General features: G+C 51.4%; 50 protein-coding genes, 1 other RNA gene and 1 pseudogene (2 of these 52 running past the window's edge). 23 read left to right on the top strand and 29 right to left on the bottom strand.

Going from position 1 to position 57671, the window contains the following annotated elements:
• From pheT to selO, 8 genes are all read left to right on the top strand, one after another.
• On the top strand, positions 1-2235 hold the 3' portion of the coding sequence (gene pheT, locus ACLJNW_RS05015; RefSeq protein WP_000672402.1) for a phenylalanine--tRNA ligase subunit beta. It extends 153 nt beyond the left edge of the window; only the last 2235 of its 2388 coding nucleotides appear in the window; the start codon falls outside the window, past its left edge; its stop codon occupies positions 2233-2235.
• A gap of 4 nt (positions 2236-2239) precedes the next feature.
• Positions 2240-2539, top strand: a complete 300-nt coding sequence (gene ihfA, locus ACLJNW_RS05010; protein ID WP_001229266.1) for an integration host factor subunit alpha — start codon at positions 2240-2242, stop codon at positions 2537-2539.
• A 202-nt stretch (positions 2540-2741) separates the two neighbouring features.
• A complete protein-coding gene (btuC, locus tag ACLJNW_RS05005) occupies positions 2742-3722 on the top strand; it encodes a vitamin B12 ABC transporter permease BtuC (protein ID WP_000954984.1) in 981 nt (326 codons plus the stop codon).
• A 91-nt stretch (positions 3723-3813) separates the two neighbouring features.
• Positions 3814-4365 carry a glutathione peroxidase gene (locus ACLJNW_RS05000; RefSeq protein ID WP_001181565.1) on the top strand — a complete coding sequence of 184 codons (552 nt, stop codon included), beginning with the start codon at positions 3814-3816 and terminating at the stop codon, positions 4363-4365.
• Positions 4365-5114, top strand: a complete 750-nt coding sequence (btuD, locus tag ACLJNW_RS04995) for a vitamin B12 ABC transporter ATP-binding protein BtuD (RefSeq protein WP_000080607.1) — start codon at positions 4365-4367, stop codon at positions 5112-5114. Before ACLJNW_RS05000 ends, btuD begins: the two co-directional genes overlap by 1 nt.
• Before the next feature lie 76 nt (positions 5115-5190).
• The gene (locus ACLJNW_RS04990) at positions 5191-5655 is read left to right on the top strand and encodes a C40 family peptidase (RefSeq protein ID WP_001213256.1); all 465 of its coding nucleotides are present in this window, start codon (positions 5191-5193) and stop codon (positions 5653-5655) included.
• Positions 5656-5968: 313 nt separating this feature from the next.
• A complete protein-coding gene (gene ydiV, locus ACLJNW_RS04985) occupies positions 5969-6682 on the top strand; it encodes an anti-FlhDC factor YdiV (RefSeq protein ID WP_024154571.1) in 714 nt (237 codons plus the stop codon).
• A gap of 61 nt (positions 6683-6743) precedes the next feature.
• Positions 6744-8186 carry a protein adenylyltransferase SelO gene (gene selO / locus ACLJNW_RS04980; protein WP_023204681.1) on the top strand — a complete coding sequence of 481 codons (1443 nt, stop codon included), beginning with the start codon at positions 6744-6746 and terminating at the stop codon, positions 8184-8186.
• A 34-nt stretch (positions 8187-8220) separates the two neighbouring features.
• Here the strand turns inward: selO and hemP are convergent, their stop codons facing one another.
• The 3 genes from hemP to ppsR all read right to left on the bottom strand — a co-directional run bounded on the left by hemP (position 8221) and on the right by ppsR (position 10604).
• Positions 8221-8412 carry a hemin uptake protein HemP gene (hemP, locus tag ACLJNW_RS04975; RefSeq protein ID WP_000089115.1) on the bottom strand — a complete coding sequence of 64 codons (192 nt, stop codon included), beginning with the start codon at positions 8410-8412 and terminating at the stop codon, positions 8221-8223.
• Between the two features lie 156 nt (positions 8413-8568).
• Positions 8569-9615 (bottom strand): 3-deoxy-7-phosphoheptulonate synthase AroH, encoded by a 1047-nt coding sequence (gene aroH / locus ACLJNW_RS04970; RefSeq protein ID WP_001082190.1) that lies wholly within the window; start codon positions 9613-9615, stop codon positions 8569-8571.
• A gap of 155 nt (positions 9616-9770) precedes the next feature.
• Complete coding sequence (gene ppsR, locus ACLJNW_RS04965) at positions 9771-10604, bottom strand: posphoenolpyruvate synthetase regulatory kinase/phosphorylase PpsR (RefSeq protein ID WP_000370992.1); 834 nt, start codon at positions 10602-10604, stop codon at positions 9771-9773.
• Between the two features lie 336 nt (positions 10605-10940).
• On the opposite strand from ppsR, the gene ppsA reads away from it, so the two are divergent.
• A complete protein-coding gene (gene ppsA, locus ACLJNW_RS04960; protein ID WP_000069333.1) occupies positions 10941-13319 on the top strand; it encodes a phosphoenolpyruvate synthase in 2379 nt (792 codons plus the stop codon).
• Between the two features lie 41 nt (positions 13320-13360).
• Here ppsA and fadK read toward each other — a convergent pair whose 3' ends face one another.
• The 5 genes from fadK to ACLJNW_RS04935 all read right to left on the bottom strand — a co-directional run bounded on the left by fadK (position 13361) and on the right by ACLJNW_RS04935 (position 18593).
• A complete protein-coding gene (gene fadK / locus ACLJNW_RS04955) occupies positions 13361-15001 on the bottom strand; it encodes a medium-chain fatty-acid--CoA ligase (RefSeq protein WP_000117492.1) in 1641 nt (546 codons plus the stop codon).
• A gap of 237 nt (positions 15002-15238) precedes the next feature.
• A complete protein-coding gene (locus ACLJNW_RS04950) occupies positions 15239-15532 on the bottom strand; it encodes a ferredoxin family protein (protein WP_000093362.1) in 294 nt (97 codons plus the stop codon).
• Positions 15529-16815, bottom strand: a complete 1287-nt coding sequence (locus ACLJNW_RS04945; protein ID WP_023204085.1) for an FAD-dependent oxidoreductase — start codon at positions 16813-16815, stop codon at positions 15529-15531. Before ACLJNW_RS04945 ends, ACLJNW_RS04950 begins: the two co-directional genes overlap by 4 nt.
• 56 nt (positions 16816-16871) lie before the next feature.
• Positions 16872-17807 (bottom strand): electron transfer flavoprotein subunit alpha, encoded by a 936-nt coding sequence (locus ACLJNW_RS04940; protein WP_001015880.1) that lies wholly within the window; start codon positions 17805-17807, stop codon positions 16872-16874.
• A gap of 21 nt (positions 17808-17828) precedes the next feature.
• Positions 17829-18593 carry an electron transfer flavoprotein gene (locus tag ACLJNW_RS04935; RefSeq protein ID WP_000692101.1) on the bottom strand — a complete coding sequence of 255 codons (765 nt, stop codon included), beginning with the start codon at positions 18591-18593 and terminating at the stop codon, positions 17829-17831.
• A gap of 462 nt (positions 18594-19055) precedes the next feature.
• On the opposite strand from ACLJNW_RS04935, the gene ACLJNW_RS04930 reads away from it, so the two are divergent.
• On the top strand, positions 19056-19946 hold the full coding sequence (locus ACLJNW_RS04930) for an AraC family transcriptional regulator (RefSeq protein ID WP_000284832.1): 891 nt from the start codon (positions 19056-19058) through the stop codon (positions 19944-19946).
• Positions 19947-20021: 75 nt separating this feature from the next.
• Here the strand turns inward: ACLJNW_RS04930 and ACLJNW_RS04925 are convergent, their stop codons facing one another.
• The 9 genes and pseudogenes from ACLJNW_RS04925 to ydiK form a co-directional block, all read right to left on the bottom strand.
• A complete protein-coding gene (locus ACLJNW_RS04925) occupies positions 20022-21173 on the bottom strand; it encodes an acyl-CoA dehydrogenase (RefSeq protein ID WP_000347819.1) in 1152 nt (383 codons plus the stop codon).
• Between the two features lie 13 nt (positions 21174-21186).
• Positions 21187-22782, bottom strand: a complete 1596-nt coding sequence (locus ACLJNW_RS04920; protein ID WP_000700599.1) for an acyl CoA:acetate/3-ketoacid CoA transferase — start codon at positions 22780-22782, stop codon at positions 21187-21189.
• Positions 22783-22935: 153 nt separating this feature from the next.
• A complete protein-coding gene (gene aroD / locus ACLJNW_RS04915; RefSeq protein WP_000860224.1) occupies positions 22936-23694 on the bottom strand; it encodes a type I 3-dehydroquinate dehydratase in 759 nt (252 codons plus the stop codon).
• Positions 23695-23738: 44 nt separating this feature from the next.
• On the bottom strand, positions 23739-24605 hold the full coding sequence (gene ydiB / locus ACLJNW_RS04910) for a quinate/shikimate dehydrogenase (RefSeq protein ID WP_000383488.1): 867 nt from the start codon (positions 24603-24605) through the stop codon (positions 23739-23741).
• A gap of 66 nt (positions 24606-24671) precedes the next feature.
• Positions 24672-25906, bottom strand: a pseudogene (locus ACLJNW_RS04905) (MFS transporter).
• Positions 25907-26269: 363 nt separating this feature from the next.
• Positions 26270-27481 (bottom strand): MFS transporter, encoded by a 1212-nt coding sequence (locus tag ACLJNW_RS04900; protein ID WP_000797666.1) that lies wholly within the window; start codon positions 27479-27481, stop codon positions 26270-26272.
• Between the two features lie 140 nt (positions 27482-27621).
• Entirely contained in the window at positions 27622-27981 is a 360-nt protein-coding gene (locus ACLJNW_RS04895; RefSeq protein WP_000980451.1) for a YdiL family protein, read from the bottom strand.
• Between the two features lie 167 nt (positions 27982-28148).
• An RNA gene (rprA, locus tag ACLJNW_RS04890) (antisense sRNA RprA) lies at positions 28149-28256 on the bottom strand.
• A gap of 182 nt (positions 28257-28438) precedes the next feature.
• A complete protein-coding gene (ydiK, locus tag ACLJNW_RS04885; protein WP_000248615.1) occupies positions 28439-29557 on the bottom strand; it encodes an AI-2E family transporter YdiK in 1119 nt (372 codons plus the stop codon).
• 264 nt (positions 29558-29821) lie between these two features.
• Here ydiK and ACLJNW_RS04880 point away from each other — a divergent pair, with 264 nt between their 5' ends.
• The 3 genes from ACLJNW_RS04880 (at position 29822) to ACLJNW_RS04870 (ending at position 33572) form a co-directional block, all read left to right on the top strand.
• Positions 29822-32878 carry an FAD-binding and (Fe-S)-binding domain-containing protein gene (locus tag ACLJNW_RS04880; protein WP_024154572.1) on the top strand — a complete coding sequence of 1019 codons (3057 nt, stop codon included), beginning with the start codon at positions 29822-29824 and terminating at the stop codon, positions 32876-32878.
• Positions 32875-33285 carry a 1,4-dihydroxy-2-naphthoyl-CoA hydrolase gene (menI, locus tag ACLJNW_RS04875; protein WP_000637930.1) on the top strand — a complete coding sequence of 137 codons (411 nt, stop codon included), beginning with the start codon at positions 32875-32877 and terminating at the stop codon, positions 33283-33285. Before ACLJNW_RS04880 ends, menI begins: the two co-directional genes overlap by 4 nt.
• A 98-nt stretch (positions 33286-33383) precedes the next feature.
• A complete protein-coding gene (locus tag ACLJNW_RS04870; protein WP_001537749.1) occupies positions 33384-33572 on the top strand; it encodes a YdiH family protein in 189 nt (62 codons plus the stop codon).
• 287 nt (positions 33573-33859) lie between these two features.
• On the opposite strand, the gene ACLJNW_RS04865 is transcribed toward ACLJNW_RS04870, so the two are convergent.
• Positions 33860-35206 carry an L-cystine transporter gene (locus tag ACLJNW_RS04865; protein ID WP_000261861.1) on the bottom strand — a complete coding sequence of 449 codons (1347 nt, stop codon included), beginning with the start codon at positions 35204-35206 and terminating at the stop codon, positions 33860-33862.
• 426 nt (positions 35207-35632) lie between these two features.
• On the opposite strand from ACLJNW_RS04865, the gene sufA reads away from it, so the two are divergent.
• The 7 genes from sufA (at position 35633) to ACLJNW_RS04830 (ending at position 42308) form a co-directional block, all read left to right on the top strand.
• A complete protein-coding gene (sufA, locus tag ACLJNW_RS04860) occupies positions 35633-36001 on the top strand; it encodes a Fe-S cluster assembly scaffold SufA (protein ID WP_000418973.1) in 369 nt (122 codons plus the stop codon).
• Positions 36002-36009: 8 nt separating this feature from the next.
• A complete protein-coding gene (gene sufB, locus ACLJNW_RS04855; RefSeq protein WP_000089383.1) occupies positions 36010-37497 on the top strand; it encodes a Fe-S cluster assembly protein SufB in 1488 nt (495 codons plus the stop codon).
• Between the two features lie 16 nt (positions 37498-37513).
• Positions 37514-38260, top strand: a complete 747-nt coding sequence (gene sufC, locus ACLJNW_RS04850; RefSeq protein ID WP_017465450.1) for a Fe-S cluster assembly ATPase SufC — start codon at positions 37514-37516, stop codon at positions 38258-38260.
• Complete coding sequence (gene sufD / locus ACLJNW_RS04845) at positions 38235-39506, top strand: Fe-S cluster assembly protein SufD (protein WP_000907941.1); 1272 nt, start codon at positions 38235-38237, stop codon at positions 39504-39506. The genes sufC and sufD overlap by 26 nt, the downstream gene beginning before the upstream one ends.
• Positions 39503-40723, top strand: coding sequence for a cysteine desulfurase SufS (sufS, locus tag ACLJNW_RS04840; RefSeq protein WP_023204877.1), 1221 nt, complete (start codon positions 39503-39505; stop codon positions 40721-40723). Before sufD ends, sufS begins: the two co-directional genes overlap by 4 nt.
• A gap of 12 nt (positions 40724-40735) precedes the next feature.
• Positions 40736-41152, top strand: a complete 417-nt coding sequence (gene sufE / locus ACLJNW_RS04835) for a cysteine desulfuration protein SufE (protein ID WP_000729469.1) — start codon at positions 40736-40738, stop codon at positions 41150-41152.
• 154 nt (positions 41153-41306) lie between these two features.
• Positions 41307-42308 carry a L,D-transpeptidase family protein gene (locus tag ACLJNW_RS04830; RefSeq protein ID WP_024154573.1) on the top strand — a complete coding sequence of 334 codons (1002 nt, stop codon included), beginning with the start codon at positions 41307-41309 and terminating at the stop codon, positions 42306-42308.
• Positions 42309-42374: 66 nt separating this feature from the next.
• Here ACLJNW_RS04830 and ACLJNW_RS04825 read toward each other — a convergent pair whose 3' ends face one another.
• The 11 genes from ACLJNW_RS04825 to ttrB all read right to left on the bottom strand — a co-directional run bounded on the left by ACLJNW_RS04825 (position 42375) and on the right by ttrB (position 54807).
• The gene (locus ACLJNW_RS04825; protein WP_000198781.1) at positions 42375-42614 is read right to left on the bottom strand and encodes a major outer membrane lipoprotein; all 240 of its coding nucleotides are present in this window, start codon (positions 42612-42614) and stop codon (positions 42375-42377) included.
• A gap of 80 nt (positions 42615-42694) precedes the next feature.
• Entirely contained in the window at positions 42695-42937 is a 243-nt protein-coding gene (locus tag ACLJNW_RS04820; protein ID WP_001521603.1) for a major outer membrane lipoprotein, read from the bottom strand.
• 81 nt (positions 42938-43018) lie between these two features.
• A complete protein-coding gene (gene lpp, locus ACLJNW_RS04815) occupies positions 43019-43255 on the bottom strand; it encodes a murein lipoprotein Lpp (RefSeq protein WP_001082307.1) in 237 nt (78 codons plus the stop codon).
• A gap of 310 nt (positions 43256-43565) precedes the next feature.
• Positions 43566-44978 (bottom strand): pyruvate kinase PykF, encoded by a 1413-nt coding sequence (gene pykF, locus ACLJNW_RS04810; protein ID WP_000751447.1) that lies wholly within the window; start codon positions 44976-44978, stop codon positions 43566-43568.
• 401 nt (positions 44979-45379) lie between these two features.
• Complete coding sequence (locus ACLJNW_RS04805; protein WP_000756089.1) at positions 45380-46723, bottom strand: APC family permease; 1344 nt, start codon at positions 46721-46723, stop codon at positions 45380-45382.
• Between the two features lie 21 nt (positions 46724-46744).
• Positions 46745-47638, bottom strand: coding sequence for a proline iminopeptidase-family hydrolase (locus ACLJNW_RS04800; RefSeq protein WP_024154574.1), 894 nt, complete (start codon positions 47636-47638; stop codon positions 46745-46747).
• A 58-nt stretch (positions 47639-47696) separates the two neighbouring features.
• Entirely contained in the window at positions 47697-48434 is a 738-nt protein-coding gene (locus tag ACLJNW_RS04795; RefSeq protein ID WP_000697187.1) for a glutamine amidotransferase, read from the bottom strand.
• An 11-nt stretch (positions 48435-48445) separates the two neighbouring features.
• Positions 48446-49672 (bottom strand): PfkB family carbohydrate kinase, encoded by a 1227-nt coding sequence (locus ACLJNW_RS04790; protein ID WP_000471815.1) that lies wholly within the window; start codon positions 49670-49672, stop codon positions 48446-48448.
• A gap of 322 nt (positions 49673-49994) precedes the next feature.
• Entirely contained in the window at positions 49995-53057 is a 3063-nt protein-coding gene (gene ttrA / locus ACLJNW_RS04785) for a tetrathionate reductase subunit TtrA (RefSeq protein ID WP_023209342.1), read from the bottom strand.
• On the bottom strand, positions 53050-54072 hold the full coding sequence (gene ttrC, locus ACLJNW_RS04780) for a tetrathionate reductase subunit TtrC (RefSeq protein WP_024154575.1): 1023 nt from the start codon (positions 54070-54072) through the stop codon (positions 53050-53052). Before ttrC ends, ttrA begins: the two co-directional genes overlap by 8 nt.
• Complete coding sequence (ttrB, locus tag ACLJNW_RS04775) at positions 54073-54807, bottom strand: tetrathionate reductase subunit TtrB (protein WP_001518945.1); 735 nt, start codon at positions 54805-54807, stop codon at positions 54073-54075. It abuts the gene before it with no gap.
• A gap of 181 nt (positions 54808-54988) precedes the next feature.
• Between ttrB and ttrS the strand changes: the two genes are divergently transcribed.
• From ttrS to fumD, 3 genes are all read left to right on the top strand, one after another.
• On the top strand, positions 54989-56767 hold the full coding sequence (ttrS, locus tag ACLJNW_RS04770) for a tetrathionate respiration histidine kinase TtrS (RefSeq protein ID WP_077910358.1): 1779 nt from the start codon (positions 54989-54991) through the stop codon (positions 56765-56767).
• A complete protein-coding gene (gene ttrR, locus ACLJNW_RS04765) occupies positions 56742-57362 on the top strand; it encodes a tetrathionate respiration response regulator TtrR (RefSeq protein WP_000190927.1) in 621 nt (206 codons plus the stop codon). Before ttrS ends, ttrR begins: the two co-directional genes overlap by 26 nt.
• Positions 57363-57459: 97 nt before the next feature.
• Positions 57460-57671, top strand: partial view of a fumarate hydratase FumD gene (gene fumD / locus ACLJNW_RS04760; protein ID WP_000165779.1) — the 5' portion only. It continues 1 nt past the right edge of the window; only the first 212 of its 213 coding nucleotides appear in the window; the start codon lies at positions 57460-57462; its stop codon straddles the right edge of the window (only 2 of its three bases are visible, at positions 57670-57671).

The following is a 57671-nucleotide window of genomic DNA, read 5'->3' as shown; positions in this document are numbered from 1 at the left end:
GAGTGCGCCCAGCATCCGAACGCTGACAAATTGCGTGTAACGAAAGTCAACGTCGGCGGAGAACGCCTGTTGGATATCGTCTGCGGCGCGCCAAACTGTCGTCAGGGGCTGAAAGTAGCGGTGGCCACCATTGGCGCCATCCTGCCGGGCGATTTCAAAATTAAAGCGGCGAAACTGCGCGGCGAACCGTCTGAAGGGATGCTGTGCTCCTTCTCCGAACTGGGGATTTCCGACGATCACAGCGGCATTATCGAACTGCCGGCGGATGCGCCGCTGGGTACCGATATCCGTGAATACCTGAAGCTTGACGACAATACCATCGAAATTAGCGTCACGCCGAACCGTGCGGATTGCTTAGGTATCATCGGCGTTGCGCGTGATGTGGCGGTACTGAACAAAGCGCCGCTCCAGGAGCCTGAAATGGCGCCGGTTACGGCAACTATCAGCGATACGCTGCCGATTACAGTAGAGGCCGCTGATGCGTGTCCACGCTATCTGGGCCGGGTGGTAAAAGGCATCAATGTTAACGCGCCGACGCCGCTGTGGATGAAAGAGAAACTGCGTCGCTGTGGTATTCGCTCCATCGATGCGGTGGTTGACGTCACGAACTATGTGCTGCTCGAACTGGGTCAGCCAATGCATGCTTTCGATAAAGATCGCATTGATGGCGGTATTGTCGTGCGGATGGCAAAAGAGGGTGAAACCGTCGTCCTGCTGGACGGTAGCGAAGCGACGTTAAATGCGGACACGCTGGTGATCGCCGATCACCATAAGGCGCTGGGGATAGCCGGTATTTTTGGCGGCGAACATTCCGGAGTGAATGGCGAAACGCAAAATGTGCTGCTGGAGTGTGCGTACTTTAATCCGCTGTCTATCACCGGTCGCGCTCGTCGCCACGGTCTGCATACCGATGCGTCTCACCGCTACGAGCGCGGGGTGGACCCGGCGCTGCAATATAAAGCGATAGAGCGCGCTACTCGTCTGCTTCTTGATATCTGTGGCGGTGATGCGGGTCCGATAATTGATGTGAGCAACGAAGCAACGTTGCCGAAACGCGCCACCATTACGCTGCGTCGCAGTAAACTGGATCGCCTGATCGGGCATCATATTGCGGATGAGCAGGTCAGTGATATTCTGCGTCGTCTGGGCTGTGAAGTGACCGAAGGGCAGGACGAGTGGAAAGCTGTGGCGCCGACCTGGCGTTTCGATATGGAGATTGAAGAAGATCTGGTGGAAGAGGTGGCCCGCGTTTACGGCTATAACAATATTCCGGACGAGCCAATCCAGGCCGGTTTAATCATGGGGACGCACCGTGAAGCCGATCTGTCGTTGAAGCGGGTTAAAACCATGCTGAACGACAAAGGCTATCAGGAAGTGATTACCTATAGCTTTGTCGATCCTAAAGTACAACAGCTCATCCATCCAGGCGCAGAAGCGCTGCTGCTGCCAAACCCTATCTCCGTTGAGATGTCGGCGATGCGTCTGTCTCTGTGGAGCGGATTGCTGGCGACGGTGGTCTATAACCAAAACCGCCAGCAGAATCGCGTGCGTATTTTTGAAACCGGTTTACGTTTCGTTCCGGATACACAAGCCAATCTGGGTATTCGACAGGATCTGATGCTGGCTGGCGTGATTTGCGGTAACCGCTATGATGAGCACTGGAACCTGGCAAAAGAGACCGTTGATTTCTATGATTTGAAAGGCGATCTGGAAGCAGTATTGGATTTAACCGGCAAACTGGGTGATATCCAGTTTAAGGCGGAGATGAATCCGGCTCTGCATCCGGGACAGTCTGCGGCGATTTATCTGAAAGATGAACGTATTGGTTTTATTGGGGTTGTTCACCCTGAACTGGAACGTAAACTGGATCTGAATGGTCGTACGCTGGTGTTTGAACTGGAATGGAATAAGCTCGCAGACCGTATCGTGCCGCAGGCGCGGGAGATTTCACGCTTCCCGGCTAACCGTCGCGATATTGCGGTTGTTGTTGCAGAAAACGTTCCCGCAGCGGATATTTTATCCGAATGTAAGAAAGTTGGCGTAAATCAGGTAGTTGGCGTAAACTTATTTGACGTGTACCGCGGTAAGGGTGTTGCGGAGGGTTATAAGAGCCTCGCTATCAGCCTGATCCTTCAGGATACCAACCGTACACTCGAAGAAGAGGAGATTGCCGCTACCGTCGCCAAATGTGTAGAGGCATTAAAAGAGCGATTCCAGGCATCATTGAGGGATTGAACCTATGGCGCTTACAAAAGCTGAAATGTCAGAATATCTGTTTGATAAGCTTGGGCTTAGCAAGCGGGATGCCAAAGAACTGGTTGAACTGTTTTTCGAAGAGATCCGTCGTGCTCTGGAAAACGGTGAGCAGGTGAAACTCTCTGGTTTTGGTAACTTCGATCTGCGTGATAAAAATCAACGTCCGGGGCGTAACCCGAAAACGGGTGAAGATATTCCTATTACAGCACGGCGCGTGGTGACCTTCAGACCCGGGCAGAAGTTAAAGAGCCGGGTCGAAAACGCTTCGCCCAAAGAAGAGTAATCAGATCCAGGCATAACATCCATCAGGGTGTATTGCGGCAGATACGCTGCCATCCCGAAAGTAGATCAGCGGGATGACAGCGTATCTGTCAGCCTGAAAGATGACCCGTATAACTAAAAAGGCCGCATTGCGGCCTTTTTTCTTTCAAGTAAAGGATACCCACCGTAAAATCACGCTACCTCTTTTCAGCTGAATGGATAACATGCTGACTTTTGCCCGCCAACAACAGCGACGAAACGTTCGCTGGCTTCTGAGCCTGTCACTGCTGGTGCTACTGGCTACACTTCTGAGCTTATGCGCAGGCGAACAGTGGATTGCCCCCGGTGACTGGTTAAGCGCCCGGGGGGAACTGTTTGTCTGGCAAATTCGCCTTCCCCGCACGCTTGCGGTATTGCTGGTTGGCGCTGCGCTGGCGCTATCTGGCGCCGTGATGCAGGCGCTGTTTGAAAATCCACTTGCTGAACCGGGCCTGCTCGGCGTTTCGAATGGGGCCGGTGTTGGGCTTATTGCCGCCGTCTTACTGGGGCAGGGGCAACTGCCAGGATGGGCGCTGGGGCTGTGCGCTATAGCCGGCGCGCTCATTATTACGTTAATCCTGCTGCGTTTTGCGCGTCGCCATCTCTCTACCAGCCGCTTGTTGTTGGCGGGCGTCGCGCTGGGCATTATCTGTAGCGCGCTGATGACGTGGGCTATCTATTTTTCCACCTCTTTCGATCTGCGGCAATTAATGTACTGGATGATGGGAGGATTTGGCGGCGTTGACTGGCAGCAGAGCTGGCTAATGATTGCGCTCATCCCGGTACTGATCTGGATATGTTGCCAGTCGCAACCGCTGAATATGCTGGCGCTAGGGGAAACCTCGGCGCGGCAGCTTGGCCTGCCGCTGTGGTTCTGGCGCAATTTGTTGGTCGTCGCCACTGGCTGGATGGTGGGCGTCAGCGTGGCGATGGCGGGGGCGATTGGTTTTATCGGTCTGGTTATTCCGCACATCCTGCGCTTATGTGGTTTAACCGATCACCGGGTTTTACTTCCCGGCTGCGCGCTGGCCGGGGCTATCGCCCTGCTATTGGCTGATGTGGTCGCCCGACTGGCGCTGGCGTCGGCTGAACTGCCTATCGGGGTGGTCACCGCCACATTGGGGGCGCCAGTGTTTATCTGGCTGCTACTCAAATCCGCGCGTTAGCGCATCGGTAAACAACTGCTTTCATCATTCGCAGTCTATGATTAAAGGCTAACGATGAAACCCGCTATTCTACCGACATCAGGGAGACACCATGCAAAACTCGCTTCTTAATACTCACGTTACGACGATTGATGGAGAGGTCACTACACTTGAAAAATACGCCGGAAAAGTGCTGCTCATTGTAAACGTCGCCTCCAGATGTGGCCTGACGCCGCAATATGAACAGTTGGAAAATATCCAGAAGGCGTGGGCAGATCAGGGGTTTGTCGTGTTGGGTTTTCCCTGCAACCAGTTTATGGGGCAGGAGCCAGGCAGCGAAGAGGAGATTAAAACCTATTGTGCCAGCACCTGGGGCGTCACGTTCCCGATGTTCAGTAAAATTGATGTGAATGGCGACGCGCGCCATCCGCTGTATCAAAAACTGATAGCCGCTGCGCCAACGGCAGTCGCGCCGGAGAAGAGCGGCTTTTACGAACGGATGGTAAGCAAAGGGCGTACGCCACTCTATCCGGATGATATTCTGTGGAATTTTGAAAAATTTTTAGTAGGCCGGGATGGTCAGGTGGTACAGCGTTTTTCGCCGGATATGACGCCTGAAGATCCTATTGTGATGGAAAGCATAAAAATCGCGTTGGCAAAATAATGTCTCAATTGATGCAATTAAAGGATGTCGCCGAGAGCACCCGCCTGGGGCCGCTTTCCGGCGAAGTAAGCGCAGGAGAGATCCTTCATCTTGTCGGGCCGAACGGTGCCGGGAAAAGCACGCTACTGGCGCGTATGGCGGGGTTAACCTCCGGCGAGGGGAGCATCAGGTTTGGCGGAGCGCCGCTGGAGGCATGGGCGACGGCAACGCTTGCCCAACACCGCGCTTATCTTGCGCAACAGCAAAATCCGCCGTTCGCCATGCCGGTCTGGCATTACCTGACATTGCATCAACCTGATAAAACGCGAACCGGGCAGCTTAACGAGGTGGCCGATATGCTTGGATTAGGCGACAAACTGGGGCGAAGCGTGAATCAGCTTTCCGGTGGCGAGTGGCAGCGTGTTCGCCTTGCTGCCGTTGTACTACAAATTCATCCCGACGCTAATCCGGTCGGTCAATTATTGCTGCTTGATGAGCCGATGAACAGTCTCGATGTTGCGCAACAAAACGCTCTGGATCGGGTATTACATCATTTATGTCAGGCAGGAATTGCGATTGTGATGAGTAGCCACGATCTGAACCACACGCTGCGCCATGCGCATAAAGCCTGGTTACTAAAGCGCGGTAAACTCATTGCCTGCGGCCGCCGGGAAGAGGTGCTCACCCCCTCTTATCTGGCGCAAGCCTACGGTCTGCGCTTTCGACGACTCGACGTCGAGGGGCATCCAATGCTCATTTCGGCCACTTAAGTAAAATCGTTTCTTGAAAAGCAGGTAATTTCGACGCTAAATTAATACCAAAATAAAAACAGAGGATTGTTGCGGCATGCGTTTTTGGCTTCTTGTTATCACAGCATTGTTCCTGGCAGGATGCAGTACTCATCGGGCACCGGCGCCAAATGCCAGATTATCAGACTCCATTACCGTCATTGCGGGTCTGAACGATCAGTTGCAGTCCTGGCGCGGTACGCCATACCGTTACGGCGGCATGAGTCGCAGAGGCGTGGACTGTTCCGGCTTTGTGGTAGTCACTATGCGCGACAAGTTTGATTTGCAGTTGCCTCGTGATACGCGTGAACAATCAAAAATCGGCACCAGAATCGATAAAGATGAATTGCTGCCCGGAGATTTGGTTTTCTTTAAAACCGGTTCGGGCGAAAGTGGTTTACATGTTGGTATTTACGATACAAATAATGAGTTTATTCATGCCTCTACCAGTCGTGGCGTGATGCGTTCATCGCTGGATAATGTGTACTGGCGAAAAAACTTCTGGCAGGCACGGCGAATTTAACCTCGCAGACGATATAAATTTTATAGTCTATTTTTAACATATCGCCGGTTGAACTTATGACATCTGTTGTCATCATATATAATGATATAACCGTAGCATTTACAAACGTACTTTTATTAAAAACGGGCGTGTTCACGCCCTGTTAAAAGTACAACATTGGATATTGGTTTATAATCAGAGTAAGTTAAAAAAAGGAACCGGTTCACCGGTAAACAAGAAAAATGATGACGCTTCAATTAGTATCTGAAGTTACGTCTGTTTCCGTCCGTAGTGACTGGATGGCGAATAGCGCCCTAACCATGGGACTGGCGTAATGATTGCTTCACTTGATGAGCTTTACCATTCCGAACTCTTTTTCCTTCCCGTCATGGATGAAAACGCTCGGCTTGTTGGTTTAGAGATTATTGCAACGTTTGCCGCTGAAGACGGCACCGTGCGGATGCCGACTGAGTTGGTAGCGCCTCGCCTTTCGGTGGAGGAACAATACTGTCTGTTTGTTGAAAAACTGGCGTTGTTAGAAACCTGTCAGCACTTTTTTATTCAGCATAAACTTATTGCATGGCTTAATTTACCGCCTGCAATTAGTGACTTATTATTATTAGATAGCGAACTTTTTTCCCGGGCAGCGCGCTTTCCGTTTCTTGAATTAGCTATAAATGAGAATTATCCTGGGTTAAACCAGGGCAAAAACAATGAAACGTTAGCTAATCTGGCAATGCATTTCCCATTAATGCTGGCAAATTTTGGGGCAGGCGAGGCGTCGACTAAAGCTATTTTCGATGGGCTTTTCAAACGAGTCATGTTGGATAAAAATTTTATTCAGCAGCGAGCTGAAATGATCTCATTCGAACCATTCATGTACGCTATCGTTGCCCAGATCTCCTCCAGCTGCGAGTCGCTGATGATTGCCGGTATTGATACTGAGGCGATGTTTGCGCGCGCAGCGCCATTGGGGTTTAGCGCATTCCAGGGCGGACTATGGCCTCCGGTGCCGGTAAGCCAGCTCATTAAACTCGTTCAGCGATAACCTTTCTGTTTGCCGGTGTTTAACCGGTGATTAACCGTCTACACTGAAGACAGGAGGCCCTATGACCCTGTCTTTTACTGCCCGTTGGCGCGATGAACTGCCAGCAACGTATACCGCGCTTTTACCCACACCGTTAAAAAATGCGCGACTGATTTGGTATAACGACAAACTGGCGCAGCAGTTAGCCATTCCCGCGTCGTTATTTGACGCTACCAATGGCGCTGGCGTTTGGGGCGGCGAAACCTTATTACCCGGTATGTCGCCTGTCGCGCAGGTATATAGCGGGCATCAGTTCGGCGTCTGGGCGGGACAACTCGGCGACGGACGCGGTATTTTGCTGGGCGAACAGCTCCTGGCGGATGGCTCGACCCTCGACTGGCATCTGAAAGGCGCCGGATTAACACCCTATTCGCGAATGGGGGATGGACGCGCCGTCCTGCGTTCAACCATACGAGAAAGCCTTGCCAGCGAAGCCATGCATTATCTGGGTATTCCCACTACGCGCGCGTTATCTATCGTAACCAGCGATACGCCGGTTCAGCGAGAGACGCAGGAAACGGGCGCGATGTTAATGCGTCTGGCGCAAAGTCATATGCGTTTTGGTCATTTCGAACATTTCTACTACCGCCGTGAGCCGGAAAAAGTTCAGCAACTGGCTGATTTCGCTATTCGTCATTACTGGCCGCAATGGCAGGATGTCCCGGAAAAATATGCTTTGTGGTTTGAAGAGGTGGCGGCGCGTACCGGAAGACTCATCGCCGAGTGGCAAACCGTCGGTTTTTCGCACGGCGTTATGAATACGGATAACATGTCGATTCTGGGGCTGACCATCGACTATGGTCCCTTTGGTTTTCTCGATGACTACGATCCCGGCTTCATTGGTAACCATTCCGATCATCAGGGACGTTACCGCTTCGATAATCAACCGTCGGTGGCGCTGTGGAATTTACAACGTCTGGCGCAGACGTTAACCCCTTTTATTGAGATCGACGCGTTAAACAGAGCGCTGGATCGCTACCAGGACGCGTTGTTAACGCACTATGGGCAGCGAATGCGCCAGAAGCTGGGCTTCTTTACCGAGCAAAAAGACGATAACGCTTTACTGAATGAATTGTTTAGTCTGATGGCGCGCGAAGGGAGTGACTATACCCGTACATTTCGGATGTTAAGCCATACGGAGCAACAGAGCGCTTCCTCGCCGTTGCGGGATACGTTTATCGATCGCGCGGCGTTTGATGCCTGGTTCGACCGCTACCGGGCGCGATTGCGCACAGAGGCGGTGGATGACGCGCTGCGCCAACAGCAGATGCAACGCGTGAATCCTGCGGTTGTGTTGCGCAACTGGCTGGCGCAACGCGCGATAGATGCGGCTGAACAAGGAGACATGGCGGAACTGCATAGGTTACATGAAGTTTTACGTCAACCCTTTACCGATCGAGATGATGACTATGCCAGCCGACCGCCGGAGTGGGGAAAGCGGCTGGAGGTCAGTTGTTCAAGTTAGCCTGACGCCAGCAGCATCGTCTGCTGGCGGAGCGTTATTTGGTTAACAGTAGCTTACCAGCCTGAGTTTTACGCAACAGATACTCCTGACCGTTGTGATCGATAATGACTTTGCCGTCCGGACCTAATAGCGCCTGACTGTTGACGCGCCGTTCAGCGGCAGGGAGAAGCGTTTCATTGTCTATTTCCTTAGGGTGAGGCAGCTCGGTGTTATCCATACGCGACATGTTATTTATTAATAATCAAACTCACAATGATTATTATTATCAATAATTAATGCGATAACAGCAAGTGCTAATTCTGTGGAGTGATATACGCGCGCGGAGAGAAAAGGGTGGGTAACGCATCGAAGAAACGCCCATCCCGGCAGGATGGGCGAGCTATTAAAAGCGGCTGTCTACCGCCGCGGCAAGTTTTTCCAACAGAACTTCCGTATCTTCCCAGTTCAGGCAGGGATCGGTAATGGATTGACCATAGATTAACGGTTGACCGCTGATAATTTTTTGCGTGCCTTCCCGTAAAAAACTCTCGGCCATAATCCCGGCAATTGCCGTGGAGCCATTACGAATCTGCTGGCAAATATCATCACATACCTCCAACTGGCGGCGATGCTGTTTTTGACAGTTGCCGTGGCTGAAGTCGACGACCAGATGCTCCGGCAGATCAAATTCATGCAACGTGTCGCAGGCGGCGGCAATATCTTCAGCGTGGTAGTTCGGTTTTTTACCGCCGCGCATGATGATGTGCCCATACGGGTTGCCACTCGTCTGGTAGATGGTCATCTGTCCGTCTTTATCCGGCGAGAGAAACATATGGCTGGCGCGGGAGGCGCGAATAGCGTCAACGGCAATGCGAGTATTGCCATCCGTACCATTTTTAAAGCCGACCGGACAAGAGAGTGCGGAAGCCATTTCCCGATGGATTTGGCTTTCGGTGGTACGCGCGCCAATCGCTCCCCAACTGATCAGATCGGCAATAAACTGGCCGGTGACCATATCAAGAAATTCTGTGGCGGTCGGTACTCCCAGTTCGTTCACCTGCAATAGCAAGCGACGCGCCAGTTCAAGCCCATGATTGACGCGGTAACTGCCATTCAAGTCGGGATCGGAAATCAGGCCTTTCCATCCCACGACGGTGCGCGGTTTTTCAAAATAGGTGCGCATGACGATTTCCAGACGCGCCTGATGCTTTTGGCGTTGTGCCTGGAGCTGCGTCGCGTATTCCATGGCAGCATTCAGATCGTGAATCGAACAGGGGCCAATGACGACCAGTAGCCGTGGATCTTCACCATTTAAAATCTTTTCTATCCGGCGTCGGGAGTCGGTAACGTGACTGGCGACGGAGGACGATACAGGATACCGCTGCGCGAGTTCGGTTGGTGTTACCAGGCTGTCGATACGCGCAGTACGGAGTTCGTCGGTTCTGTTCATTACAAGTCTCAGAAATTTGTTGCTTCAACGGCAGGACTACCGGGAAGTGATGGGCATCACGATAAACCAATCCCTGCTGATTTCAAGTGCGAGGCGTGTCACACCTCGCAGGCAGAACGGCATGATAACAAAAACCAATCCATTAAACTAGTTTACTAGTACATCCTGCGGTTAAGCCCCATAATGTCGAGAATTTTGGTGGCTATCTCTTCAACGGAATAATTGGTGCTGTTCAGGCAGGGGATCTGATTCTTACGATACAGCGCTTCGACCTCCGCCACTTCCATGCGGCACTGACGCAACGAGGCATAGCGACTGTTTTCACGGCGTTCTTCGCGAATTGCCGCCAGGCGTTCAGGGTCAATTGTCAGGCCGAACAGTTTATGTTGTAGCGGTTTTAACGATGTGGGCAGCGTCAAATTATCCATATCATCGGCGATGAAAGGGTAGTTAGCCGCACGAATACCGAATTGCATTGCCAGATAGAGGCTGGTGGGCGTTTTTCCACAGCGCGAAACGCCAAGTAAAATGACCTGGGCCTGATCGAGGTTACGCAATGAAATGCCATCATCATGCGCCAGGGTATAATCGATAGCGGCAATACGGGCGTCATACTTGTTCAGGTTACCCGGATTAAGCCCATGAGTACGATGAGCGATCGGCGTCGGATCCAGTTTCATCTCCTGCTGAAGCGGCGCCACCAGCGCCTGGACGATATCCTGGCAGAAACCTTCGCTCTGTAAGATGATGGCGCGAATTTCAGGTAAAACAATCGAGTAAAACACCAGCGGGCGAACGCCGGTTTGCTGATAAATGGCGTCAATTTGGTCTTTGACGGCGCGGGCGCGACTTTCGTTTTCCACGAATGGCAGCGTGATGCTGCTGATCGTCACCGGAAACTGCGACATAACCGCGTGACCCAGGACCTCGGCGGTGATGGCGGTACCATCAGAAATATAGAAAACATGGCGATCAACAACATTATCCATTCTGTTCATCCTGAAGAGTAAACATAATTATCTGAAAGCATAAATTAAAAGTAACGGGAAACGTATAACTTGTCGCTTATTTTATAAAATGACAGGCGCTTTTTATAATTAATGAAAAGTGTGTTTCATTTCCTGGAAACGCAGTTTATACCGGGGGTTATTCAGGGAATGCCGTGCTATGCGCGGGTTTGCGCAACTACGTAAACAATCTGAAAAAATGAAAAAATAAATTTGCTTGAACGATTCACCGTTTTTTTCGCGGGTTTAAGTATGCCAGGATAAATACGCAACTATGTGTTTCTTAAACTCGTTCATTTATCACAAAAGGATTGTTCGATGTCCAACAATGGCTCGTCACCGCTGGTGCTTTGGTATAACCAACTCGGCATGAATGATGTAGACAGAGTTGGGGGCAAAAATGCCTCCCTGGGTGAAATGATTACTAACCTTTCCGGCATGGGCGTATCCGTTCCGAATGGTTTTGCAACCACTGCCGATGCGTTTAACCAGTTTTTGGATCAAAGCGGCGTAAACCAGCGCATTTATGAGCTGCTGGATAAGACAGATATTGATGATGTCTCCCAGCTGGCGAAAGCGGGCGCGCAGATCCGCCAGTGGATTATCGACACTCCTTTCCAGCCGGCGCTGGAAAACGCCATCCGCGATGCCTATGCGCAGCTTTCGTCGGATGATGAAAATGCCTCTTTTGCCGTGCGTTCCTCCGCCACGGCGGAAGATATGCCAGATGCTTCGTTTGCGGGCCAACAGGAAACGTTTCTTAACGTTCAGGGCTTCGATGCGGTACTGGTGGCAGTGAAACACGTATTTGCTTCTCTGTTTAACGATCGCGCCATCTCTTATCGCGTTCACCAGGGATATGATCATCGCGGCGTAGCGCTTTCCGCTGGCGTGCAGCGGATGGTTCGCTCCGATCTCGCCTCGTCAGGGGTGATGTTCTCTATCGATACCGAATCCGGCTTTGACCAGGTGGTCTTTATCACCTCGGCATGGGGACTGGGTGAAATGGTGGTGCAGGGCGCGGTTAACCCGGATGAATTTTATGTCCATAAGCCAACCCTGGCGGCAGGCCGTCCGGCCATCGTACGCCGCACCATGGGGTCGAAAAAAATCCGCATGGTTTACGCCGCCACCCAGGAGCACGGCAAGCAAGTGAAGATTGAAGATGTGCCGCAGGAACAGCGCGACATTTTCTCGCTCACCAACGAAGAAGTGCAGGAACTGGCGAAACAAGCGGTGCAGATTGAGCAGCACTATGGTCGTCCGATGGATATCGAATGGGCGAAAGACGGTCATACCGGTAAGCTCTTTATTGTGCAGGCACGTCCGGAAACCGTGCGCTCTCGTGGCCAGGTGATGGAGCGTTATACGCTACATGCGCAGGGGAAAATCATTGCCGAAGGTCGCGCCATTGGTCATCGTATCGGCGCAGGTACGGTAAAAGTTATTCACGATATCGGCGAAATGAACCGTATTGAGCCTGGCGATGTGCTTGTCACCGATATGACCGACCCGGACTGGGAACCGATCATGAAAAAAGCGGCGGCGATTGTCACTAACCGTGGCGGGCGCACCTGTCACGCGGCGATTATCGCCCGCGAATTGGGCATTCCGGCGGTAGTCGGCTGCGGCGACGCCACCGAACGCATGAAAGATGGCGAAAAAGTAACCGTCTCCTGCGCAGAAGGTGATACCGGTTATGTTTATGCCGACATGCTGGATTTCAGCGTAAAAAGCTCCAGCGTAGACACCATGCCAGAGCTACCGCTGAAGGTCATGATGAATGTCGGCAACCCGGACAGGGCATTTGACTTTGCCTGCCTGCCGAATGAAGGCGTAGGTCTGGCGCGACTGGAATTCATCATTAACCGTATGATTGGCGTTCACCCACGCGCGCTGCTGGAGTTTGACGACCAGGATGCCGCGCTGCAAAACGACATTCGTGAGATGATGAAAGGGTTTGACTCGCCGCGTGAATTTTACGTTGGTCGACTGACGGAAGGGATCGCGACGTTAGGCGCCGCCTTCTACCCGAAACGCGTCATCGTTCGCCTGTCTGACTTTAAGTCCAACGAATACGCCAACCTGGTCGGCGGCGAACGCTATGAGCCGCATGAAGAAAACCCGATGCTGGGCTTCCGCGGCGCGGGTCGTTACGTCGCAGAAAGTTTCCGCGATTGTTTTGCGCTGGAATGCGAAGCGGTGAAACGCGTGCGCAACGATATGGGCCTTACCAACGTCGAAATCATGATCCCGTTCGTGCGGACGGTCGACCAGGCGAAAGCGGTCATCGAAGAGCTGGCGCGCCAGGGGCTTAAACGCGGCGAGAACGGGCTGAAGATCATCATGATGTGCGAGATCCCGTCCAATGCCTTGCTGGCTGAACAGTTCCTCGAGTATTTTGATGGCTTCTCGATTGGTTCTAACGACATGACGCAGCTGGCGCTGGGGCTGGATCGCGATTCCGGCGTGGTGTCTGAACTGTTTGACGAGCGTAACGACGCGGTGAAAGCGCTGCTGTCGATGGCGATCCGCGCGGCGAAAAAACAGGGCAAATATGTTGGAATTTGTGGTCAGGGTCCGTCCGACCATGAAGACTTTGCCGCCTGGCTGATGGAAGAGGGGATCGACAGCCTGTCGCTGAACCCGGACACCGTGGTTCAGACCTGGCTGAGTCTGGCGGAACTGAAGAAGTAGTGTAATACCGGATGGCGGCGTTAACGTCGCCATCCGGCAATTTATACCGCAGTGTGCTCCTGGCGCAGCCGCTCAATAATATCCTGCCGCAACAGAAACTTCTGCACTTTGCCAGAGGCGGTTCTGGGCAGTTTTTCTACGATGACGATCCGTTCCGGATATTTATACTTCGCTACCCGTTTTCGACTGAAAAAAGCGATCACCTCTTCCAGCGTCAGCGAAAGGTGCGGCGGTTTTAAGACTACATACGCGCATGAACGTTCGCCTAAGCGTTCATCAGGCATAGCAACGACGCAAGCATCGTGTATGCGGGGGTGTTGCAATAAAATATCCTCCACCTCGCGACTGCTGATATTTTCACCTCCACGTATAATAATATCCTTTTTGCGCCCGGTAATTTTGATATAACCGTCTTCATCCATGCGGCAGAGGTCGCCGCTGTAATACCAGCCCTCATTATCCAGTGCGCGGGCGGTAAGTTCCGGCTCGTCCAGGTATCCCATAAAAACGTTCGGCCCGCGCGAGGCTTCTTCGCCTTCGTGGCCTGCTGGAAGCGTATTGCGATCTTCATCCACGATTTTAATTTCTACACCGGTGGCGGCATAACCATCGGTGTTCATCATGCGTGAAGTCGAATCACCCAGATTAACCATCGAGTGTGGAGAACTTTCTGTAGAACCGTAAATACTCAATAATTTGATACCGCGCTGCTGGCAGTCGCGGGCAACCTTTTTGGGAATAGTCGTGCCGCCGCATAAGAAGAATCGCAGTGAGGAGAGGTCGGCAGGCTGTTGCTCAACGGCACAAAGCAGATCGTAAATAAACGGCGTCGCGCCTGACATACAGGTACAGCGTTGCTGCGCTAATAAGGTAAGGCAGGCTTCTGGGGTAAAGATGTCCAGCAATACGCTACGCGCCCCGATTAAAAAGGGCGCGGTGACGCCGTGTAAAAATCCGGTGGCGTGGCCCAGTGGCGCAGGCATCAGGAACACATCTTGCCAGGTTAAATTCAACCGCGCGCAATACGCCCGTTCGCTGGCAAGAATATTATTGTGGGTCAACATCACCCCTTTCGGCATTCCTTCTGTGCCGGAGGTAAACAGCACTGCCGCCAGCTCATCACCGTGAATGTTAATGTCTGACTGCAACGGTTCGCTGCGGTCGATGATTTGACTAAGCGCAAGCGCTGTGGTGGCAGGCGCCAGTTTATCCACGCCGACAATATGCGTCAGATGGCGCAGTTGATTTTGTAGCGGAAGGATAAGATCGACCGGACGATTCTGTTTGAATACGGTGGGGGCGAAGAATATTTTAGCCTGACATTTGTTCAGCACCCAAACCAGCTCTGCTTCTCGCCAGGCGGGAAGTAGCGGGACAGATACCGCGCCCGTTTTCAGGCAGGCCAGATAAATGAGGGTAAACTCACACCAGCCCGGAAGCTGAAAGGCCACGCGATCGCCCGGTTGAATCCCCTGAGACAGTAACCAGTTTGCCAGGCGGCTTGCCGCGCAGTCGAGTGCGGCGTAGGTCCAGGACGCGCCATGATTATCGACCACGGCGATTTTATCGGGTACGGCGCGTGCGGTTTGCCGCCAGTAGTCGCCCAGTGAAGCATCGCCCCAGTAGCCGGACTCGCGATAGGTTTTCCGCCTTGCGGCGTCAAAAGTTAATGTAACACTCATTGACTTGTTCTCTATTAATACAAATGACGTAATCTCCGGGGGCAAGCCGAATAAGAGCCTATCCCATTAGGGCTATTTTACTTGCCATTTTAGACCTGGGCAGTGCTCAAAATCCTCACGTACTACGTGTACGCTCCGGTTTTTGCGCGCTGTCCGTGTCCAAACTGGCTGCGCCAATAACGCCTACTGGGATAGGCTCTAAGACGCCGTAGCGTCGTTATCCGGTGTTTCAGAGCGTCAGCCGTAGCGAAACTCAACGCCGAACGTTCCCGCCGGGTATTCCCATTTTTCGAGAAGAGTATTGCCGCAGAGAACCCTGCAGGTCCCGCACTCCAGGCAGCCCGCGGAGTCAAAATGAATATTTCCCGCATCGTCCAGCTTATAGAGTCCGGCAGGGCAGGCTTTTATTAATTTATTAAACTCCTGCATGTCAGGCGAGGAGCGCAAAATGATATGTGGGTGTCCTTCATCTACGTAAAATTTATTTACGCCCAATTTGACGTCAACATTCACCTTATTGTCCGAACTCATAATGCCGTAGCCCCTTTTATGCCGTCTTTTAATAGATTCACCAGTCCAATTTTTTTCGCATGTGACAGGATAGTTTTACGCAACGGTGGGACTGGACCGCCATCAACGGTGAACAGATCGCCCACAATGTTTGCCGCCATTCGCGGGTACTCGGTAAAAAGCCGTGGGTTTTCCATTAATCCGGGGAGTTTGCGGAAATGCCGCATATCGCGTAACACGCCGTTTTTCTCCAGCGCGCGTTTGTAACCGGCAAGACTCGCGGCGGAAAAATCTTGCCGCGCTTTAGCGTCAATGGCGGTTTGAGCGGCCGCTTGCGCGGACGCGATGGCTAAATCCATGCCGCGGACGGTATAGCCGAGATTCAGGCAAAGACCGGCGGCGTCGCCGACAATCATCACGCCGTCATTTGCCAGCTCCGGCATCATTGCTATGCCGCCTTCGGGCACCATATGAGCGGAGTATTCGAGCAGCGTTCCCCCCTGAATCAAAGGGCGTATTGCCGGATGCTGTTTAAAATCTTCCAGCATTTGCGGTACGCTTTTGGTCGCGTGAGCAATGTCGCCCAGGCCACATACCAGCCCCAGAGAAACCGAATCGCGGTTGGTATAAAGAAACCCGCCGCCCATGAGCCCGTTGGAGGGCGCGCCAGCGAATAACCAGGCGGCGCCTTCATGGGACGCCAGATTAAAACGCTCTTCAATAAGTGCCGGAGAGAGCCCAATCAACTCTTTTACGCCGACGGCATAGTGATGCGCAGACGAGGCAGGCACCATGTCCAGTGAACGGCCCAGCATGGAATTCACGCCGTCCGCGAGAATCACAATATTCGCATCAAGAATATCATCCCCGGCCTGAACGCCAGTGACGCGATTGCCTTCACGTACCAGAGCGTCGACCCGTACACCTGGGATAAACTGCGCGCCAGCCTGCTCCGCCTGCGCCATTAACCACGGGTCCAGTTTGTTGCGCAGTACGGTATATGACGTAAGGGGCGGAGTAGGGGGCGCGCGGTGAAAATCAAGTGTGACGGCGCTTTCTTCGGTTAAAAAGGAGATTTTTTCACGGGTAACGACGCGTTCGATGGGGGCGGACGTTGCGAATCCCGGCATAATACTTTCGATACTGTGAGCGTAGAGCCGGCCACCGGTCATATTTTTGCGGCCCGCGCTGTTTCCGCGTTCAATAACCAGTACATCCAGTCCCGCTTTTGCCATCACATACGCGGCGACCGTTCCTGCTACGCCTGCGCCCACCACAATAGCGTCAAATTTATCATCCGACATGCTTTATGCTCCTTTCCCGCCGTATCGACGACGGGAGATGTGCGTTGAAAAAGGAATTAGCGGCTTAACTGGTCGATGAGGGCAGGAACAACCTTATAGATATCGCCCACCAGACCATAATCGGCATAATTGAAAATGGGCGCGTTTTTATCTTTGTTTATTGCGACAATAATTTTTGCGCCGTTTCCACCCACCATATGTTGAATTTGGCCGGAAATGCCCAGTGTCAGATAGAGATCGGATTTCAACAGAACGCCGGATACGCCAATATAACGCTCGCGTTCCATCCAGTTTTCACCTTCCGCAATGGGGCGGGAACAGCCCACTTCTGCGCCGAGGACGGTCGCCAGTTTATGCACCATATCCAGATCGCTTTGCGCCGCCAGGCCTCGTCCTACCCCGATGACCCGTTTGGCTTTGCTCAAATCGACGCTGCTTAACGATTTCGCGCGCCGCTGCTGGCACAATACCTCGTGGCGTGGTGCAATATATGCCAGCGTGGTCTGCGGGCAAGTATGACCGGGGAGAGGGGCGGCGGGTTCCAGCACGCCGGGTGCCAGCGTAATAATCGCCTGCGGGCTGTTTAATTTCTCTTTGCCGAAAGCAAGTCCGCCGTACATGCGATGCTCTGCGTGTAGCGTCCCGTCGAGGAGGTCAATAGACGTCGCGTCGTTCACCATCACGGCGTCAAGCTGGATGCTCAGCCGGGCGCCCAGCGCTTTACAGCGCTTGGTCGCCGCCATGAGCAGCAGCCCATTTTGGTCGCCTAATAACGAGGCCAGCGTTTCGGCATAGTTTTCCACGCGCTGCAAATCCGTATGCGATTCAAGAATGACTATCTCATCAGCGCCAAGCGCTTTCACGTAGTCGATCTCCGTGTTTCCTTGCACGATGGCGTAAACTTTTTCTCCCCACTGCCGCGCGCCGGTCATTAATTCGGCATAACGCTCTACGTTATCGCTAAATACCCATACGTTAGCTAAATGATTCATGATAATTTTTCTCCGTTGGGTTTAGTTCAGGGATTTTTTCAAATGGTCGGCCAGTGCGGTAATGGCTTCCGGCGAATCGTTATCGAGAATGATATGCTTGCGTTCTGTCTGCGGCGGTACCGAGATGGCGACCAGTTCCGCCAGTGGCGTGGTTGGGGTCCAGTGGATATCGCTCGCCAGCCACGACGTAACGGCTTTTTTCCCGGCGCCGAGAATGGCTTTCATTGACGGGATGCGTGGAACGTTAATATCTGAGGTCACGCAAAGCACCGCGGGCAGCGTGAGCTCGATAATTTCAACGTCTTCTTCCAGTGTGCGTTCAACGATGATTTTGTCGCCGTCGCGTTGAATATGGCTTACTGCGTTGATGACGGGGAGTTTCAGGAGTTCGCCAGTCAGCAGGCCCACCTGTTGGGCATAAATATCGCCGGAGCCCTCTCCAAAGAGCAACAGGTCAAAGCCGATTTTCTCCGCCGCGGATGCTAGCGCCAGCGCGGTTTCTTTGGGCAGGGCGTGCTCCAGTTGCGCATCCTGAACCATGAAAAGCGCATCTGGCCCGCGGGATAACACATCTTTGCGGACTTTTGAATTTTGTAACAGAGAGCCGCCGACGGTGAGCGCGGCGATCTCGTCGCCACCGCCAGCTAACTGCGCGGCGGCCTCAATTGCATTTAAATCAAACTGGCTGATTTTGGCCTCGGCACGATCAAAATTGAGCGAATGCTCCGGGGTCACGGTAATGTCCTGTTCTTCAGGCACCAACTTAAAGCAGGTTATTATTTTCATTGCATCTCCAGTGAGTCGCGTGCGGATAAGTAACGTAAATCTGACTGAAAATAGTCTGCGGCAGTCTGAAGAGGTTTTCGATGGGTCAATCTGTTTTCCTTGCCAACAATCTTGCACGAAAAATCTGCGAACAGAGAATCGTTAGCAACCATCTGAAAAGGGCGTCATAAAAATATAAATACGGTAGTGAGAATAATAAGTGCGAAGCATATCATCATTTTTTAACATGAAACGTGCGATGTTGTTTCTGTGAGGTTAAAAGAAAACATCAAAGATATGTCGGCTATGTATTTTTGTCTGATAATACGCTATCGACAGGTAATCTGAGCTGTCTGCAAAAGAACATAATATCTTGCATTCGGAACGAATAATCTTGTTTTGCTGGTAATCTCCACGGTTGTACAACACTGACGCTCGCTTTATTTTATCCTGGTTATCTTTTTAAACCTGACAGAGGTTATTATGTATCAGCGCTGTTTTGACTCCGCCGCGGAGACGATTTTTGAACAGGACAAGACCCCTCGATTTTCACGTTTTGTCATTAGCGATGATCCAAACTGGGAGTCTGGCCATCATATGCATGATAATGAAACAGAGCTTATTTACGTCAAAAAAGGGATAGCCAGGTTAATTATTGACTCTTCACTCTACGTCGCGCATGCGGACGATATTGTCGTCGTTGAGCGGGGGCGGCTACACGCTGTAGCATCCGACAGCAATTCGCCGGCTACCACCTATACCTGTGCGCTGTATGGGTTTTGTTTTCCAGGTTGGGAAGAAAACCAACTATTGCAGAGTCATTCCTGTCCGGTGGTTTCCGTGGTTCAGGGGAAAGAGGTCATTAAAAGTATCTTTAATGAATTAAGCGTGTTACTTCCGCAGGGGAAAAACGTATTGGCTTCCTCTGTATACGATGCATTTGCTTACACTCTGACCGCGCTTTATTATGAAAATTTTAAAAATGCCTATCGTTCTGAACAAGGCTACATTAAAAAAGATGTATTAATTAAGGATGTGCTTGTTTATCTCAATAATAATTATCGTGAAAAAATCACGCTTGACCAGCTATCGAAAAAATTTCGCGCCAGCGTCAGTTATATATGCCATGAATTTGCCAAAGAATATCATATATCCCCTATCAACTATGTTATTCAACGACGTATGACCGAGGCCAAGTTTGCGCTGACAAACACTGAGTCGCCACTGGCAGAAATTTCATGGCGGGTAGGATATGAAAATGTGGACCATTTTGCCAAATTGTTTATGCGGCATGTAGGATGTTCTCCCAACGATTATCGTAAGCAATTTAAAAATAGTCTGGTTGAGCAGGCGTATTTGCTGCCAAATACCTGACGGCGAAATATATCTGATTTATTCGGCCTGATGCCGTAAAGCAGTCAGGCCGAATAAGACGTTCCGGTACGATCCTTACTTGTTCTGATAGTCTTTCAGAATCTGGCGTCCTGCCACATAGATCATAATTTCATCCGTGCCGCCACCGATACGTTCGCAGCGAACATCGCGCCAGAAGCGGGAGACACGGGCTTCGTCAGTATAACCAAGCCCACCCATAATCTGAATCGCATCGTCAATCACTTCCATCGCTGTGCGTGCGCAGTACAGCTTAGCCAGCGCGGCGCTGGTACGCAGTGACTCTTCCCGATCGGCCTGCCAGGCGACTTTCAACACCATATTGCGCATGTTTTCGATTTTGATGGCCATTAACGCCAGCTTTTCCTGGATCATCTGGTTATGGCCGATGGGTTTACCAAAGGCGATACGCTGGTTGGCGTAACGGGCGGCATCTTCAAACGCGCATTCGGCGAAACCTGTACTGCGCGCCGCATTAATCAAACGCTCCATCTCAAAATTGTACATGACATTGAGGAAACCCATGCCTTCTTCACCGACCCGGTCGCTTTCGTCCACCTCGACATTATCGAGATAAACTTCGCATGTACTCAACATGTGCCAGCCAATTTTGTGCAGCGGATTAATCTTTATGCCCGGTTTATTTGAGTCCACCCACCAAAGCGTGAACGCTTTTTTAGGATCTTTTGGCTCCGTATCGCGCGCCAGAACCAGCATGTAAGGATATTCTTTTGCACCGGTGATAAATGTTTTTTGGCCGTTAAGATAAACCTTGCCGTTTTTACGCGTCCAGGTTGTTGTGGCGCTATTATTATCAGAGCCCGCGCCAGGTTCTGTTAAGGCTAGCGCATATGCTGGATCGCCGGTGGCCAGAGTACTTTCTGCTGTTTTACGCAGTTGTTCTGCGGAACCAAAACGGCGCATACTGTGAATGCATTGGCCGTTGGTAATCAAAAAGGCCGGAGCGCCGCATTTTGAGATTTCCATCAGCGCCAGCATTTGCGTTACATAGTCAGCCGGAATGCCGCCGAATTCTTCCGGGACGCCCAGCATCGAAATACCGTTTTCCGCCAGCGCCTGCATAAATTCTTTGGGATAGGTGCCCGTTTGATCGCAGGTACGGAAATACTCTTCCGGAAAATTGCTGGTGATTAACTCGCGAATACTGGCCAGTAATAGTTCTTGTTCTTCAGTTAATGAAAAATCCATATTTGTACTCCTTTTAATGTGTTGCGTCAGGAAGCGTGAATCCCATAGTGCTATCGGTAAATAATCTTGTGTCCATCAGTTTTAAATCTGGTGAGATAACCGGTGAAAAATCCATCTTGTCAAGAATATCCCGTTGCAGATCGACGCCAGGCGCAATTTCAATTAAATGCAGGCCATCTTGTTTGAGAGTGAAAACCGCACGTTCAGTGATGTAACGCACGTCTAACCCGCGCTCAAGCGCAATTTTTCCACTGAACGTAATTTCCGGCAGTTCGCTGACGAATTTTTTGACGCGACCTTCCTGCAGAATATTTAATTTGCCATCGGTAATTTCAGTTTTTAAACTTCCGGCCGTCAGAGTTCCGCAGAAAATAATTTTTTGCGACGTTGCGCTAATATCGATAAACCCGCCGGTGCCCATAATTTTGCCGTTGAATTTATGTACACCGACATTACCGTGTTGATCCACTTCGGCAAAACTTAAATAGCAGACATCGAGCCCACCGCCGTGATAAAAATCAAATTGTGAGGTCATATCGAGGATCGCGCGGGTGTTGACATTAGCGCCGAAGGCCACGCCCTGAGAGGTAATACCGCCCACCGGGCCAGTTTCTACGGTCAGCACGAAGTCATCGGCGCAGCCTTCCTCGCGAGCGACCAGACCAATACCGTCGGCAATGCCTACGCCCACATTGCCTACCGCGCCTTTACGCATTTCAAACAGCGCGCGTCGGGCTACCAGCTTGCGCTGATTAAGGGGCAGGGTAAGCTGGGTACTATCATCAAGAGTAAAATCCCCGGAGATAAATCGGTTCACCGGCGCGCCGCCATAGAGTTGCGTCTGGTCGGCGTCGACAACCACAATATCCACCAGATAGCCGGGAATACGCACGGATTTTGGATGCAGCGTGGCTTTTTTTACCATTTTCTGCACCTGCATCATTACAATACCGCCATTATTGTGAACGGCCTGGGCGATCACCAGCGCATCAAGATACATCACCTCATCTTCAAATGATGCATAGCCTTCGCTGTCGCAGGTGGTGGCGCGGATAAAAGCCACATTAGGCGCTATCGCTTTATAATAGAGATATTCTTTATTATCGATCTCTACCAGCTTAATGAGATCTTCTTTAGTCACGTCGTTTAATTTTCCGCCCTGTTGGCGAGGGTCGACAAAGGTACCAATACCGATATCGCTCAGAATACCCGGCTGGTGTGCGGCGCTGGCGCGCAGCGTCTGGGTTAATACGCCTTGTGGGTAGTTATAGGCGGCGATTTTATTTTGTTCAGCCAGTTCAGAAATACGGGGAGATTGCCCCCAATGTCCGCATAGCGCCCATTTTACCAATCCCTCCTGCGCCAGCGGGCTGATGCCGCGATCGGCGCGGTCACCTAATCCGGTAGGGCTAATAATAGATAAATCTCGTGGTGACTGGGTTGTTTGATATTTATCTGCCAGTGCGGTAATTAATGTTGTCGCTTCGAGAATACCGCCGCCAGCGCCCAGAATACATAAAGTGGCCTCATCTGGAATATAATTTACTGCTTCTTGTGCAGAGAGCACGGGAACGCGGCCATTAATGCGTGATGGCTTATTGATTTTCATATTTACTCCACTATTATCCCTGAAAGCAATATCGATATAACCGTGTTAAGGTAATAAAGACAGCGGCTTTCAATGAATATGGAACATATTCATATCAGATAACTATTTATTTTATTGTGGCAGAAAGAGAATATTCCGCCACACGATAAAGTATTACGCCTGGTGTAATATAGTTAATACGGTACGCAGATCGGCTACCGATATTTGTCCCGGCGCAGATGCTTTTTTCACCGCGCCAAACGTTGCTGCAGAACCGAACACTTCGCCGGCAAGACGAGATATTACCCCGGTTTTCGACATCGACATGGTAATAATCGGACGATCCGCATAGCGCTCCTGCATTTCTACAGTGGCGGTAAGTAAGGTCAGGACATCGGCTTTAGTCTGCGGCATGACGGCGATCTTCGGAATATCGGCGCCCAGTTCCTGCATTTTACGCAGACGCTGAACAATCTCTTCCGCTGCGGGCGTTTTATGAAAATCATGGTTAGACATGATCACCGCAACATTGTGTTGATGAGCATAGCCGACGGTGGCTTTCACCTCGTCGTCGCCGGTAAAAAGCTCAAGATCGATCATATCGACCAGACCGCTGTCAACCGCTGCACGATTCAGAGCGATATACTGTCCGGTAGTTAGCGCCTGTTCGCCGCCTTCTTTCGCGCTGCGGAAGGTAAATAGCAAGGGTTTATCGGTGATAATCTCCCGGATGGCGCCGGCGGCCTCAAGTACGCTTTCCGCCGTTGTCACGTTGGCAAAATGGTCAACGCGCCACTCCAGAATATCGAAATCCGCTTCACGGTAGGCGAGTGCTTCCGATTTCACATCGGTAATGGTTTTTCCCATTAGCGACACAATGATCTTTGGCGCGCCTTCGCCAACCACGAGATCTCTTACAGTTACGGTTTTCATTTGGTACCCTTCATTGTCATTCGTCGCAATTATAATTTTACCGGTCAGGCTGTGAATCCCATCACCTGCTTCACATAGTCCAATGGAAATGCTTTTCCTGTCCACAGTTCAAACTGTTCGGCTCCTTGCCATAACAACATGCCGTAACCATCAATTGTTTTGCAACCAGCTTGTTGCGCCTGCTGCAATAACTTTGTCATATGCGGATTATAAACACATTCGGTGACCAGCAATTCAGGGCGGAGCAGGGAAACATCGCCGATCAGGGATTCGTTCTCCAATGGTTTCATGCCAACTTTGGTACCGTTCGTCAGAATATCTGCGCTGGCAAGCGCTTCAGTAAAAGCGTGCTGATCGGCAAGATCGGTGACGGTAACGACGCAATCGGTGTTTTCATTCACCCGCTTCGCAAAGGCAACCGCTTTTTCGAAAAAGTCATCTTTACGGTTAAACAGTTTAATTTCCTTAATGCCTTCAATGGCTGCCTGGGCGCCAATGGCGGTAGCCGCGCCTCCCGCGCCGAGCAGCACCATGGTTTTTCCCCGAATATCGAAACCGCTTTCTTTAATTGCCCGAATATGGCCCGTACCATCCGTGTTGTAGCCGCGTAGATAGCCGTCATCGTTAACAATGGTGTTGATAGCGCCAACCAGTTTTGCTGCTGGCGTTAATTCATCGACATACTCACACGCGAGCTGTTTGTTTGGCATGGAGACGCCCGTACCGCGCATTTTTAATGCTTTCAGTCCTTCAATAGCGCTGGCAAACGTCGTGTTATCCACTTCGAAAGCCATATAGGTATACGGTAGCCCCGCTTTTTCTAACGCTTTGTTTTGCATTTCGGGCGATAAGCTATGACGGATAGGATACGCCATAAGACCAATTAATTCATATTTTGCGGTAACATCCATTTTATACTCCTTAATAAGTGGACAGTGCAGAGCAGGGCGCATGCCTGTTGCGCATCGTTAACATTTTTACTGGAAATAACGCTCGCCAAATCGGACATCGTTTTGCGGGATCTTAAATACGCGATAATAGCGAATAAATACAATAATGGCGGTGATGAATGTCAGTAGTGCAAAGGCAAAATCTAACAAAATGATATATTGCAGGCCAATAGTAGAGAGATAACCGGTGATCAGTGGAATAATAAAGTTAGCTACGCCCCCATCATCATATATATACTGGTGACTTTAGCTTTACTCTTAGGGAAAAATTCCGACATTACCGATACACCTAATTGTAAAATACCTCCAGCAGCGGAAAAACCAATCACGAAGGCGCCAGCATTACAGATCAGTGGAGAGGGATACAGGTAAATTGCCGCAGCGGTGAGTGTCGCCAGCCCGGCATTGAAAACATTGGCCCAGATAGGGCGAACCATTTTTTTCAGCAATGCGGCAAAAATAAACACGCAAACCAACGATCCCATACTGTAATAAGAGATGGTTTTCAGCGCGTCGGATTCCGCCATTCCGGCGAAGGCCATCGCATATTTAGGCATCCAGACCACAATCACATAGAAGGTTGAGAACGCGGCGACGCCAAATAAAACGGAAGCTACGCCTTCCAGCCAGACGAGGGGAGTACTGTTCATCTGGGGTAATTCTTTCGCAATACTGGCATCGACAAGTTGGCTGGGAAAACGGCTTTTCAACAGCATCAACGTGATGAGGACGAAAAGGATACCGGGGATTACCACCGCGTAGCCGTACCAGATATGGTTGACTAACAAGGCGCTGACGATAAGGGGATAAATCATTTGCCCAAAAGAGACCATCGCTTTAACCAGAATAACTGCCGAGCCCGATGCTTTGGGAAAACACTCCATTAATGCAGGGTATCCGCCGGTATCCAGCGCGGAGTTCGCCACGCCGACACACACCGCTAATATGAAAGCGATCATCAGGTTAGGACTGGCGGGAATACCGAAGAAAAACAGCATATATAGTACGGCGCCAAGCAGTATTATTGCCCGACGGCCAAATTTATCGGACAGTACGCCAAAGAATAAAATACTGACCAGACGACCAAGACCAATGCCAGATATTAAATAGGCGATACCGGCACTATCCGTGGAGAATTTCTGTGCAAGGGAGGTCATGTTCTGGGCTAGTGTAATAACACTCATGCCGTGGAGAAAGTAACTAAAATAAATGCAGATAACAGCCAGCAAATATGGCATTTTGCGAGCCTTGTTCTGAGACATTTGTTCACAGCTCCTTGCTGATGGTTTGATTCAATGTCCTGCTTATTACTGCTTTACTACATGCAGCGATTGTTCAGTAACACTATAAGTCGGTACTGTCGTTATATGTACATAACATGGCGTTTAAAATGCCAGGTTTATTGCATTGATAGCATTTCATTTGTTAGCCGGGAAATATAAAAATTGCTGCGAATTTGTTGTTTAATACATATAACTCGTGATGCTCATCGCAATTTTTCTGATAAGTGTGAAGATAATGAATAATAATTAACACGAAAATTACATTTTTTGTTTCCCGGTGATAATGGCTAACGTTTTATTTTGCATAGCAAGGCAATAATATTGCAACTGGCACGCTAACATTTATTGCGCAGTTGACGCTGCTTCAGCGTGATGTTGTGATTCAGCCCGACTTCGGTAACCGATGAACAGTGCGAGGAGAAATCCCGCTGCGGCGATACCGGTATCAAACCACATAATATGTGCAATGCTCATTTCTGAAATCCGCGCTGTGATCAACGGAATAGTGAACGTCGCGATACTGCCGGCGCTGTAATAAATGCCGGTCGCTTTACCTTTCTCCTGTGGAAAACGGGCCGCCATCAGCGTCAGGCCGATTTGTACTACGCCACCGGCGGAAGAGAATCCAATGACGAATGCGAAGATCATAACAACATAGGCCTGAGGATGCAGGCAGACCGTCAGAAGCGCAATAAAAGAGATAAAGGTATAAAACATCAATAATGTGGTAGAGCGAATTGTTTTTCTGACCAGCGGGGCGGTTATAAAAACGCACAGTAGCGAGCCGCAGGTATAAATACTTAACAGTTTGATGGATTGGGTATACGACATTCCTGCGACGAACTGTCCATACTGCGCCAGCCACTGGCTGATAAGGTAAAAGGTTGCCATCGAGATATAGCCATAAAGGGTGTAGCTGATCAGATCGATGAGGGAGCAATGATGTACGCCTGCAACAGGCGCTTGCGAGATTTTGGGTTTCAATATCCGACCAGGATAGGGTGGAAAAGGGCAGCGTAATAAAAACAGAGCATTAATAAGCATGATCGCCCCGGCAAGCAGGAAGGACCAGCCAAACCACATATTAGCCCAGACTAATAAACTGATAATAATGGGCAACAAGAATTGCCCGCCAGAGACAAATGCTTTGATCAGAATATTTGCCGTACTGGGGGAGCGAGGGAAGGCTTCCATCAAACTGGGATAGGTACCTGCATCTAAAAAACTGTTGGCCATACCCGCTAAAAAGCCACAGGCATAAGCGACAAAAATCGTCTGAGCATAAAGAATGCCAATGAAAAAAATCAGGTAACAGGCGGTCCCCAGAATGATAAAAGGACGGCGACCAAAGCGATCGGAAAGCATACCGGCGATTAACAAAACGCTTAGCCGGCCAATACCAAGCGAAGAGATCACAATAGATACGCCTGCGGCACTGGTATGCCATTGCTGTTCAAGCGATGACATGTTCAGGCTCATCAGGATAACCCCCATGCCATGTACAAAGTAATTAAAATACAACCCTACAGCGGTAGGGAAATAACGATTTTTCATATTATCTGACTCAGAGATGCCGCCTGAACGTTACAGTGGTATACACAGGCAGGAAGCATATTGGATAGGGTGACAAGTCAATGTCGTGATTGTGTGGTTTTCTATCCGGTATCAATACGATGCGGCGATAAAGTTTACGTCTAACACAGTCGCTCCAGATCATGTGCGAAAAGTTCGGCAGCAACAGATTGATAAATTTTCCACTCGATAAAATCCCCCTCTGTATAAATGGACTGAAAAGAAGATAAATCAGGGAAGTAACGCATTGTATTATTGCCGATGCGGTTATTTATTTTGTCAACAATGGCGTTAATTCGTCGCTGTCTCTTGGCTTTCATTTCCTTTAGCCTGGCAATGATTTCTGGAGAGATGGGTATGTCGCCAGCTTCCCATCGTTGCCAGGTTGCCGAATTATTATCCTGGGTGATATAGATTGTGCATTCTTCAATCGTCATATCAAAAATACGCCGTAGTGCTTGTAGTTCTAACGCGTTCATCATTTTTTAGGCTTTTATATGAAAAAAGTGATGCTATAAATAGCACCACCGACACCGTTTCGACTTGAATAGAATCACACTATTTTGTGCAATATTATTTGTTCGTTGCAGATATCGCGGTGTTGAAGGAAAACGGGAGCTGGCTTATGTAACAATGCGGCGAAAAAAGTTAAAAAAAAAGCCCATCGTAGGAGACGGGCAAAGACTACACACAGCAATTCGTTGTTTCACTCAGGGGATTTCCATGCTTATAAATCAATGTGTTGATTTATAACCGTGTGCTAATAGTAGGCATGAGCACTTTTTGCGTCGATCAGATTCGTCTCAATAGTTTAAAAACTGTAACGGATTTGCGACAGAAATGAGATGCGGCGGGGAACAGACGGGCGAATCAAAATGGAGTGTGCGTTGAATTGATAAACGTCGCTAAAGCATCGGGCGGCAATGCCGCCCGACGGGATTATGACTGCTTGTTGGCTTCCTCGATATCATCCAGCTCTTCAAGGATCTCCTCTGGTTCATTCGTCGGCGCCGGAACTTCATGTACCCATGCGGAGAACAAACGCCAGGTCACGGCCAGAAGCACCGGTCCAATAAACAGACCAATCATACCGAATGCAATCAGGCCGCCGATTACCCCGGAAAGGATCAGAAGCAGCGGTAAATCGGCGCCCATGCGGATGAGTACCGGGCGAATCACGTTATCCAGAGTGCCGACGACGGCGCTCCAAACCAGCAGCACGGTGCCCCAGGTGGTGTCGCCTGTCCAGTAAAGCCAGATAATGGCTGGAATCAATACCGGCAACGGCCCCAACTGAACCAGACACGAAAGGATCATCACTACCGTCAACAGGGTAGCGTAAGGCACGCCGGAAATCGCCAGCCCGACGCCGCCAAGTACCGCCTGTACCAGCGCGGTGACCACCACGCCAAGCGCCACGGCGCGGATCGCCTGGGCAGCCAGCAGAACCGCCGCATCGCCGCGTTTAGCCGCGAGACGACAGGCAAAATGGCGTATACCCATCGCCACTTGTTCGCCGCGCCAGTAAAGCAGGGCGCTAAACAACAGCATCAGGGCGCAGTGCATCATAAAGCGTCCGATATGCGCCGCCTGACCGACAAACCAGGTCGTGGTTGTGCCGATATAAGGCCGCACTTTCGCCATAATAGCGCTACCGCCCATATCCAGCAGGCTATGCCATCCGGCATACAGTTTGGCGCCAACCAACGGAATATTATTTAACCATGCCAGATCGGGTAGCGTCATATCGCCGCCGGTCACTGCATGGATGAGCGGGCCGCTACCATCGACAATGCTGTTCACCAGCAAGGCGACGGGAATAACGAAGAGCAGCACTAACAGCAGCGTCATGACCAGTACGGCAAGCGAGCGGCGGCCCCACAATATTTTTTGTAATTTCAGCAAAACGGGCCAGGTCGCGATAACAATCGTACCTGCCCATGCAAACCCCAAAATAAAAGGCTGTACTATCCACAAACAGGCCACAATCATGATGGCTAAAAACAGCACCGATAGCAGCACTTGCGCAATATCCCTGGGCTGACGAACATTTACCATAAATACTTTTCACCTTTGTCTTTGCGCCAGAACGTTGGCGCGACGTGAACATGCAAACCACACCCTATAATGATGAGCAATTTCAGCGGTTTTTAACAGGCCGATTCTGCATGTAATTCTGTTGGGCGCACAGGAAAAAAATGTGATACAACAAATAACGCAACACGCAAACGATTAAGCATCCCTTCCTGTGCGTAGACCGCTCGCGCTCGCCGGGTTGGGCGCCACCGTTCACAACATAGACCGCAGGAAAAGGTCAATATAATGATTCCACAAATTTCTCAGGCACCCGGCGTCGTTCAGCTGGTGCTCAATTTTTTGCAGGCGCTGGAGCAGCAAGGGTTTACGGGCGATACGGCAACCAGCTATGCCGACCGTCTGACAATGTCGACCGATAACAGTATCTACCAGCTTCTTCCCGATGCTGTTGTGTTTCCCCGTTCTACGGCAGATGTCGCGCTTCTTGCCCGTCTGGCGGCGGATCCGCGCTTTACGTCGCTGATATTTACCCCTCGAGGCGGCGGTACTGGCACGAATGGCCAGGCGCTAAACCAGGGCATTATTGTTGATATGTCCCGCTATATGAACCGCATTATTGAAATTAATCCTGAAGAGGGATGGGTGCGGGTAGAGGCGGGAGTGATAAAAGATCAGCTTAATCAAGCGTTAAAGCCGTATGGCTATTTTTTTGCGCCGGAACTTTCCACCAGTAATCGCGCCACGCTTGGCGGTATGATTAATACCGATGCCTCCGGTCAGGGTTCGCTGGTCTATGGAAAAACGTCAGATCACGTCTTAGGCATACGGGCCGTATTGTTGGGGGGCGATATCCTTGACACGCAATCGATGCCCGTAGAGCTTGCCCGGACGCTGGGTGAAAACACGACGACGCCAGGCCGCATCTATCAGACCGTCTATCAGTCCTGCCTGGAAAACCGCCAACTTATCCTCGATAGCTTTCCAAAGCTCAATCGCTTCCTGACAGGCTACGATTTACGCCACGTCTTTAACGATGACATGACCCGCTTCGATCTCACCCGCATCTTAACGGGGTCGGAAGGGACGCTGGCGTTTATTACTGAAGCCCGGCTGGATATTACCCCGATACCCAAAGTCCGCCGTCTGGTGAATGTAAAATACGACTCCTTTGATTCCGCGCTGCGTAACGCCCCTTTTATGGTTGATGCGCGCGCCTTATCCGTCGAGACGGTCGATTCCAAAGTCCTTAACCTCGCGCGGGAAGATATTGTCTGGCACTCCGTTAGCGAATTGATTACCGATGTGCCGGATAAAGAGATGCTTGGCCTGAATATCGTGGAATTCGCGGGTGACGATGAAGCGCTTATTGACGGACAGGTCGAGGCGCTGTGCCACCGGCTGGATGGCCTGATGGCGCGAGCGGAAGCGGGCGTGATCGGCTGGCAACTTTGTACCGATTTGACGGGTATTGAGCGTATTTACGCGATGCGTAAAAAAGCGGTAGGGCTGCTGGGTAATGCGAAAGGCGCTGCCAAACCGATTCCTTTTGCGGAAGATACCTGCGTGCCGCCTGAACATCTGGCCGATTACATCGCCGAATTTCGCGCCCTGCTGGATGGTCATGGCTTAAGTTACGGCATGTTCGGCCACGTGGATGCCGGAGTGCTGCATGTGCGCCCGGCGCTGGATATGTGCGATCCGCAGCAGGAACTGTTGATGAAACAGATCTCCGATGAGGTCGTCGCGCTGACCGCCAGATACGGCGGGCTGTTGTGGGGCGAGCATGGAAAAGGTTTTCGTGCGGAATACAGCCCGGCCTTTTTCGGCGAAGTCCTGTATGGCGAGCTGCGCAAAATAAAAGCGGCTTTTGATCCGCATAATCGACTTAACCCGGGTAAAATCTGTCCGCCGCAGGGGATAGAGGCGCCGATGATGAAGGTGGATGCGGTAAAACGCGGCACCTGGGATCGGCAAATTCCGCTGGCGGTACGGCAGACCTGGCGCGGCGCTATGGAGTGTAATGGTAACGGCCTGTGCTTTAATTTCGATGCGAAAAGCCCAATGTGCCCGTCGATGAAAATTAGCCTTAACCGGATCCACTCGCCGAAAGGGCGGGCGACGCTGGTGCGGGAATGGCTCCGTCTATTGGCCGATCGCGGCGTCGATCCGTTGAAGCTGGAAAAGGAGTTGCCAGAAAAACGCGCCAGCTTACGCACGCTGATTGCCCGCACCCGGAATAGTTGGCACAAACGCAAAGGCGAGTATGACTTTTCCCATGAAGTTAAAGAGGCCATGTCCGGCTGTCTGGCGTGTAAAGCCTGTACGACCCAGTGTCCGATTAAAATCGATGTTCCGGAGTTTCGTTCACGTTTCTTACAGCTTTACCATACGCGTTATCTGCGCCCGGTACGCGATCATCTGGTGGCGACGGTCGAGACCTACGCGCCGCTGATGGCGCGTGCGCCAAAGACCTTTAACTTTTTTATTAACCAACCGGTGGTTCGTAATCTGGCGAAAAAACATATCGGTATGGTGGATTTACCTCTGCTTTCTGCCCCTTCATTGCAACAGCAACTGGTGGGCCATCCGTCCGCTAATATGACGCTTGAGCAACTGGAGCGCATGAGCGCCGAGCAAAAAGCGAAAACGGTACTGGTAGTTCAGGATCCGTTTACCAGCTACTACGACGCCCGGGTCGTGGCGGACTTTATCCGCCTGGCGGAAAAACTGGGCAGGAGGCCGGTATTGTTACCGTTCTCGCCGAATGGTAAGGCGCAGCATATTAAAGGTTTTCTTAATCGCTTTGCGAAAACGGCGAAAAAAACCTCTGAGTTCCTTAATCGGATCGCTGCGTTGGGGATGCCGATGGTGGGCGTCGATCCGGCGCTGGTTCTGTGTTATCGCGACGAATACAAACTGGCGCTGGGCGAACAGCGCGGCGATTTTCATGTGTTGCTGGTGAATGAATGGCTGGCGCAGGAAATAAATGCAAGACTGTCCGTCGAGGTGAGCGGCGAACCGTGGTACTTTTTTGGTCATTGTACGGAAGTCACGGCTTTACCCGGCGCGCCTGCGCAGTGGGCCGCCATCTTTGCCCATTTTGGCGCGAAGCTGGAAAATGTCAGCGTAGGCTGCTGCGGTATGGCGGGCACTTATGGACATGAACTAACCAATCATAAAAATTCGCTGGGAATTTATGAGCTATCCTGGCATCAGGCGATGCAACGTTTACCGCGAAACCGTTGCCTGGCAACCGGTTATTCCTGCCGAAGCCAGGTTAAACGCATTGAAGGTACGGGCGTGCGTCACCCGTTGCAGGCATTACTGGAGATTATAGGTTGATCTGGAAACGTGAAGTGACCCTCGATGCGCTTAATGCGATGGGGGAAGGGAATATGGTTGGCCTGCTTGATATCCGCTTTGAGCGTATTGGGGACGATACGCTGGAAGCGACAATGCCCGTCGATCATCGCACCAAACAGCCGTTCGGCTTGCTGCATGGCGGAGCGTCTGTGGTGCTGGCGGAAAGTATCGGCTCGGTCGCAGGTTATCTGTGTACGCAGGGGGAGCAAAAGGTGGTGGGGCTGGAGGTGAATGCCAACCATGTACGGTCGGCGCGTCAGGGGCGCGTACGAGGCGTCTGTAAAGCGTTGCATACCGGGGCTCGCCATCAGGTCTGGCAGATAGAGATCTTTGATGAACAGGGACGTCTGTGCTGTTCTTCGCGTCTTACTACAGCGATTGTGTGACGTTGTCACCATAAAAGTGTGATGCATATTGCTTTTGGTCAAAATGTGCGCAGAAAAAGGTGATATACTGTGCACGTTTACACATAAGCGAGGATGATATGTCTACTGATTTGGACCCAACCCAACTGGCGATTGAATTTTTACGCCGTGATAAAACCGAACTTTCTCCCGCGCAGTATTTGAAGCGTTTAAAACAGCTGGAGTTAGAGTTTGCCGATCTCCTCACCCTCTCTGCAACCGAACTGAAAGAAGAGATCTATTTCGCCTGGCGGTTGGGCGTGCATTAATAAAGTCTGTGTAGGCCGGATAAGGCGTTAGCCGCCATCCGGCTATGTTACCAGGCAATCTCACCAGACACTGTCCCGCGGTAATAGATAACCCCCTTGATTTTGTTTAAAAAAAATACAGATCGCCATTTGTGCTAAAAAGGCGCGCTCTCTTTATGAGATTATTCTTATGCCCCTTCAAGAGCTAAGCCATTAAGAGTGCCGGAGATAAGCGCCGGATGGGGCCGGAACCCTTAAGCCTGTATTGAACAGACTTAAGGGTTTTTCTTTTCCGGGCGCGTAAAAAACTAAGGTCTGTCAATAACCGCCGGCATGTCGTCAGCCGTATGATTATTCAAAATACGGTTAGCCAGCACCCCTGACATCATCGATCCGTTAACGTTCAGTGCCGTGCGGGCCATATCAACGATAGGTTCGATGGCAATAAAAATACCGACCAGCGCAACGGGAAAATTCAACGTCGACAGGACAATCAGCGCCGCGAACGTACCACCGCCGCCGACGCCGGCTACGCCAATAGACCCTAGCGCAATGGCAGGCAACATCGCGGCCAGAAAATGCAGCGAGAGCGGATCGATGCCGATGGTGGGCGCAATCATCGCTACCATAATAGCCGGATAAATCCCGGCGCAGCCATTTTGCCCCATACTGGAGCCAAACGAGGCGGAAATATTGGCAATGGTGCTTTGTACGCCAAATTTTTCCTGGGCGGAAATGGCCAGCGGAATAGAGGCTGCGCTGCTACGGGAGACAAACGCAAAGGTTAAGACGGGCCAGACCATTCTGAAATAACGCGCTGGATTATTACCGCTGAGGATCAGCAAGATGGCGTGCACGATAAACATCATGAAAATCGCGATATAACAGGCGCCGATAAAACCAAGTAAGCTGGCGAATTGTTCAAAGTGGTATGATGAAAATACGGTAGTCATTAATGCCATGACGCCATAGGGCGTTAATGCAATAACGATACGTACCATCTTCATGACCCATATCTGAATAGCGTTAATGCCTGCGCTTAATTTCTGACCTTCTTCCGGCGCCTCTTTTTTGACCTTTAACAGGGCGATCCCCGCTATTAGCGTGAAGATAACGATGCCGATAACGGAAACACTTCTGGCCCCCGTAAGATCAAGAAAAATATTAGTCGGAATCAGCGATGTCACTAACTGGGGAATCGACACCGCGGCAGTCTTATTGACTTCTTCCGTAGTTAACATTGACGGCATGTGCACAAAAGCGCTGGCGTCAAGCCCCAGCACATGAGCGGTCAGTAATCCGATAAAACCGGCAACCATCACCAGGCATAACATGCATCCGACGATCGTCAGCGACATTTTTCCGATGCCGGCACTATTTTCCAGTTTATTGATGGCGGAAAGAATAGAAATAAAAATTAGCGGTATAGCGACCAGTTTTAACAGGTGGACGTAACCATTGCCGACGATGCTGTACCATTCGATAATAGTTTTAGTGTGATTTGCTGAAATAAAATGCAGGGATAAACCAATAACAGCCCCTAAAAAAATAGCGATAAAAACGCTTTTCGACAGGGAATCGCTTTTTTGATTAATTCTCAAGATGACCCACGAGAAAACCAAAAAAAGTGCGATATACGCGAGCGTAACAACCATATTTTAAGCCTCTTGCCTCATTCAGCACCTGAAATGCCGGAAAGAGTTTACATAAACCTATAGCTCAAACTGAGTTATAGAACCGCAGCGGATTATAAAGAGCGCAACGCCAGGTATCCATACAAAAAATGGGGTTCTGACCTCGCCGCCCGGCAATGTCGACAGCCTATTAATTAAATAGTCATTTTCTATACATCTTTTCGTTTTTGACCTGCCAGAACGGTTAATGTCTTATAAATCATTACTTATCAAAATGTTAAGCGATTTTTTGTCTGTCGTATGACCTGGCGGACAGGGTCTATGCTTAATAAAAGGCGCTCAATATGACCATTTGTTGGAAAGCCCCTGCGGTTAAGGGGTTGAAGTGATAATCATTATCACTAACATGCTGTTATATCCTGGTGATTTAGAACGCGAGGTAACTCTATGGAATTGCATTCAGGCACGTTTAACCCGGAGGACTTCCCCTGGCAAGGGCTGACGCTAACGCCAGCGGCGGCAGCGCACATACGTGAACTGGCAGCAAAGCAGCCGGGCATGTTGGGCGTGCGGTTAAGCGTAAAACAGACGGGATGTGCCGGATTTGGCTATGTTCTGGATACCGTTCGGGAGCCGGATAAAGACGATCTGGTTTTTGAAGCCGAAGGCGCAAAGCTTTTCGCACCGTTACAGGCGATGCCTTTTATTGACGGAACAGAAGTGGATTACGTGCAGGAAGGGCTGAACCAGTTATTTAAATTTCATAACCCCAAAGCCCAGAATGAATGCGGCTGCGGCGAAAGTTTTGGGGTATAGGCGGTACTATGTCTCGTAATACTGAAGCAACGGAAGAGGTCGGCATCTGGACAGGCGGACGCCTTAATTACAAAGAAGGATTTTTCACGCAATTACCCACTGATGAACTGGCAAAAGGCATCAGCGAAGAGGTGGTGCGCGCGATTTCCGCAAAGCGTAACGAACCTGAGTGGATGCTGGAATTTCGTCTCAATGCCTATAGAGCCTGGCTGGACATGGATGAACCGCACTGGCTGAAGGCGCACTACGATAAACTGAACTATCAGGACTACAGCTATTACTCTGCGCCATCATGCGGAAACTGCGACGATAGCTGCGTTTCCCAGCCGGGAGCCGTACAGCAAACGGGCGCGAATACCTTTTTGAGTAAAGAGGTTGAAGACGCCTTCGAGCAACTTGGCGTTCCGGTTCGCGAAGGGAAAGAGGTCGCCGTCGATGCGATTTTTGACTCGGTCTCCGTAGCGACCACATACCGTGAAAAACTGGCGGAACAGGGCATTATTTTCTGTTCTTTTGGCGAAGCGATACACGATCACCCTGACCTGGTCAGGAAATATCTTGGCACCGTCGTGCCGGGGAACGATAACTTTTTTGCCGCGCTGAATGCGGCAGTCGCTTCCGATGGGACATTTATCTATGTTCCCAAAGGCGTGCGTTGCCCAATGGAGTTATCCACCTATTTTCGCATTAACGCCGAGAAAACCGGTCAGTTTGAGCGCACGATTCTGGTGGCGGATGAAGGCAGCTATGTGAGTTATATCGAAGGCTGCTCCGCGCCCGTACGCGACAGTTATCAGCTCCACGCCGCGGTAGTGGAAGTCATCATCCATAAAGATGCTGAAGTAAAATATTCCACCGTACAAAACTGGTTCCCGGGCGACAACAACACGGGCGGCATTCTGAACTTTGTGACCAAGCGGGCGTTGTGCGAAGGGGAAAACAGCAAGATGTCGTGGACCCAGTCGGAAACCGGTTCGGCGATTACCTGGAAATACCCGAGCTGTATCCTGCGCGGTGATAATTCTATCGGCGAGTTCTATTCCGTTGCGCTGACCAGTGGACATCAGCAGGCTGACACCGGCACCAAAATGATCCATATCGGTAAAAACACGCGCTCAACCATTATCTCAAAAGGCATTTCCGCCGGCCACAGCCAGAACAGCTACCGTGGGCTGGTAAAAATTATGCCGACGGCAACCAACGCCCGAAATTTCACCCAATGCGACTCCATGTTGATTGGCGCGGACTGCGGCGCGCATACGTTCCCGTATGTTGAATGCCGCAATAACAGCGCGCAGCTGGAGCACGAGGCGACAACATCACGCATCGGTGAAGATCAGCTTTTCTATTGTCTGCAACGCGGCATCAGCGAAGAAGACGCTATTTCGATGATCGTCAACGGTTTCTGCAAAGACGTTTTCTCGGAACTGCCGCTGGAGTTTGCCGTTGAAGCGCAAAAACTGCTGGCGATTAGCCTTGAGCACAGCGTCGGTTAATGATGAAGGAAAACCCATGTTAAGCATTAAAGATTTACAGGTCAGTGTGGAAGAAAAAGCGATTTTGCGTGGCCTGAATCTGGAGATTCGCCCCGGCGAAGTTCACGCCATTATGGGGCCGAACGGTTCCGGGAAAAGCACGCTCTCCGCCACCCTGGCGGGACGTGAAGATTATGAGGTCACCAGCGGCTCGGTTACGTTCAAGGGTAAAGATCTGCTTGAACTGTCGCCGGAGGAACGGGCGGGCGAAGGGATTTTTATGGCCTTCCAGTACCCGGTAGAAATCCCCGGCGTCAGTAACCAGTTTTTCCTGCAAACCGCGCTGAATGCCGTGCGCGCCTACCGCGGGCAGGCGTCGTTGGATCGCTTTGATTTTCAGGATCTGATGGAAGAAAAGATCGCATTGCTGAAAATGCCGGAAGATTTACTGACCCGTTCGGTAAACGTCGGTTTTTCCGGCGGGGAGAAAAAGCGCAATGATATTTTGCAAATGGCGGTGCTGGAGCCGGAACTGTGCATCCTTGATGAGTCTGACTCCGGACTGGATATCGATGCGTTGAAAATTGTGGCGGAAGGCGTCAACGCGTTACGCGACGATAAACGCGCTTTTATTATCGTGACCCACTATCAGCGCATACTGGACTACATCAAGCCTGATTACGTCCATGTCCTCTATCAGGGGCGAATTGTCCGATCCGGCGATTTTACTCTGGTCAAACAACTGGAGGAGCAGGGTTATGGCTGGCTTACCGAACAGCAGTAAAGCGCTACAGCAATGGCAGCATCTCTTTGAGGAAAAAAGAGAAAGTCGAACTGAGCAGGCAAGACAACATTTACAACAGATGTTACGTCTGGGATTGCCGACGCGTAAACATGAAGACTGGAAATACACGCCGCTGGAGGGCTTAACCCATAGCCAGTTTATCCAGCAGTGTGCGACTATCAGCGCCGCACAGCGTGATGCGCTGGCGCTGCAAATCGATGCCGTGCGGCTGGTGTTTGTCGATGGTCGGTTTATGCCAGAGCTCAGTGATAGCACGCAAAACAGCGGATTTGACGTTAGCGTCAGGGATGAGCGCCAGACGCTTGCCGCGCCGGTACATCCCGAGGTTTTTCTGCATCTGACGGAAAGCCTGGCACAATGTGTCACGTATATACAGGTACGGCGAAATCAGCGTCCGACCAGGCCGCTACTGTTAATGCATATCACGCAGGGCGTGGATGGCGACGAGCTGAACACCGCGCATTATCGCCACCATCTGGCGCTGGCGGAAGGCGCGGAAGCGACGGTTATTGAGCATTATGTCAGCCTTACAGCGGCAAAACATTTTACCGGCGCGCGTCTGACGATGAACGTTGCAGACAATGCGCAACTGCGTCATATCAAACTGGCGTTTGAAAATGCGTCCAGCTATCACTTTGCGCATAACGATCTTCTGCTGGCGACAGACGCCTCGGCGTTTAGCCACAGTTTTCTGCTGGGCGCCGCAGTACTACGTCACCACAGCAGCTCACAACTGAATGGTGAAAACGCGACGCTTCGACTGAATAGTCTGGCGATGCCGGTGAAAAATGAAGTCTGCGATACGCGGACATGGCTGGAACATAACAAAGGCTACTGTAACAGCCGCCAGTTGCACAAGACCATCGTCAGCGACAAAGGACGCGCGGTCTTTAATGGCCTGATTAACGTGGCGCAACACGCCATTAAAACCGACGGCCAGATGACCAATAATAACCTGTTGTTGGGGAAACTGGCCGAAGTCGATACCAAACCGCAATTAGAGATCTATGCCGATGACGTGAAGTGCAGCCACGGCGCGACGATCGGGCGTATTGACGATGAGCAGATGTTTTATCTGCAATCACGCGGCATCAGGCAGCAGGAGGCGCGGCACATGATTCTTTACGCGTTTGCCGCAGAGTTAACGGAAGCTATCCATGATAGCGCCCTTAAACAGCAGGTGCTGGCGCGAATCGGCCAGCGACTGCCCGGAGGCCTGGTATGACATTTCCTGTAGAAAAAGTACGGGCGGATTTTCCCATACTGCAGCGTGAAGTTAACGGCCTGCCGCTGGCTTACCTGGACAGCGCAGCCAGCGCTCAAAAGCCTAATCAGGTGATTGATGCTGAATCTGCCTTCTACCGTCACGGCTATGCTGCGGTACATCGGGGTATCCATACGTTAAGCGCGCAGGCGACCGAAAGCATGGAGAATGTGCGTAAGCAGGCGTCGCGGTTTATTAACGCCCGCTCCGCAGAAGAACTGGTGTTCGTGCGCGGTACGACGGAGGGCATTAACCTTGTCGCCAACAGTTGGGGAACGGAAAATATTCGCGCCGGGGATAACATTATCATCAGCGAGATGGAGCATCACGCCAACATCGTTCCCTGGCAGATGCTGTGCGAGCGCAAAGGCGCTGAACTGCGCGTGATCCCGTTGCATCCTGACGGTACGCTGCGGCTGGAGACCTTAGCAGCGCTGTTCGATGACCGGACCCGACTACTGGCCATTACCCATGTTTCCAATGTGCTGGGGACGGAAAACCCACTGCCGGACATGATTGCGCTGGCGCGCCAGCATGGGGCGAAAGTGCTGGTGGATGGCGCCCAGGCCGTGATGCACCATGCTGTTGACGTCCAGGCGCTGGACTGCGATTTTTACGTTTTCTCCGGCCATAAACTTTACGGGCCGACCGGCATCGGCATTCTGTATGTTAAAGAGGCGTTGCTGCAAGAAATGCCGCCGTGGGAAGGGGGCGGGTCGATGATCTCGACCGTCAGCCTGACGCATGGAACGACATGGGCGAAAGCGCCCTGGCGTTTTGAGGCGGGAACGCCGAATACTGGCGGCATCATCGGTCTCGGCGCGGCGATTGATTATGTGACGTCGCTGGGACTGGATAAGATTGGCGATTATGAGCAGATGCTGATGCGCTATGCGCTGGAGCAACTGGCGCAGGTGCCTGATATCACGCTATATGGCCCGGCGCAGCGGTTGGGCGTCATCGCGTTTAATCTGGGTAAACACCACGCTTACGACGTCGGCAGCTTTCTTGATAATTACGGTATCGCGGTACGAACGGGGCATCACTGCGCAATGCCGCTCATGGCCTGGTATGGCGTGCCGGCAATGTGCCGGGCTTCGCTGGCGATGTATAACACCCATGAAGAAGTGGACCGACTGGTGGCAGGATTAACGCGTATCCACCGCTTATTGGGATAACAGTGAGGTTTTATGGCTGCGCTACCGGATAAAGAAAAATTGCTGCGTAACTTTACGCGTTGCGCTAATTGGGAAGAGAAATATTTATATATTATTGAGTTGGGGCAGCGCCTGGCGGAGTTAAATCCGCAGGATCGTAATCCGCAAAATACGATTCATGGCTGTCAGAGCCAGGTGTGGATCGTGATGCGGCGAAACGCCAACGGCATTATCGAATTGCAGGGCGACAGCGACGCGGCGATCGTTAAGGGCCTTATGGCGGTGGTATTTATTTTGTACCACCAAATGACGGCGCAGGATATTGTGCATTTTGATGTCCGGCCATGGTTCGAAAAAATGGCGCTTACGCAGCACCTCACGCCTTCTCGTTCTCAGGGGCTGGAAGCAATGATTCGCGCAATTCGCGCTAAGGCCGCCACTTTTAGCTAAACTGTACAGACAGCGTTCTACCTGATGTCAAATCCTTTGTCGGACGGCGACGTCGCTTTATCCAGAGTGGACAGAGCGTATATTTTGTTGTTCTGATAAGCGAAGCGCTACCAGTCGTCGCAGAGGGCATCACCAGGAATACAGGAGGTTTGGTATGAAACGTGCGTCTTTCATTACGCTAACTATTATCGGCGCGTATAGCGCGTTACAGGCAGCCTGGGCGGTTGATTATCCATTACCGCCCGAAGGCAGCCGTCTTATTGGTCAGAATCAAACCTATACCGTACAGGAAGGTGATAAAAACCTGCAGGCTATCGCCCGGCGTTTTGATACGGCGGCGATGCTCATTCTTGAAGCGAACAATACGATTGCGCCGGTGCCTAAGCCCGGTACGCTAATTACCATTCCCTCGCAGATGCTATTGCCGGATGCGCCCAGGGAAGGCGTTATCGTCAACCTCGCGGAGCTACGGCTGTATTATTACCCGCCGGGAGAAAACCGCGTTCAGGTGTATCCCATCGGCATCGGTTTGCAGGGACTGGAAACTCCCGTCATGGACACCCGGATAGGGCAAAAGATCCCCAACCCGACGTGGACGCCGACGGCGGGCATACGCCAACGTTCGCTTGAGCGAGGGATCACGCTGCCGCCGGTGATCCCTGCCGGGCCAAATAACCCGCTGGGACGCTATGCGCTGCGTCTGGCGCACGGTAATGGGGAATATCTCATTCATGGCACCAGCGCGCCGGATAGCGTAGGTCTGCGCGTGAGTTCCGGTTGCATTCGCATGAACGCGCCGGACATCAAAGCGTTATTTGCGCAGGTCAGAACGGGGACGCCGGTAAAAGTGATTAACCAGCCGGTGAAATTCTCTGTCGAGCCGAATGGCATTCGTTATGTAGAGGTACACAGGCCGCTATCGCCGGAAGAAGAGCAAAACGTGCAGACGATGCCCTATGTGTTGCCTGCGGAATTTACCGCGTTCAGAAACGCGCAAGGGGTGGATAGTCGCCTGGTCGATAAGGCGCTATACCGGCGAGCCGGGTATCCTGTCAGCGTGAGCGCCGGGCAGATGCCGACGGTAAATACGACCGCAGTCGAATCCGCTCAGAACGGTTTTGTCGGGGAAGAGGGGCAAACGCGCGCGACGCAGTAGCCTTTGCAGCAAACGACGGACAAAAAAATGGCGCACGATGTGCGCCATTTTATATTGTGCGTCAAATTATTTACAGATGCGGAATACTTTGTTGTCCAGACGTTGGTTCGCGCGAGCAGCATCGTCTTTAGCAGCCTGAACGTCGGAACGCATTGCATTTACGTCATTACTCAGTTGCTCAACTTTAGCGCTCAGCGTCTGTACATCGGAAGACAACTGATCGATTTTAGCGTTGCTGGAACAACCTGTCAGTAACGTGGAACCCAGAACTGCTGCACCTAAGATCAGCTTGTTAGTACGGGTCATAATAATATCCTTATATTATGCATGGTTATTCGAGTAAAGAAATGGCGCACGATGTGCGCCATTTTATATCGTGCGTCAAATTACTTACGGACGTGGGATACTACTTTGTTGTCCAGACGCTGGTTCGCGCGAGCTGCGTCGTCTTTAGCAGCCTGAACGTCGGAACGCATTGCATTTACGTCATTACTCAGTTGCTCAACTTTAGCGCTCAGCGTCTGTACATCGGAAGACAACTGATCGATTTTAGCGTTGCTTGAACAACCTGCCAGTAACGTGGAACCCAGAACTACTGCACCTAAGATCAGCTGGTTAGTACGGTTCATAACAATAACATTATACTTTGTGTGGTTATGTGGGTAAAAAAATGGCGCACGATGTGCGCCATTTTTATTACGCAGGTACTATTACTTACGGTATTTAGTAGCCTGGTTGTCCAGACGCTGGTTAGCGCGAGCTGCGTCGTCTTTAGCAGCCTGAACGTCGGAACGCATTGCGTTCACGTCGTTGCTCAGCTGGTCAACTTTAGCGTTCAGAGTCTGAACGTCAGAAGACAGCTGATCGATTTTAGCGTTGCTGGAGCAACCAGCCAGCAGAGTAGAACCCAGGATTACCGCGCCCAGTACCAGTTTAGTACGATTCATTATTAATACCCTCTAGATTGAGTTAATCTCCATGTAGCGTTACAAGTATTACACAAACTTTTTTATGTTGAGAATATTTTTTTGATGGGAATGCACTTATTTTTGATCGTTCGCTCAAAGAAGCATCGAAATGCATGAAAGTCCCTAAAAAACCGAAAGAAAACAGGGGGCTTCCATCGGATTCTTCTTAGATAATCCGCAATTAGATAGTAAAATCCGATTTGATTTTTTTATTAATAGTGGCTATCGATTAAATAAAAAAAGCGCCGGAAGGGCGCTTTTTTAAACAAATTAATTCACACAACAATTATTACAGTACGTGAACAGAGGCGGTGTTAGTGGTGCCGCTTGGAACCAGCGCGCCGGAGACCATCACTACGACGTCGCCTTTCTGGGCGAGGCCGCTTTGCAGGGCGACATCTTTGCCCAGACGGTAGAAATCATCAGTAGAATTGATTTCTTTCACCAGCTGCGATACCACGCCTTTGCTCAGTACTAACTGACGGGCGGTCACTTCATTGGTGGTCAATGCCAGGATGGTGGCGTCCGGGAAGTATTTACGCACGGCGCGAGCGGATTTACCGCCCTGGGTCGCTACCACGATCAGCGGCGCTTCCAGTTTTTCGGCGGTTTCTACCGCACCGCGGCATACCGCTTCCGTAATGCGCAGTTTACGGCTGTCGTTGTTGTAGTCCAGACGGCTGTTCATGACGCGGTCGGTACGTTCGCAGATGGTCGCCATGATAGAAACGGCTTCCAGCGGGTATTTCCCTTTGGCGGATTCGCCGGACAGCATAACCGCATCCGTACCGTCGAGGATGGCGTTCGCTACGTCGCCTGCTTCTGCGCGGGTCGGACGCGGGTTTTTGATCATAGAATCCAGCATCTGAGTCGCGGTGATCACGACTTTACGTGCGCGGATACATTTTTCGATCATCATTTTCTGCGCAAAAATCACTTCTTCAACCGGGATTTCTACGCCCAGGTCGCCACGCGCAACCATGATGCCGTCGGAAGCTTCGAGAATTTCATCGAAGTTGTTCAGGCCTTCCTGGTTTTCGATCTTAGAGATAATCTGGATGTTTTCGCCGCCGTGGGCTTTCAGATGCTCGCGAATTTCGACAACGTCAGAACGTTTACGGATAAAGGACGCCGCAACAAAGTCAACGCCCTGTTCGCAACCGAAGATCAGGTCCTGTTTGTCTTTTTCAGCCAGCGCCGGCAGAGCAATAGAAACGCCCGGCAGGTTAACGCCTTTGTTCTCGCCCAGATCGCCGTTGTTCAGCACCTTACAAATGACTTTATTGCCTTCGATGGCGGTCACTTCCATACCGATCAGACCATCGTCAACCAGGACGGTGTTGCCAACGCTCAGGTCGCTGGTGAAGCCTTCATAGGTGACGGCAACGATTTCATTATTACCGACCACGGATTTGTCGGTGGTAAAAGTGAAGGTTTGACCCGCTTTCAGCGAAACGTCGTTACCGCCTTCCAGTTTAATGGTGCGGATTTCTGGTCCTTTAGTATCAAGCAGAATAGCGGCTTTTTTACCGGTTTTGCTCATCACGTTGCGCAAATTCTGGATACGCTGACCGTGTTCTGCATAATCGCCATGAGAGAAGTTCAGACGCATCACGTTCATGCCCGCGTCCAGCATTTTGCTTAACATCTCTTCGGATTCGGTTTTCGGACCGATAGTACAAACAATTTTCGTCTTTTTCATGACAGTCTTAGTCTTTAAGTTGAGGAGGATATGGAAATCTGGCTTCGGGCGCGCACGGCCCGGAAGCTAAGCCTGTGTTGCTAAAGTGATGATGCCTCGCTCTAAGGATAGGTGACATCGAAAGAGCGTGCAGAGGAATGTGTGCTCGCGTTTCAGCCCAACGGGAAGGGGATAATTTTAGTCGTTGAGTTTTACAGTCCAATGCGCTGAAACCATTCAAGAGACAATTGGCGCGCATTATACGCTGAAATTTACAAAAAAGGAAAATGAAAACCCTGTTTCAAAAGACATCTGTGCAGATCCACAACGGTTTGTTATTACGCTGTTTACGATGTCGCTGGCGATAACGCCGCCCGAACAGGGGCGGCGTTGCGCAACGGCGGGTGTTGTTGCGCATAATGTCAATCGAGCAACTTTTTGCCTTCCAGGTCGATGGCGATGTTTTGGTTGTGTGCTTTTCGATAGCACAGAATCGCTATCCCGATGGCCGCCCAGCTAATTCCGAGTATCAGAGCGTGAATGTTCATGTTTAAACAGACGTAGCCGATGACGATCATCCCCATGATCGGCGAAATGACATGGGCGAAAATGCGCCGCTGGGCTTTCATCCGGAAATTGAACAGGATAAACACACACAGGTTCACGACAAAAAAAGCGAAAAGCGCGCCAAAGTTCACCAGCGTGGAGATAGATTCAATCTTGCCGGAAAACAGGTAGCTGAGCAGCAGGGTGACGCCGCCGGTAAACAGAATGGCATAATCCGGCGTTTTACGCGTGGTATGGACGTGAGCGAGGAAGGCGGGCAACATTCGGTCGCGCCCCATTGAAAATAACACTCTGGACACCGCCGTTTGCGCGGTAATAATGTTGCCGACGGCGCACACAAACGCCACAATGATGGAAAACGCCACTTTGAGCCAGATACCGCCAACGTTGCCGGCAATGGTGAAAAATGCTTCATTCGTCGCATTACCTTCCGCGAAGCGGTCGACGTTACCGGTGGCGAACGCCGCAAACGCCACAACGATAATAAATAGTACCGTCGCCAAAACTAACGCCAACAGCGTTGCTTTACTGACGGCGCGTCCCCCGCCTTCGCTTTCTTCACTTAATGTACTGATAGCGTCAAAGCCGAGAAAGTTCAGCGCAGCCACCGAAATCGCCGTCGCGATGAGCCCTGGGGTGAACCACTGTGAATCGAAAAAAGGCCGGAAGGAAAGCGTTATCTGACTACTGTCCAGCAGCATCAGACGGACAATGAGTAGCACGAAAATCGCCAGAATACCGAGTTGAATAAAGACCAGTAACTTATCGAATTTCGCCGTTTGCTGTATCCCGAGATAGTTGACTCCGGTGCCAATAGCCACATAAATCAACGGCCAGACCCAGACCGGGATTTGCGGTAAAATAGCGTGGACCGCGACGCCGCCCAGCACTGCCACGAGCGTAGGGAACAAAAGATAATCCAGCAGTAATATCCATCCGGTCAGAAACCCTACGGCGGGATTAATGCATACGCCAGCATACGCATAGGCCGAACCCGACGAGGAGATATGTTGCGATAAGGTAGAGTAGCTGTACGCGGTAAAAAACATCGCGATCGCGCCAATAATATAAACCAGCGCAACCATACCGTGCGAAAGATTATAAACGACGCCATAAAGAGAGACTGGCGCGATAGGCACCATAAACACCAGACCATAAAGCACTAAATCGGTAAGAGACAATTTTTTGACTTTTTTCATGATAAATACCTTAATGGCTTTTTATGCCAGATCGCGTAAAAACGCGCTTACCGCTGCGAGGCAGGGCGCGATATTTTCTTCATGCGGGTTATGGCTGCTGCCGGGAATAGTGACCGCGCGGCAGTCTGAAATGTGAGAGAGAAGCGGAGAGACGACGCGCTCGGTTGCCTGATCGTTTTCGCCGCGTAGTACCAGAACAGGACAGAGTATCTGGCACAAATGGGGCGTAATATCCCAGTCGGCAAGTTTGCCATTTGCCGCCAGTTCATTGGTTCCCCATAAAATGTGATAACCCGTAGGGTCGGCGGCGAACTGCGCATTAGAGCGCTGAACATGAACGGCTTCTTCCGCGAGGGTATAAACGTGTCTGGCATAATAAGCGACCAGCTGTTCCGGTGGGTTTTGATAAATGACGGCGGGCATAATGACGTTTTTGATATCGTCATCGGACATTGGCGTCAGAGCGTTAAAGAGCCGTATGGCTTCCTGTTGCCACAGGGCGATACTGGCCGGCGAACTGGCCAGTATCGTCCCGCGAAGCCCGGCAGGCTGTAAGCAGGCGTGCTCTGCGGCAAGCATTCCGCCCCAGGAATGTCCCAGTATCGAATACCCGTGTCCAATACCCAGGTGATGAATTAATTGGGTTAATTGACGGAGATAACGCGCAATAGTCCAGAAAGACGCGTCAGCATGAGGAAAATGCGTTGAACGACCGCAGCCATATTGATCGTAAAATATTACCATGCGCCCGTCATCAGCCAGACGGCGATAATTTAATAAATAATCAAAGCCGCCAGAAGGGCCGCCATGAAGGATAATGAGCGGCGTGAGTAATGATTTTCTGTCTCCATAAATCCGATAGCTTGTCAATATGTTTTCAGAAAAAATTTCGCCATAGAGATAAGTATCATTCATATTCTTAATGACTCAGTGTGTGGCAGGGCAGGCGAAATTTATATTCGCCTGGGTAATATTATTTTTTTATTGTGTGTAAAACATTACACCAGAAGGTGGCGTAATGTTCCCATTGCAGAAACTGCGGGCTTCCCCAGTGCGGCGAACAATCACTGGCAAAGCAACATACTTTCCCTTTATGGTAAGTACCCATAACTAACAGTGGATCGCCATTAATTTCAGCAAGGACTTGACTATTTTCTTTGGCGATAAGCTTGTTATAGCCCAACAGCGGCGGCCATTCGCTAAATGGCTGGGTAATAACATGCTCTACCGCAGTATTTACTGCTTTACATCCTTGCGGTAGTTCTACGCGGTCATCTACATCCAGCATATCAACCGGCAATACCTCCGCCAGAACCGTATTTTTATAATTGGCTTTTGCTTCTATTCCCGTAAAGGATAAATACCCGCCGATCATCAACAGACCGCCGCCCTCAGCAACATAATCGGCGATAAGTTGTAATGCATCAGGAATAATGTCCATATTATAAAACGTTCTGTTTTGTAGCAGGAACGTATTGCTACCGATATCACTGATGACGATCGCATCATAGCAGGCTAATGCTTCGGCGGTTTGTGGAAAACGAGTTTGCACAATATGGGCAGGCATGTAGTCTACATCGATATTACCCTGGCGTAAGCAGGATAATAAATAGTCTGCGCCTTCTTCGTATTTGCTCGATGTAAAGCTATCAAAACCTTTAGAGTGAATCATATGAATGTGCCAGGATTCGCCAATAAATAAAATTTTCATTATGTCACCTGTTAATTAATGTGAATGACTTTATTAGATTGGGTACGCATTCGATGTAAAACCTGCAAGTGCTGAGGCATACTCGACGCACCGACTTGTTCCACCGCCAGAGAAGCGAAAGCGGAGGCATATTGAATGGCTGCGACCATGTCTGCTTGTCGCGCCAGCGCGGCGGCTAAGGCGCCATTAAAAGCGTCACCGGCCCCGGCGGCATCTTTTACCACGGCGCTCCACGCAGGAATATACAACGTGCGGGCGTGCTCACAGAGCAGAGATCCACGGGCGCCAAGGGTAATGATGACTTTTTTCACCCCGGATTGCAGAATAATATTTCCGGCTTTTTTCGCATCATTAATATCAGTAATGGTTACACCGGATAAAAAAGAGGCTTCAGTTTCATTCGGCGTGATGATGTCAATATCAGATAATAAATGCGTCACCTGTTTCGTATAGGGGGCAGGATTTAGCATGATCATTTTATTTTCTTGTTTTCCCAGGCGAATAAATTCAGTCAACGCTTCAATGTTCGTTTCGAGCTGCATTAACATAACGTCAGACTCGGCGATATAACGGTGTTGCTCGTTAATCTCTTGCGTGGTGAGCATCATATTGGCGCCAGGGTAGATGGCGATAATATTATCGCCATCCACGGCGGAGACATAGATCAATGCGCTACCGGTGGGCGCTTTATCTGTTTGATACGCGCTGTATGAGGCGATACCTGATTGAATAATATGATTCATAGCAAATGCGCTGAACTGATCTTTGCCCACTTTAAAAATAAAATGTGCCGCAGCGCCGGCATTGTTCGCCGCTAAAGCCTGGTTGGCTCCTTTACCGCCAGGATAGAATCCAAATTGACTGGCCAGAATGGATTCTCCGCTTTGTGGAAACCACGGCACGGTTGCTGAAACATCAATATTGAATGAGCCTAAAACACACACCTTGCCTGCTTTTTTTGTGTTTTCCCGGCGCAGTTTTGCATCCTGATGGATTGGCGTGGCGATAGTGCTGGAGATATCAATCTTATTTTCAGTGATAAGCTTACTCAGCGCGTCACGGTTTAAAATCCCTCCGCCATAGCAACGCTGAAGCATACCTGATTTCTGGAAATAGCGTAGATCGGAACGAATAGTCTCCTGGCTAACCTTATAAAGGTCTGAAAGTTTACTGACGCTAACACTATTATCCTTTATCAGTAAATTAATGATGGCATGACGTCTTTCTTCTTTAAACATATTGCCTCCGGGTAGTGAGTTGAATTGTATTTATGGCAATGTTGTCATGCGGTGAATTCAATCACAGATTATGCGGTCAACCGGAAGTAACCCCAAATGAATGTCAATAATCAGAAGCGCAGCCAATGTGTTAAATATTAATTGCTTACAGAAGGGGAAAATAGTTTTGTGAGTGTTGTCATATATTTTCTATGTAATATGACGGGGTGAACGTAAAATAGTTGGGCTTGCACGATTCAGTGAGTATATGCAGCCGGACAGCGTTCGCTTATCAGTCGCTACCCTCGACGAAATAAGACGATATCGCTCTCCGGCACGGGGGTTATATACGCTCGATTTTTGCCGGCAGCCCCTGACGTACTGCCGCGCCAGAAACCCAGTCGAGCCAGGTGTTGGTAATGGTTCTTGTCGGATCGGCAAAGCCCAGATCGTTAAGATTTATGCCTGCCCTGATTTGTGGATCATACGGCATAGGCACGCCATCCAGAGAGTGCTGCGTTGCGCCCATCTCGCGGTGGCCATATCCGTGTTCGATGGCGATGACGCCTGGCATCACGCCATTTAACAAACTGATTTGCGCCACGACCTGACCGCCCGGCGTAATGATCCGTACCCGATCGCCATGTTGCAGTCCATAACGCTCGCCGTCTTGCGGATTCAGCGCCACCAGGTTTGCTGGCTTCACATGGTGTAAGCGCGGGATGACGGCTGTTGAGCTGGACATGGTATTTGATTTAAATGAAATCAGTTTCAGCGGCCATTGCCCAATGGGAAACTGGTCGTCAATCGCACGACCATCTGACAAACGCGCCGGATACCAGACCGGGCAACCGCTGAAGCGCTCCCCGGTGATGGCGTGACGGTGGGCGGCGACATCTGCATTCCAGATCTGTAAGGGTTTTTTCCACGCGTTACCTAACCGTTGCTCCGTATAGCCGCTATCCTCGGGCGCAAACCGGCCGCCACGCGAGTAGATAAACGCCACGCGACCGACCTCATCAGCTTTAAGCGTGTGCTGAATTGCTGGCAGAATGCGGCTGACGCCGGTAAGCGAAATATCTTCCTGATTTGCCAGCGCGACCGGCGTCTTGCCCATAAAGGCGATATTAGCGGCTACGCGCAGATAGAAGTCTTCCGCCCGGTTCAGTGGAAAAGTATTGCCCTGCGGATCGGTTATCGCCCGGTCGCCGAAGCCGGGCAGATGGAGCCGTTTTGCTACCGCAATACAAAATGCTTCCATTGAGACAGGTTGCCCGTCCACCGTTCGGCGAGTGGCGGGGGCGACAACCGGCCAGCGGGCGGTAGTGGCTTTACTGGCTACGCCGCCCCAGGGCGCCGTAAAGCCCCAGCTCTCAAAATTGTGCGTATCCGGCACAATGTAATCCGCCAGCGCCGTCGTTTCATTCATAAAGGCGTCAATCGCGATAAAGAGCGGCAGTCGGCGAGGGTCTTTTAGCTTTTCTTCCGCCACGGCGCGTAGACCGGGAACACCGTAAAACGGGTTGCTCATATTGGAAATCCAGGCTTTAAGCGGATAAGGATAGCCTTCGAGCGCGGAGGTCAACAGTTCGGTAAGCTGGCCTGCCACAAAGGGATACCACGGCGCTTTGGCTGGATAAGGGGATTGCCCGCCGGCAATTTTGTCGCGGTATTCTTCCGATGCTTCATAAGCGGTTTTGCTACGGGCAATACTTAACCCGGACGGTTTCACTTTTCCGGCAAAACTGTTCATGTTGTAGCGGGGGCCGTCGCTAACGCCGTTGAATTTGCCGCCGCCGACAAAGACGCCGCCGGACAAGCTGAGGTTGCCGATCAGCGCGTTAAGCATCATGACCGACCAGGCGTTATAAAACCCATTGCCGGCCATCATGCCGCCGTGACTGATGACTGCGGCTTTACGTCCGTGAGCGGTAAAGGTTTCCGCCAGCGCGATAATTTGCGCTTCCGGCACGCCGCACTGTTCGCTGTATTGCGCCAACGAGAGCTTTTCTGCCGCCTCTTTCAGGCGTTGCAACCCGCTCTTCACCGTGACCCGTTGGCCGTCGGCGAGCGTAACGTACTGCGTCACGAAAAGCCGTGCCTGTCGGCAAGTGGACGCATCGACCAACTCGCCGTCGGTATTCAGCACGACAGGGGTCTCTTCGCCATCGGGCGTAAGATGGCGCAGCGTCAGGTGTTGTCCGGCAAGCGTCGGCAGTTCATCCGCAATGACCAGGTGCGTGGCGTTGGTCCAACTTTGCTCGCCGGCCTGCTGCATCGCCTGTACGCCGGGAATCGCCAGATAATCAGCATTATAACGTTGATTATCCATGATCCAGCGGATCATCCCCATTGCCAGCGCCGAATCGCTGCCGGGCATGACCGGTTGCCAGCGACCGCGAGGATCGGCGAGCACCGTTGATAAGGGCAGGGCGGGGGCGACCACGACGTATTGAAAATTCTCACGCAGCCGGGCGCTCGCCAACTGACGCGCCTGGCGTTTAAACGGATTACCGGACTGTGCCGGGGAGGTGCCCATAAAGAGCGCAAACTCCACGTTTTCCCAGTCGGGTTTGACATGCGGGTTTTTATCCAGATCGCCCATTAGCGCCCCGGAGCCGGCCCGGTAAGCCAGTCCACAGTAGGCGCCATGCGCGCCGAAATTCTTGCTGCCGAAGCTATTTAGCGCAAAACGACGCAGAAACGCATCGCGGCCTTCGTCGCTGGTATTCGTGACCAGTAACTGATTGGTTTTGGGCCCGAAACTGGGGTGCTTTGCGTCAATTGGCGTATCCGGCGCATGAATCGCGCGCAGTCCGTCCACATGACCTTCGCCAAACAGATCGCCGCCTTCCACGACTTCTTCAATAAGTTGCTCAAAGCTGATGCGCTGCCATTTCCCTTCGCCGCGTTTACCCACGCGTTTCATCGGTTCAAGCAGTCGTAGCGGACTGTACAGGCTTTCCAGCAGCGTGGCGCCGCGCGCGCAGGCGGTTGAGCGGGCGTCAAGACCGCTTTCTCCCGCCAGTTGCTCCATGGCTTCGCTAAAAGGGACGGACGAGTCAATCGGGTGTTCCTGCGACAAGGGGTGATAGGGATTGCCGGCGATGCGTATCACTTTGCCATCGGCATTAACCCGGGCGCGGATACCGCACTGTGTCCAACAGCCGAAGCATTGCGTCATGGCGATGGTTTGTTGTGGATTTTGCTGCCAGTGCGTTTGCGCCTGCGCCTCCGGAATTAACGCATTGCCAAAGATGCGGTCGCGCGTTACCTTGCCGGATGTCCCGTTTAACAGGCCATCAATTGCGCGTTTCGCCACATCACGGTAGCTCAGACCAAAAGTGACCATCCCACCGACGGCGAGACCGACTTTTAGCCACTGACGACGGGTTAAATTAGCCATGTTGTAATCTCCTGGTGAGTCCGTTCAGCGTTTCACGAATAATAATCAGTAGCGCTATCCACAGGCCGAAGGTGCCGAGAATAGCCAGCCAGCCATCCGTTCCGCCTGGTAACGAGTAAGGGTTAAATTGCGCGTTGAACTTGGGGACGGTTTGTACCTGAATCAACAATGTCCAGCGCATCAGCCAACATAGCGCCAGCGCGCTGAGAACCAGCAGGACGCGTCTTAGCTGTGATAACGGATGGCGTAGCGCCAGGCTACAGAACAGCAGTGTGCATACCCACAGCGCTACCCAGCCGACAGCGTAATATTTGGCTGACAGGGCGACGGTAATCCACTGACGGATTGCCGTGCCGGAAAGCGTATCGCCGCTAACCCACATGGCCACAACCAGCCCCAGCGCCGCCAGCGTCCAGAGTTGTCCCCACAATATTTTTGGCAGCCTTACCGAGTCGCGTCGGGCGGCGACAATCATCAGCGCGAAGAACGCCTGTAAGGCGCTAAGAAACATCGCCACGGGGAAGGCGTAGCTAAACCAGATTGGGCGCGCCAGCACAACGGAGACTTCGCGGCCGGTATAAATCAACAGGCCCACCGCGCAAAGTGCGCTGGCTAACGCCAACCATTTAGTGACGTTGTAACTTTTATTGAATAATCGTTTTATCTGCTGCGCCAGGAACCACAGAGCGAGAAATCCGGTAAACAGCGGCAGGAACAACGCTCCCCAGGGCATCCACGACCAGGGCGTCGGCCAGGCATAGAAATACCAGACGCGGGCAGTCTGGTGCAGATCCGCCGTCAGCGCCAGCGGTGCGGTAATCGCACAGGTAATGGCAATCAGTAATGCCCGATTTTCTTCTGTTGCGGCGTCTTTTTTCCGCCAGTGAAGATAACAGGCAAACAGTGCGGCGCAGGCGGCAATGCCAATAAAAAAGAAATATTGTACCGCCCACGGCAGCCAACTAATGTCCTGCGGGTGAGCCAGCACTTCTTCAATGATGAGTGAATGCGTCATTCAGACCTCCTGCCAAAGCGCGGGCTGCGCACGGCCCATTAATGGGGTGACAAAGGCGTCGTCCAGACCCAGGTAGAAAACATGGGGCGACGTGCCGTTTTCCGGCTTTAATACCTTGATAGCGTCGCGATGTTGATGAAGCAGGGTGGCGATGCGGCTATGGGGATCTTTGATATCGCCAATAATACGCGCGCCGCCGACGCAGGACTCTACGCAAGCGGGTAACAGCCCGGCTTCCAGACGATGGACGCAAAACGTGCATTTATCGGCAGTTTGCGTTTCATGATTGATAAATCGGGCGTCGTAAGGACACGCCTGGACACAATAGGCGCAGCCGACGCAGCGTTTGTTATCCACCACCACAATGCCATCTTCCCGCTGAAAGGTGGCTTGTACCGGGCAGACCGGCACACAGGGGGGGTTATCGCAATGGTTGCACAGACGCGGCAATAGCACATTCGTGACTTCCTGACTACCTTCACGCTGGACCTGGTATTGGTTCACGGTCGTACGAAACGCGCCCTGCGGCGTTTGGTTTTCAATAGTGCAACTTACGGTACAGGACTGACAGCCGATACAACGCCGCAGGTCGATAAGCATGGCGTAACGGTGTCGGGGAGAGCCTTCATGCCGCTCCGGCGAAAAAGGAAATTTCGCTTCAGCCAGCGGAACCAGCGAGGCGCCAGCGGTCAGGACGCCGAGCTGCTGGAGAAATTGCCGTTTACTGCTGTCCATATTGACTCCCGTCCACATTGCCAACAATGAAACATTTGTCACGATGTTGGTTCATGTGTAATGAATAAAAAATGTTGATGATTTACAGTGTAAAAATCGAGACGGGGTGTGCTCTATTGTGGTTAACCACATACCCGGCTTGTTGTTGATCTAAAACAACATAATTGACAGGGATATTGGGGTGAGAGGTAAAACCGTAAGGCGCCTGGCGGTGTTGGCGGCAGTAGGGCTACTTTGTCATGGCGCGTGGGCAGGGACGTGGAATATCGGTATTTTGGCCATGCGCGGCGAGGCGTCTACGCGTAGCCACTGGCAACCGTTGGCAAAGACATTAAGCCAACAGCTTCCAGGCGAAACCTTTCATATCCAGCCGCTGGATCTGCATCAAATGCAGGAAGCCGTTAACCAGGGAACCGTGCAGTTTGTGATAACCAACCCGGCGCAATTTGTCCAACTGAACAGCCATGCGCCGCTGCGCTGGTTAGCTTCCCTGCGCTCCACGCGCGATGGGAAAGCAGTGAGTAATGTTATTGGCAGCGTTATTTTGACCCGACGCGATAGCGGCATCACCACGGCGCATGATCTCATCGGTAAGACCGTCGGCGCGATTGATGCTCAGGCGTTTGGCGGCTATTTATTAGGCTATAAAGCGCTCAGCGACGCGGGCTTACGCCCGGAGCGCGATTTTCATCTTCGTTTTACCGGATTTCCTGGCGATGCTTTAGTCTATATGCTGCGCGAAAAAGCGGTGCAGGCGGCAATTGTGCCAGTGTGCCTGTTAGAAAATATGGATCAGGAAGGATTGATTAATAAAAAGGACTTTATCGCGCTGCTTTCCCGACCGACGCCCCTGCCTTGCTTAACCAGTACGCCGTTATATCCTGACTGGTCGTTCGCGGCGCTACCTGCGGTAAGCGATGCGCTGGCGGATCGCGTAACGCGAGCGCTATTCAACGCGCCCGCCGCCGCGTCATTTCACTGGGGCGCGCCAGCGTCGACCAGTCAGGTGGAAGCGTTGCTGCGTGATGTTCGTCAGCACCCTCAGCAGCGTCGACTGTGGCTGGATGTCAAAAGTTGGTTAATCCAGCACCAGCTAATGGTCGGCGGCGTGATTCTGGCGTTCCTGTTGCTCACGCTCAATTATATTTGGGTCATGCTGCTGGTGCGTCGACGTGGAAAGCAACTGGAACGTAATAGCGTAGTCCTTCATCAGCATGAGCGGGCGCTGGAAACCGCCCGGCAAATGAGCGTGTTGGGTGAAATGACCTCCGGGTTTGCCCATGAGCTTAATCAGCCGCTTTCCGCGATTCGACATTATGCCCAGGGGTGCCTGATTCGACTGCGCGCTGCAGATGAACAGCATCCCTTGCTGCCGGCGCTGGAGCAGATTGACCAGCAGGCGCAACGCGGTGCGGATACTCTGCGTAACCTGCGTCACTGGGTCAGCCAGGCGCAGGGCAACCCGGTGCTAACCGAAGCGTGGAAGGCCATAGCCATTCGCGAGGCGATTGATCATGTCTGGCAATTGTTGCGTATGGCGCAACAGTTTCCGACAGTGACTCTGCATACCGAGGTTAGCGCTGCGCTGCGCGTAACGCTGCCGTCAGTGCTGCTGGAACAGGTGCTGGCGAATATCATTCTTAATGCGGCTCAGGCGGGCGCCACCCATTTATGGGTCGTTGCTGAACGCACTGAAAACGGCATCAGTATCGCTTTACAGGATAACGCCGGGGGAATCGATGAGGCGCTATTACGTCAGGCGTTTCAGCCGTTTATGACCACCCGCAAAGAGGGGATGGGCTTAGGGTTGGTGATTTGCCAGCGGCTGGTGCGGTATGGGCGGGGCGATATCAGTATCAGGACCCAGACCGCGCCGGACGGTCTGTCGGGAACGGAGGTCACGATACATTTCTTACATGAAAATGGGGGCAGGGATGGCGACAATTCATCTACTGGATGATGATACGGCGGTCACTAACGCGTGCGCGTTTTTACTGGAAAGTCTGGGATATGACGTAAAATGCTGGACGCAGGGGGCGGATTTTTTGGCGCAGGCCAGTCTGTATCAGGCCGGGGTCGTATTACTGGATATGCGAATGCCGGTACTGGATGGGCAGGGCGTTCATGATGCGTTGCGCCAGTGCGGAAGTACCCTGGCGGTTGTTTTTCTTACCGGGCATGGCGATGTACCGATGGCCGTGGAGCAGATGAAACGCGGCGCCGTCGATTTTCTGCAAAAACCGGTATCGGTAAAACCGCTACAGGCGGCGCTGGAGCGTGCGCTGACGGTTTCATCGGCAGCGGTGGCGCGTCGTGAGATTATACTGTGTTACCAGCAGTTGACGCCGAAAGAGCGTGAGCTGGCCAGCCTGGTGGCAAAAGGATTTATGAACCGTGAAATTGCGGAAGCGATGAATATCGCGGTGCGTACCGTAGAGGTGCACCGCGCCAGAGTCATGGAAAAAATGCAGGCCGGTAGCCTGGCGGAACTGATTAGGCGTTTCGAAAAAATGGCCTCGCCAGAGACCAGAATACGAACAACGTATGAGCCATGAATAATAAACTGCGTTATTTCTTTGATTTGCATCAAATTTTGTTTAATTGAGAAGACTGTTATATTCTGTTGGTTTGAGCTGGCGACGAGTAAAACGTATGACAAAACCGACAAAAGATGACGAACTGTACCGCGAGATGTGCCGGGTGGTGGGCAAGGTCGTGCTGGAAATGCGCGATCTGGGGCAGGAGCCTAAATATATTGTTATTGCGGGCGTGTTAAGAACCGCGCTGGCGAATCAACGCATCCAACGTAGCGCGTTAGAAAAACAGGCTATGGAAACCGTGATTAACGCTCTGGCGCGGTCATA

Source organism: Salmonella sp. SAL4457 (genome assembly GCF_046548235.1).
Lineage (GTDB): Bacteria > Pseudomonadota > Gammaproteobacteria > Enterobacterales > Enterobacteriaceae > Salmonella > Salmonella enterica.
Note: the sequence above shows the minus strand (reverse complement) of the source record. Positions and strands in the feature narration are given on the sequence as shown.

Excerpts from the sequence above, each read along its gene's own strand:
- ihfA (WP_001229266.1), top strand. The coding sequence starts at position 2,240 with ATGGCGCTTACAAAAGCTGAAATGTCAGAATATCTGTTTGATAAGCTT.
- btuC (WP_000954984.1), top strand. The coding sequence starts at position 2,742 with ATGCTGACTTTTGCCCGCCAACAACAGCGACGAAACGTTCGCTGGCTT.
- ACLJNW_RS05000 (WP_001181565.1), top strand. The coding sequence starts at position 3,814 with ATGCAAAACTCGCTTCTTAATACTCACGTTACGACGATTGATGGAGAG.
- btuD (WP_000080607.1), top strand. The coding sequence starts at position 4,365 with ATGTCTCAATTGATGCAATTAAAGGATGTCGCCGAGAGCACCCGCCTG.
- ACLJNW_RS04990 (WP_001213256.1), top strand. The coding sequence starts at position 5,191 with ATGCGTTTTTGGCTTCTTGTTATCACAGCATTGTTCCTGGCAGGATGC.
- ydiV (WP_024154571.1), top strand. The coding sequence starts at position 5,969 with ATGATTGCTTCACTTGATGAGCTTTACCATTCCGAACTCTTTTTCCTT.
- selO (WP_023204681.1), top strand. The coding sequence starts at position 6,744 with ATGACCCTGTCTTTTACTGCCCGTTGGCGCGATGAACTGCCAGCAACG.
- hemP (WP_000089115.1), bottom strand. The coding sequence starts at position 8,412 with ATGTCGCGTATGGATAACACCGAGCTGCCTCACCCTAAGGAAATAGAC.
- aroH (WP_001082190.1), bottom strand. The coding sequence starts at position 9,615 with ATGAACAGAACCGACGAACTCCGTACTGCGCGTATCGACAGCCTGGTA.
- ppsR (WP_000370992.1), bottom strand. The coding sequence starts at position 10,604 with ATGGATAATGTTGTTGATCGCCATGTTTTCTATATTTCTGATGGTACC.
- ppsA (WP_000069333.1), top strand. The coding sequence starts at position 10,941 with ATGTCCAACAATGGCTCGTCACCGCTGGTGCTTTGGTATAACCAACTC.
- fadK (WP_000117492.1), bottom strand. The coding sequence starts at position 15,001 with ATGAGTGTTACATTAACTTTTGACGCCGCAAGGCGGAAAACCTATCGC.
- ACLJNW_RS04950 (WP_000093362.1), bottom strand. The coding sequence starts at position 15,532 with ATGAGTTCGGACAATAAGGTGAATGTTGACGTCAAATTGGGCGTAAAT.
- ACLJNW_RS04945 (WP_023204085.1), bottom strand. The coding sequence starts at position 16,815 with ATGTCGGATGATAAATTTGACGCTATTGTGGTGGGCGCAGGCGTAGCA.
- ACLJNW_RS04940 (WP_001015880.1), bottom strand. The coding sequence starts at position 17,807 with ATGAATCATTTAGCTAACGTATGGGTATTTAGCGATAACGTAGAGCGT.
- ACLJNW_RS04935 (WP_000692101.1), bottom strand. The coding sequence starts at position 18,593 with ATGAAAATAATAACCTGCTTTAAGTTGGTGCCTGAAGAACAGGACATT.
- ACLJNW_RS04930 (WP_000284832.1), top strand. The coding sequence starts at position 19,056 with ATGTATCAGCGCTGTTTTGACTCCGCCGCGGAGACGATTTTTGAACAG.
- ACLJNW_RS04925 (WP_000347819.1), bottom strand. The coding sequence starts at position 21,173 with ATGGATTTTTCATTAACTGAAGAACAAGAACTATTACTGGCCAGTATT.
- ACLJNW_RS04920 (WP_000700599.1), bottom strand. The coding sequence starts at position 22,782 with ATGAAAATCAATAAGCCATCACGCATTAATGGCCGCGTTCCCGTGCTC.
- aroD (WP_000860224.1), bottom strand. The coding sequence starts at position 23,694 with ATGAAAACCGTAACTGTAAGAGATCTCGTGGTTGGCGAAGGCGCGCCA.
- ydiB (WP_000383488.1), bottom strand. The coding sequence starts at position 24,605 with ATGGATGTTACCGCAAAATATGAATTAATTGGTCTTATGGCGTATCCT.
- ACLJNW_RS04900 (WP_000797666.1), bottom strand. The coding sequence starts at position 27,481 with ATGAAAAATCGTTATTTCCCTACCGCTGTAGGGTTGTATTTTAATTAC.
- ACLJNW_RS04895 (WP_000980451.1), bottom strand. The coding sequence starts at position 27,981 with ATGATGAACGCGTTAGAACTACAAGCACTACGGCGTATTTTTGATATG.
- ydiK (WP_000248615.1), bottom strand. The coding sequence starts at position 29,557 with ATGGTAAATGTTCGTCAGCCCAGGGATATTGCGCAAGTGCTGCTATCG.
- ACLJNW_RS04880 (WP_024154572.1), top strand. The coding sequence starts at position 29,822 with ATGATTCCACAAATTTCTCAGGCACCCGGCGTCGTTCAGCTGGTGCTC.
- ACLJNW_RS04870 (WP_001537749.1), top strand. The coding sequence starts at position 33,384 with ATGTCTACTGATTTGGACCCAACCCAACTGGCGATTGAATTTTTACGC.
- ACLJNW_RS04865 (WP_000261861.1), bottom strand. The coding sequence starts at position 35,206 with ATGGTTGTTACGCTCGCGTATATCGCACTTTTTTTGGTTTTCTCGTGG.
- sufA (WP_000418973.1), top strand. The coding sequence starts at position 35,633 with ATGGAATTGCATTCAGGCACGTTTAACCCGGAGGACTTCCCCTGGCAA.
- sufB (WP_000089383.1), top strand. The coding sequence starts at position 36,010 with ATGTCTCGTAATACTGAAGCAACGGAAGAGGTCGGCATCTGGACAGGC.
- sufC (WP_017465450.1), top strand. The coding sequence starts at position 37,514 with ATGTTAAGCATTAAAGATTTACAGGTCAGTGTGGAAGAAAAAGCGATT.
- sufD (WP_000907941.1), top strand. The coding sequence starts at position 38,235 with ATGGCTGGCTTACCGAACAGCAGTAAAGCGCTACAGCAATGGCAGCAT.
- sufS (WP_023204877.1), top strand. The coding sequence starts at position 39,503 with ATGACATTTCCTGTAGAAAAAGTACGGGCGGATTTTCCCATACTGCAG.
- sufE (WP_000729469.1), top strand. The coding sequence starts at position 40,736 with ATGGCTGCGCTACCGGATAAAGAAAAATTGCTGCGTAACTTTACGCGT.
- ACLJNW_RS04830 (WP_024154573.1), top strand. The coding sequence starts at position 41,307 with ATGAAACGTGCGTCTTTCATTACGCTAACTATTATCGGCGCGTATAGC.
- ACLJNW_RS04825 (WP_000198781.1), bottom strand. The coding sequence starts at position 42,614 with ATGACCCGTACTAACAAGCTGATCTTAGGTGCAGCAGTTCTGGGTTCC.
- ACLJNW_RS04820 (WP_001521603.1), bottom strand. The coding sequence starts at position 42,937 with ATGAACCGTACTAACCAGCTGATCTTAGGTGCAGTAGTTCTGGGTTCC.
- lpp (WP_001082307.1), bottom strand. The coding sequence starts at position 43,255 with ATGAATCGTACTAAACTGGTACTGGGCGCGGTAATCCTGGGTTCTACT.
- pykF (WP_000751447.1), bottom strand. The coding sequence starts at position 44,978 with ATGAAAAAGACGAAAATTGTTTGTACTATCGGTCCGAAAACCGAATCC.
- ACLJNW_RS04805 (WP_000756089.1), bottom strand. The coding sequence starts at position 46,723 with ATGAAAAAAGTCAAAAAATTGTCTCTTACCGATTTAGTGCTTTATGGT.
- ACLJNW_RS04800 (WP_024154574.1), bottom strand. The coding sequence starts at position 47,638 with ATGAATGATACTTATCTCTATGGCGAAATTTTTTCTGAAAACATATTG.
- ACLJNW_RS04795 (WP_000697187.1), bottom strand. The coding sequence starts at position 48,434 with ATGAAAATTTTATTTATTGGCGAATCCTGGCACATTCATATGATTCAC.
- ACLJNW_RS04790 (WP_000471815.1), bottom strand. The coding sequence starts at position 49,672 with ATGTTTAAAGAAGAAAGACGTCATGCCATCATTAATTTACTGATAAAG.
- ttrA (WP_023209342.1), bottom strand. The coding sequence starts at position 53,057 with ATGGCTAATTTAACCCGTCGTCAGTGGCTAAAAGTCGGTCTCGCCGTC.
- ttrC (WP_024154575.1), bottom strand. The coding sequence starts at position 54,072 with ATGACGCATTCACTCATCATTGAAGAAGTGCTGGCTCACCCGCAGGAC.
- ttrB (WP_001518945.1), bottom strand. The coding sequence starts at position 54,807 with ATGGACAGCAGTAAACGGCAATTTCTCCAGCAGCTCGGCGTCCTGACC.
- ttrR (WP_000190927.1), top strand. The coding sequence starts at position 56,742 with ATGGCGACAATTCATCTACTGGATGATGATACGGCGGTCACTAACGCG.